Genomic DNA, 57,671 nt, shown 5'->3' with positions numbered 1-57,671 from the left:
ACCATTAGAAAATATCGAACTTTATCACCCACCAGTTGTGCTATTCAAAATGGTGACCGGAGATTTCCTATTGAGTTACCTCGGCATAAGTGAGCAACGTCAGTTAGACTCAGTTACCTCCGCATGAGAGAGCAACGCCAGTTAGACTCAGTTACCTCCGCATGAGAGAGCAACGCCAGTTAGACTCAGTTACCTCCGCATGAGAGAGCAACGCCAGTTAGACTCAGTTACCTCGGCTGAGGGAGCAGCGCCGATCGAGCGTAGTTACCTCTACATGAGGGAGCAACGCCAGTTAGACTCAGTTACCTCGGCATGAGAGAGCAACGCCAGTTAGACTCAGTTACCTCCGCATGAGAGAGCAACGCCAGTTAGACTCAGTTACCTCGGCTGAGGGAACAGCGCCGATCGAGCGTAGTTACCTCGGTATGAGAGAGCAACGCTAGTTAGACTCAGTTACCTCGGCATGAGAGAGCAACGCCAGTCAAGCGGAATTATCTCTGCACAAAAGAGGAGGCTCGTGGCACTCAAGCGCAACGAGCCTCCTCCATAGTTACATTCTGTTGAACTCTCCTGCATCCTCCCTGCGTCTCGCCCAATTCCAGCACCTGCATCCTCCCTGCGTCTCGCCAAATTCCTGCAGCTGCATCCTGCTTGCATCTCACATATCCCTGCGCCCGTCTCCTACCAGCTTCTTGCCCGATCCCTACGCCTGCATCCTGCCAATCCCCTGACTCCCGTCTATTCCACCGACTTCAGCGATTCGATCATGTTGATGGCGCGGAGTTTGTAGTATGTAATCAGCTGCATGATGGTTGAAAAAATCACGGTCAGCACAGCCGCAAGAACAAAACTGAGCCATTTGATCTTCTTGAACAGGATCATAGCGGATTGGTCGCTGATGACGTCAACGATGTAGCTGTGGATGAAAATGCCCAAAACCAGTCCCGCTCCGATGCTGATTAACGTAAGAATCGTCGCTTCGCGATAAATGTAACCGTTAGTTTCCCGGTCGTATAAGCCAAGTACCTTTAATGTAGCGATTTCGCGCGTCCGTTCGCTAATGGTAATGGAGGTCAGGTTGTAAATGATAATAAACGCCAGCAGCGAAGCCACAAAAATAATGAGCACAATGACGCCGTTTAAGCTTTTGTTATTATCCAGCGCTTTACCCAAAATATCGTCGGTAAAGCTTACGTTCAGTACCAAACCTCTTTCGAGCAGCCTTACCGCCAAAGCCGTTTGATCCCCGGCAAATCGGGAGACAAATGCATTGAATTCGACTTCCTTTTGGAAAATCTCTTCATGCTGCTCCTTGCTCATAAACAGATAATGTCCGGCATAATTTTCAGCAATGTCTGCGATTTGAAGAGCGAAAACATTGTTTTCTCGATCTTTGATCTCGATGGTATCTCCGATGCCGGCGTTCCAGATAGCTGCTATTTTGCTTGTAACGATAACTCCTTCATCCTTGATGCCAGATGTTGTTCCCTTGCCGCCAAGCGTTATTTCATTGCCATCGACAGCACTCTTCAATGAATAATAATCCGGGAACAGGTTTTCATCCTCCGGCACGATGGAGTAAACCTCAAGTGAACGCTCCGGCGTTTGCGACTTGTACGCCGTTTGCTTGATCAATAAAGGGTCGATAATTCCTTCCCATTCCAGCGCTTGCTCCAGTTGGGCGTCGATGGTCTTTGTTTCCTGCTTTAAGATCCCCATATCGCTGTATCTAAAAATCTCGCCGTATTGTTTCTCTACTACCCCGTTCATGCTGTCGCGCAGCCCAAAGCCAACCAGCAGAAGCGCTGTGCAGCCCGCAACGCCAACAATGGTCATCAGCCCTCTTTTTTTATAGCGGAACAGATTGCGGACGGTGATTTTCCAATTAAAAGAGAACCGGGACCATAAATAACCGATCCGTTCCAGCAAAATGCGTTGCCCTTTTTCCTGAACGACGGGACGCATCAGTGCCGCCGGCCTCAGCTTCAGCGCTTTGGAGCAGGCAGTCAATGTGACAGCCGTCATCACGACCAGAGCTAGGGCCAAAATAACGAAAAACATCACCCAGTTATACCGGGTCTCAAGCGAAGGCAGCACAAACGTAAAATTATCATAAACAAGCGGCGGTATAAAGCGGCAGCCCGCCAAAAAACCAACCGTTGCGCCGATGCCCGAAGCCGACAACACATAAAATAGATACGTCGCCGCCACGCTGCCGCTGCTAAAGCCAAGCGAAACAAGCGTGCCAAGCTCCCCCCGCTCCTCCGTGATCATCCGGGCCATTGAATTGGATGTCATCAGCATTGCGATCAGAACAAAGAAAAACGGAAAAACAGCCGCCACCGAATCGATAACTTCAATGCTGGAGCCTAAATCGTTATAACCAACCACGGCTTCCCGGTCCATAACAGTCCAGCTCGGATATGGCATTTCGACCAAAAACTCGTCCGCCATTTCCTGGGGAATATCTCCCGGAAGAGCTGCCTTCATTTCCTCATACCGAGCCTCTTCCCGCTCCCCCTTGATGGAGATAATCCCGTCAAAAATCGAAGCAATAAGCCCTTCATACGTGGAGGAATATGCCGTAGCATCGCTGTCCTTGGAGGCAACAAGGTAAACCTCAGTATAGGCATCCAGCAAAAAATTGTCCCCATCTACAAAAAGATAGGAGGCCAGTTTGCCATCTCCGATCAAACTGCTGCCGTAATCCTCCGATACATAAAGCGCTGAATCACTTGTGCCAACCACGGTAAACGAAGTCTGCTTCAGCTTTCCTTCAACATCGCTGATGATGGAGACTTCATCGCCGACGCGGTACACCCGGCTATCGCCAACAGCCTCGTTATCGCCTTCCGGCAGCCGGCCCTGGATCAACGATATGTTATTGACCTCCGTCTCGATAGCATGAATTCGAATGGCCTTGTCGCGGTCAAGCACGTCGAGGGAATAACTTGGCACAACGGCTTGTACATTTTCCAAGCCAGCTAAAGCCTCAACATCATTGTCACTTAATCCTGCCGTACTGTATATTTTCAAATCCATGATTTGTTGGGAATTGAAATATTGATCCGCAACGTCGCGTATGCTCGGCGCGCTGGACTGAATGCCGGCAAAAAAACCAACGCCCACCATCACGATCATCAAAATGGAGAAATACCGGCCAAACGATTTTTTAATTTTGATCACCGTATTTTTAAATAACAAACCGGTCACCACGCAATCTCGTCGGCTTGTTTCGGATTTTCATTAATCGTCATTTTGCTGACTTTGCCGTTTTTCATCACAATGACTCTGTCCGCCACCTCTGCAATAACGGCGTTGTGCGTAATCAGCACCGTCGTCATCCCCATCTCGCGGCAGTTTTTTTGGAGCAACGCAATAATCTTTTGGCCCGTTACGCTATCCAGCGCTCCGGTCGGTTCATCGCATAACAAAAGCTTGGGATTTTTGGCAATAGCTCTGGCGATCGCAACGCGTTGCTGCTCGCCACCCGATAGCTGGGAAGGAAAATTGTTTAAACGGTCTTCCAGTCCCACCTGCGTCAACACCGTTTTGGGATCCAGCGAATCGGGGCAGATCTGGCAGGCAAGCTCCACGTTTTCAAGCGCCGTCAGGTTTCCGACCAGATTGTAGAATTGGAATACAAAACCGATGTCCCACCTCCGGTATCGGACAAGCTCTCTTTTGCCATATTGGTCAATGTTGTCTCCGCCTACCGTAATGCTGCCGCTGCTAGGGCTGTCCATGCCGCCAAGCAAATTAAGAACGGTTGTTTTGCCTGCGCCTGACGGTCCAAGAATGACGGTCAGTTCGCCTTTGGCCAGTTGGAACGAACAATCTTCTACCGCTACAATGGAAACATCGCCTTGCTTAAATTCCTTGCGTACTTTTTGAAACGTGATAAAAGACATGCTCAAACCTCCATACTTATTCCCATTATGTAATTAAACATCATGTTGATTATCTAACTCTTGTCTATCATAATAGGCACATAGGTTGAAAACAATCAGCAGATCAACGTGATTTGACACTTGCCCAACAGATTTCGGCAATGTGTTGGAAAAGATCTATTTTTAACCCTTGGAATGGAGTTGTTGCAGGTGAAAAAGCAGGACAGACGCATCAAATATACCAAAATGATGATTCGGGAAAGCTTTATCCGATTTCTAAAGGAAAAACCCATCTCCAAAATTACGGTCAAGGAAATTTGTTTAGCCGCGGACATTAATCGCGCTACTTTCTATTCCCACTATACCGATCAATACGACTTGCTCCATCAAATTGAGGAGGAGGTAATCACTGATATTACCCATTATTTGCAGGAATTTCATTTTGAAGACATTGAACAGATCGTATCCGCAGGCGTTGAACGCATTTTGGACTACATCGGGAAAAACGCCGAATTGTTTGATCTTTTGCTCAACATCCATGGCAATTTAAAATTTCAGCAGGATGTCGTCAAGCTGATTGGCGTACAGCACTTTATCCCCGTCCCGGACGGCAATTCCAATGATCCCTATCATGCGGAATATCTGTTTCATTTTCTCGCAAGCGGCGCAATCGGCCTCATTCAGCTATGGCTTAAAGACGGCATGAAAAAGCCCGCCAAGGAATTGGCGGACCTCATTTTGAAAGCGGCCCTCAACGGGCGAAACGCTTTTATGATATAACATCCCATCTGTTTATTTTCGCCAAAAAGTTGCGCAATCCGCCTTGTCTTCGATATTAAACTGGATCAGCTTCTGGAGCAGGTCAAAATCCATCGGGCGATTCCATTTAAAGCGAATCAACAAAGCCGTATGATCATGGCCGGCATCCTTGATTTCACCTAAAAACCGATCCATGCCGGCTTTTTCAGGGGCAACGGCCATATGTTTCGCGGCAACGCTAAATCCGATTATGTAGGTGTCATGATGGGTAAACATAGGTTGATTCCATCCTATTTTAGGCGCTAACTCCGGAAAACGCTCACCCACCCAGGCCAATACTTCCTCCATTTGGGCCCGATGCACCGGGTTATCAATTTTTTCCAAATACTCTTCAAACGTCTCCATCTTTGCCCTCCTGAACAACAGAATGCTTTTCTACAGCCTTGTACTTCTGAAAGTATACTATCGGCAGAGCTTTTCCACAACAAAATAATTAAATTATTCCATTTAAGGTAATTTGATGTTATTATATCATTTGAAAGATTTTGGAATTTCAAAAAAAGAGGAGGTGCAGCCTCTCCGTTTTTGGTCCATAAGTTTGTGCATGAATATACTGAAAGGAGTCGTCTGTTCATGAAAAAGAAGCTCTATATCCTTATTCTCTGCACTTTTTTGTTGCCGCTTACACCTGTTTACGCCGTACCAAATTTAGGAACTCTCAGCTATTGGCACGCCCACCAGGATGGTTCTGAATACGGGGCTATAGCCAGATGGCTAAATGCGCCTAACACCAAACATTATTATTTAAGCGGTTTTTCCAGCAATACAGCATTTTTAAGTCACGTTAACTTTGCCCGTAATGCTTGGCGGGGTGCCGGAATTTCCATAAACAGCACATCTTCTGATACGACAGCCAATTTTAAAATTTATGGAGGAAATCTGGCGGATATCTCTAACTACCAGGCAGGCTTGACGCCAAGCCATCATGGTTATTGCAATTTTAATGATTCAACTTTGGAAGGCATTTGGACATATGGCACCAAACAGAAATATGGCTTGCTCCAGAATAGCACAAATGTATACATTATTTATAAGGGAAATCTGGGCGACCAGCATTACAACAACATTACCCTTCACGAAATGGCCCATGGGTTAGGCTGGAGAGCCCATTCCACTAACTCCTCTGACGTCATGTACGGCTTTACCAATCTAAGTCCTACAACGTTAACAACAAGGGACAAGGAGCATATCAAGCAAATTTATCCTTAAATCGAGGGAGTGATTGGATTGAAACGTACTATTTTGGACTTAAAGCAGCTGGCGACCCCAATCATTATGGCGGTTTTGTTAGTGTTTTCATTAGCCGCCTGCAGCAGCAATACTGATGATATCTTACCAGTGGACGAGGATCACGCATCAAGTATGGACAGCGATATTGTAACAATGACAGATTGGACCTCAGCTGCCGACCATATTATTGTCGCTACGCAAGCAGGAGGGGAAGAATATGAAAATGGATCTCCCAAATATGCCCTCGAAGTCGAGCAAGAGCTCAAGGGTACGCTGCCCAGCAATCAAATAAATGTGTATTCACTACAGGGACTGCCTCAGGATTATAAAAGATTTGTTTTGTTTCTGTACAGCAATGATTCCGAATACTACGATACAGTAACCTATAATGTTATTCATTCTGTCAATGCCTTGGAGGGCGATGAGCTAAAAACAGGACCTTATAAGGGACAGTCATTAAAAAAGCTGTTGAAGGACATCGACAGTTCGCCTGGCTTGCAAAAAAACAGCATGAACAAACATGAAGTTACGGAGCAATATGACAGCATAGAAGAGCTTATTGAAGCTTCGGACTATATCCTTCATATTGTGCCAAAGGAGCTTCGCTTCCAGAACAACACCATCGCCGAATACACCGTGGATCTTGTTACTCTCTATAAAGGCGATGAACGAATTAAGGCAAAAGAAAGCCTGGTCTTGCCAAAGGAAGCGGAGGCCGATAAGGAGTATCTGATCTTTTATCGACTCCGGGATCAAATGGATCAAAGCGACAACCCGTCTATCACACTGACGGCTCGCCAAGGCAGCTTTATACCAAAGAGCGATGAAAAGGCCTGGCAAGGGGCTATTGATTTACTTCAGCAACCTTAAACAAAGTATCTATCAAACAGGGTTTGTTTTGTTGAACACCAACAAAGCATACCCTGTTTTTTTGTGGAAGAACCCTCCGTCCTGCAGCGATTCATCTCGGTTAAGGCCACGCACTGATTTCTGGTTTGAGCATTAAAAATAAAAAATTGACATCAAATCGCACTGGTGATATATTGTGCATATACAACATACACAATTTTGGACGGAGGAATCATATGCTGGCTTTAGAGATAAAAAATTTAAATAAAACCTATCCTCATTTCCAACTAAAAGACGTTTCGTTTCAACTGGAAAAGGGTTATATAATGGGATTTATCGGATCTAACGGCGCGGGAAAAACAACAACCATCAAATCCATTTTGAATTTGGTCCGTGTAGATAGCGGTGAAATTCATGTACTCGGCAAGGAGCTAATCACCAACGAAATCGAATTGAAGCAGGAGATTGGTTCTGCATTTGGGGACATGGATTTTTATACGCGGAGCAAAATCAAGACATTAACAAATGTCATCAAGCCATTTTATCGCAACTGGGATGATGAGGCCTACTACAGCTATTTGAAACGGTTTAACCTGAATGAAAACAAAAAAATAGCCGAGCTGTCCACCGGCATGAAGGTAAAATATAGATTGGCTCTTGCTCTCTCGCACGGCGCCAAGCTGCTCATCCTGGATGAGCCAACCAGCGGACTTGACCCCGTTGCCAGAGATCAAATGCTGGATATTTTCCAGGAGCTTGTACAGGATGGAGAAATCAGCATCCTCTTCTCTACCCACATCACTTCCGACCTGGAAAAATGCGCGGATTATATTACGTACATTAATAACGGCCGAATCGTGCACAGCTCCGAGAAAGAACAGTTTATTGACCACTACCGTCTGGTTAACGGAAGCGCACATCAATTGGACGCCGTCAAGGATCGGTTAATATCGTTCAAAACCAATTCCTTTGGTTTTACCGGCTTGATTCATACCGGCGATTTCGATCCTTCTCTTGGCTTAAAATCCGGCATACCTACTCTCGAGGACATTATGGTTTATGTCTCAAAAAAGGAGAACAAACATGAATAACCTGCTTCTAAAAGAATTAAAACTTGGCGTTAATCCTTTCTTTTATATGCTGCCCTTGTTGACGGGCGCCTTAACACTTATTCCCAGCTGGCTTTATTTCTTTGTCACGCTTTATTTTTGCTTCATAACCGTTCCCAATATGTATGCCGGTTATAAAAGCCAAAACGATCTGATCTTTACAAGCATATTGCCTGTCACAAAAAACAATATCGTCAAAGCAAAGATTGCCGTAGTTGTTATTTTGGAGCTGCTGCATGTGGGAATAGCCATGATTTACGGCTTAATCAGTTCTTATTTATACCCCAATATCACCTATTACTTTTTCAAACCAACTTTAGGTTTCTGGGGACTCACCTTTGTTATGCTTGCCATTTTTAATATCCTTTTCTTCACGATCTATTACAAAACGGCGTATAAATATGGCGTAGCTGCGATAGTTTCCATTACAGCTGCTATTTTGTTTGCCGGCGGCGCGGAATGGCTTGGAATCCAGAATTCAACCGTTTTTGATCTCTTTAAAGGAAGCGGAGCCGAAAATGTGGCCATTCAGTTATCGATTCTGATTGGAGGCATCCTCCTGTTTGCGCTGGCTACTATTATCGCTTATTATATTTCCATCAAAAGGTTTGAGAAAGTGGAATTATAAATGAACATTGCGATTTCGAACTCATCCGATAAACCGATTTACCAGCAGCTTTTTGAACAGATCAGCGCTCAAATTCTAAAGGGAGAATTGGCAAGCGGATATAACTTGCCGCCGATTCGCCAGGCGGCAACCGAGCTTCGCGTCAGCATCATCACAGTTAAAAAAGCGTGGGAAGAGCTGGAACGGCTAGGGCTGATCGATACGGTGACCGGCAAAGGCTGCTTTGTTGTTGAACTCACTCCAGACGAAAAGCTTCAAATGCGCAATGATTTGCTCCGTCAGCAGATGGTCGTCGACGCCGCTTATTACAAGTCGTTTGGGCTAACTCTGGAAGAAGCTTACGAGCTTTTAAAGGAGATTTATTGATTGAGGTTTTGTTGTCTATCAAAGCAGAAGCCTCTCGCCCCCTTCCAGGGTGGATAGAGAGGCTTTTGTGCTGCAATAATGTACTATATGGCATTCAGCAAAGAGATGTAGGATATGAGAAGAGCTTGAAGGGAGCCTTCTTATGGACCATACCTCTTTTTTGATTTATTGCATGATTACGACACTCACGCCCGGACCAACCAATATCGTCATTTTGTCCACGGCACATAAATTCGGAGCCAGGCAAGCGATGTCCTACACGTTTGGAGCAACAATCGGCATCGGCTTATTGCTGGCCCTTTCCGCTGCATTAAATACGGCGCTTATTACGGTAATCCCGAAGTTGATGATTATGATGCAGATCGTAGGCAGCCTTTATATGTTCTATCTGGCGTACCAGCTCTACAAAACGGACAAATCAAGCCCCGAAACCAATCAGTCGGGCACCTTCCTGTCGGGGTTTGCCATGCAGTTCCTCAATCCGAAGGTACTGCTGTTTACGCTAACCGTTATTCCGACTTTCGTCATGCCCTATTATAATGAAGTTTCTGCCATCTCCATCAGCATTTTTGTTATCACGTTAATCGGATTTTTGGCCTTTGCCACCTGGGTTGTTTTTGGTACGATGTTTAAGACGTTTTTGCAGCGGCATTTTAAAACCGTAAATATATTGATGGCTTTATTTTTGGCTTATGCAGCCGTTATGATATGGATATAAGGAGTCAGAGCGTGTTTGCAAACACGCTCTGGCGCAGAGGGGTTAGACATGGACAAATTTATATACAAACGATCCGCGGGCATTACGGCTTTGTCCGCCAGCATGACCGATTTTAAATATAAAAAGCACGCGCACAAGGAATATGCAATCGGCGTTACGCTGCGCGGCATTCAGCATTACAACCTTGAAGGCAGCTTGCAGTTATCCTATCAAAACGGAGTTATGTTGTTTAATCCGGAGCAAACCCATGACGGAATGGCGCATGACAAATCGGGACTTGATTACGTGATGCTGTATATCGATCCCGATATGTTGGGCGAAATTACCGAAAAAAGAGAAACTGTTCGTTTTTCGACTCCCATTGTGTACGACTATGGCCTTGAGCAACGGATACTCAATCTTGCTCATTCCATCCTGCATAATAAGGATGAGGCGTTAAGCATCGAATTGCTTCTCTCTCTGACGGACCGTCTTGTCCAAAACAATCTATCGACCGATAACAAAAAGGATAACGCCCTGATTAAAAGAGCAAAAGAAATCGTACACGCCAATCTAAGGGGCGTGCTGAAGCTGGACGATATTTGCGAGGAAATCCAGCTGTCAAAATTTCAGTTTATCCGGTTGTTCAAGGCGCATATGGGCATCTCGCCTTACCAATATTATTTAAACTGCAAAATCGAACATGCCAAAAAGCTCATCGAGCATCAGCGGGATGTCTATTCCGCCGTCGCCGATTGCGGCTTTGTTGATTTAACCCACCTCAACAAACATTTCAAAAGCATTTATGGAGCAACAGCTCATGAATACTTGTCTCATATTACGTGATGATATATAAGTTCAACTAAAAACCGGCATTAGCAGGCCAAAGTGAGGATGGTTCTGGAGAAGCGAAGCGCTCGCTTGTGTTTCTGGATTTCTACATTATACCTATACAATCAAGAAATCTAGAAACAACTGCGATCGGAAGAACCTTCCTCACGGAGGCCTTGCCCCTTGCCAACATTATTTAGTTGAACTTATATAGATTCAGTAAAAAATAAGTCTAATAGAAAATTCCTTTCCATTTTACAGAGTCTGGAAATATAATAGAGGAGAGTTGCGACGTCTCGTGACCGGCAAATCTATTTATTGAAAGGCGGAATCCACGTTGTTATACGCTCCAGGACAAGTTGATTGTTTACCGGAAGAGGTCGGATACGATGCTTCCCGAATTGAAGTATTGCACGCCCATTTCCAGAAACTGATGGACCAGAAAAAAATTCAAGCGGCATCCTACAGTATTTCCCGGTACGGCAAAACATTCCTTCATGGCGCAGTTGGCCCCCTTTCCTTCCGTGGCGGCAACGAGCCGCTGCTGCCGACTAGCGCTCATCGCGTTGCTTCCATCACTAAAGTTATCGTTACTGTGGCAATCGCCAAGCTGGTTGAAGACGGCGTTCTCCGTCTGGACAATCCGGTTGGCCTCTTTTTGCCGCAGCTTAACGCCGACCCTTTTAACAAAATCGATATTTACAGCCTGCTTACTCATACCTCCGGCCTGCATCCCGATTGTGCAAGCAGCCTTATTCCCCACCATCAATCTTATTGGGAGCGGATAGGCAACTATTTTGAAACCTACGATCCGGCGGACGGTGAACTCGACTGGATATCCCCCGCGTTGGGCGGCGGCCTAAGCAAAAAGGTTGGCGAGGAGTGGCAATATTGCTCTTTTGGCTTTTGTCTGCTGGGTGAAATCATTAAGAAAGTTACCGGCGTCAGCGCGGAGCAATACATCGAGGAGCAAATCCTTCAACCACTGGGCATGGTGGACAGCATGTTTCAGCTGACACCGGATTTAGCCAGCCGATTTGTTATTCGCAGCGAACGGCAGGAACAGAGGTTGAATGACCTGATTGCGGGCCGAGAGGCTGAGGTTTCGCCCGTTGAAAAGCTTTGGAGCAACATCCCTTCTACCGGCGGAGGCTTATCGTCTACCCCTGCCGACCTGATCCGGTTCGCCAATATGATGCTGGGTATGGGAATGCTGGGAGAAACGCGGATTTTGGGGCGCAAAACGGTTGAAAAGTTTACCACTCGCGCATTATACGATACGCCTGACTATTGCTGGGGCAGCAACAACCCCGACAGAAGCTACGGCATAGGATTTGATATGCGCAGAGGCTCCGCTTTCCTCTATTCGCCTACGACTTACAGCCATGAAGGCGCGGGGGCCTGCTCCATGATTATCGACCCTACCGAGCAGCTGGCTGCGGTCTGGTTTGTGCCGTTTATGGATGATAACTGGCATGATGAAGCCATCTTTAATGTAACCAATATTATTTGGTCAGGCTTGAAATAGCCGGACTGGCGTTTTTACCGTCTGGCAGGGGTTTCCCCAGACTAGCGTTTTCATCATATAACAGGAGCTCCCCCGAACTGGCGGTTATACCGTCTGTCCGGGGGAGCTCCTGTTTTAAATCCCGATCTCGCGCATTTTTGCGGTAACGGCCTCCATTCGTTCCTCCAGCCGTTCGCCTTTGAATTTGTGCAGCATCATTTCGCTAGCGATTTTTCCATCCAGCATAAACAGGATACGTTCCGTTTTTGCCGCCACGACAGCATCGTGTGTCACCAGCAATATTGCCGTGCCGTCTCTATTAATGTCCGCCAGGATATCCATAATTTCCGCTGCGGTTTTAGAGTTAAGCGCTCCTGTCGGCTCGTCGCCAAAAATAATGTTGGGATCGCCCATTAATGCCCTGCATATGCCTGCCCGCTGAAGCTGTCCTCCCGAAACCTGCGTAAGATCGCGGTCCTCCAGCCCTTCAATGCCCACTTTTTTCATCAAACCTTTTGCCTTTTCCGTTAACTTAGCCGTATTTTTGGCATTATCCCGGACAGACGGTAAAATGATGTTATCCAAAATATTCAAATTTGAAAGCAATGCGGCTTTCTGAAAAACAAATCCCATTCCCGTCCGCCGCAAATCAGCCAGCTCATTGTCCTTCAGCAGGGATAAATCCTTTCCGCCAAACGCCACTTTGCCGCCGTCGGCGCCGTCCATGCCGCTTAACACAAACAGCAGCGTTGATTTGCCCGAACCGGACGGCCCCATGACCGAAACAAACTCCCCTTCGCCAATCTCTACGGATACATCGTCAAGAACATTTCGTTTTTCATTGCCTTCGCCAAAGGCTTTTACAAGATGACGGCCCTCTATGATTTTCATATTCTACTCCTTTATGTGGTCGGCGATCGCTATTTTTCCCGTTCCCGATGTGCCGATCAAAGTTGCAAGCAGGACTGCGCCAACCATCATTAACGGCAATAGCAGATAAGCCGACAGCGGATTGACCTCAAACGAAAAGGATGATGCTCCAAGTGATGAGATCACTCCACCGGCAAGCGCCTCCCCGAGCGTGCCCGACAGAAGCAAGCCAATCAGAATACCGATAACAAGGACAAATATCGACCGGGAAGCATATTGCTTAACCATATCCCTGTTCGTAAAACCAACCGCTTTAAGCACGGCAATCGATGCTTTGTCCTTCGCAACAAGCATCTTCATAAAGAGAAGCGTGACCAGCACCATAACTGCAAGCGCTACGACAATCGCCGCTTTTGAAGCCGTTCCTACCGAACTGATCGTTGAACCAAACGTTTGGGAGACGAATTCATCGATATCGGATACCTTCGCAAAAAGGAATTTGTTTCCGTATTCCTCAACCTTTTCGCCAACCCGGGACTTATCCGCTAGCTCAGCGCTAACGACACTCCACATCGTTTCAGCTGTACCGTCGACGAAAACTGCCTTAGCGGTTTTGCCACCGTTGGTCACGTCTGAATATATCCCGGTTACCGTTAACGCTTCCTCCTTGCCTGCAATAACTAACGTAACGGCGTCGCCTACCCCTTTGTCCAGCTCTTTAGCATTCAGCGACGAAAGTGCGATTTCGCTCTCACTAAGAGGTTCTCTGCCACTGGCATAATTCAAGGGAAATATCGAATGATTGCCCAGCTCGATTTTTATCCGTTCCTCCGAACCGTCGGCCTTTTTGGCATAAAAGGTTTTGGTTGTCAATAAAGCATAACGGGATATCGAGGAATCCTCCTCCATTGCCTTCGCGATTCCAGCAGCTTTATCTTCTATGCCGCTGGTTTGCTGAATGTCGATACGCATGTCGCTTTGCCCGATGCCCATATAGGCAACGAACCCTTTGGAGGAAATGGTATTATGCAGATTTTGTGGAACGATCATAATAAAAGTGGCTATAACAAGCACTGCCAGCATGGTGGCATAGATGCCTTTTCTGGAGAGAACATCCTTGATCCCGAGAAAAATATTGCTGTCCACCCATCGGTTCCTGCTTAGGCGGACCCGCTTGGAACCAAACTTCCCTTCTTGGGTTGCTCCAAACCGCAAGGCCTCCGAAGCAGAAAGACGGCGGAAACGCCGCAACACTCCCAATACAAAAACAATGATGACCAGAAAAACGACTGCTACTCCAATAAATCCGAATAAAATGGCATAGTTGGAATTTTCGCTTTCTCCCATATACAGACGAATATTTTCAAGGAGCATCCCTCTGAATAAAAAAGAAAGGGCAAAGCCAAGTATGCTGCCCGCCGCGGCAATAGCCGCATATTTGGCCAGATATATTTTTTTAATATCGGACAGCCTTAGTCCAATCGCTTTCATTACGCCGATTTCACGGTAATCATCCTCGATTTTTGCAAGCAGCGTGAAGCGGATACACATCATGGCTATCGCAACAACAAGCGCGCTGACCATACAAATAACGGCGATCATAATCCCGTCGGATATTGCGTTAAGCATTTTGAACAACGGATAGGTTAGCGCCGGCCCGTTGGCTTCAAGCTTCGCGGCAGTATAGGCTGTTTCAAACTCGCCGAGCTGGGATAGATCCTGCAGACGGAATTCAATCAAATACTCCGTATTCCCGTAACTCTCCAAATCGAAGTAATCCTGTTTGCTCACAAGAAATCTTTTGGACGAGGCCAGCAGCGAATTCATTTGTGAATCCCGTAAAAAGCCGGCAACAACCAGTTCCTTCCCATACACCTCGAGAATGTCCCCGACCTTTGCGATGCCATTCTTCATATACGCGATTGGCACATATACTTCTCCATTGGAGGGTTTAATTACGTTGCCATCCAAATCTAGAAGATAATCGAACGTTTCGCTTTGGGTGGCAAATCCGTTATCCTGAACACTGCCGCCCAGAGAGTTGCCGTCGATGACAATTCGCGCGCTGTCCACATTCGAAAATTTGGCAACCTGGAATGCCTCTACCTGGAAACCATCCCGCCCCGCATTTCCTTGCGCAAAAGCCTCAAGCCGTTTAACATCAATGTCGCCGGAATGCATCTGCAAAAAATGCGGTGTTTTCGACTGCGTCATAAGGGTATCGATAGCTCCCGCAAGATTCACGGCCAGTATGGCTGCCAGAGAAACCAACATGGCTGCTGCCGCAACAAAAATCGTTGTGGTTATCGTGATGAGCTTGCTTTTGGCCATATCATTACGAATGATTCTGAAAAACATGGTTCACCTCGAGTCTCCATAATCTGTCTTTTGCTTCAATTGTCTACTGTGTCGTTACCCCGTTGGAATATCGGCATAATATGGGACAGAAGGCTCCCGCTTTCGGTGCCAAGCAGCCGCTCCACGTTGAAAATAAACGCCTGGATGCGCGAAGCCCGTTCCTCTCCCGTCATTTCAATCATATCGTCATCAAAAATGACATTGGCGTACACAACAACCATCTCCATGCACTCATGCGGGTATGGTGTATGATAAACGCCTTGTTCAATGCCTTCGCGGATGATTTCCGCCAAAACGGGAGTTACGCCGTTAATGATGGCTTTTTGAATTTTTTGATGCATCAGGGCGTTCTGGGGCTTGTGAATATGCTCCATAATTTCCTTATCGCTATCGCCGCTCAGGTTCATAGCCATAACGACTCGGGTAATGCGTTCATTGACCGGGATGTTGCTATTGACGGCAATTTCATGGGCAGCTTCCAGAAGGCGAACATTATAGCGCTGTATCAAAGCGTCCATAATATCCTCTTTCGACTTGAAGTGATAATACAGTGTCCCCCGGGCAATGCCAACCATTTGCAAAATATCGTTGGTAGTCGTGCCGTCAAACCCCTTTAGCCCAAACAATTTATCCGCTGCATCCAATATTTCGTTTCTTCGTTCTTCCGGTTCTTTTGTTACTCTCATCTCACCGCTCCTTCATTGTCGACCGACTGTCTGTCTATAATGTAATTGAGGGCGTTAGAAATGTCAAGAGGGGTTGTCCGAAAAGTCAAGTGGAAGTAATAAATATTCAGCAGAGGACCGGGAGAAACCGGTTTTGCTAAATATTTATTCACCGTTTAGACTTTTCGGACAACCCCTTATTTATTAATGACGGGTCATTCGAACAATAATGGCAGCGGCCTGTGCTCTCGTTGCTGTCTGTGATCCAGAAAAAGTTCCATCGGGCATGCCAGAGATGATTCCAGCTCCAATAGCGGCACCGACCCAGCCTTTGTTCGAGATTCCATTTGTATCGGTGAATACATCTGCAGCCGATGCATTTTCCGATAGATTCAGAGCTTTTGCAGCCATTACTGCGATTTCTTGTCGTGTAATGGCTTGGCTTGGATTAAAGGTGCTGCCGTATTCTTTCGTGCTAATGATACCAGCCTGCGTAGCCGCATCGATGTAAGGCGCAGACCATCGATTTTGTGCGACATCGCTAAATCCGGAGGTTTTAACAGGGGTGCCTGTCCCTAACGTCTTTACAAGCATCGTGACGAATTGTTCACGAGTGACGACGCCCTCTGGCTTAAACGTACCGTCATCATTGCCCGTTACAATTTCACTTTGAATTAATGTCATGATGTCTTCCCTCGCCCAATGCTGCTGAATATCCGGGAATTTCAATTTGTACTTGGCTATTCCAAGCATTGAATCATAAGGACCTGATTTAAATAAAAAAAGCGTCCCGTCCGGTGCCATCCTCGTTTGGGTATAGGTGTTTAAATAATTCTCCGCTAAAAAATATCGCAATAGCTTGCCGTTTAGATCCAATTCAACACCATCAAAATAAATACTGTTAAAATCACTTACCGTAATATGTGAATCGTCTACGGTCGATTGATTATAACGATAATACTCGCGTTGGAACGACCACTTCTTATTTCCCTTTTTATCGTAAGCTAGTAAAAGGGGGTACCCTTTATCGTTATTGAGAACACGCGTCTTGACATATAGTGTTCCATTGCTTCCCCACTTTACATCGTAAAGCGAACCGATTTTTTCGGACCAGAGAAGCTCCCCTTTTGAATCTAAGACAGTCAGTGTCTTTGCGAAATCGCTGCCATTACTGACATCAACTGTAATTAAGCTGATGGTACCGTCATTTGAAAACATTTGGCCCCATTGCATTTCGGTGGCAAAATCCGATGACTTGCCGATTGAATATTCGTATTTCGTTTTGCCGTTTTTATCGAGCACAAGCATTTTCCCGTTCCATTTAGCAGAAGCACCCGTAAACAAAAGTGCCGACTCTCCGTTTGTCCCCCCAATGACAGCAGATAATTCCAGTTCTGCTTGGGTATACGTGTATTCCCACAGCAGCTTTCCCGTGTGTGAATACTTATAAACACGATTGATTGGCTTTGAACCATGGTCATAATGATAAGGGTAACCATCCTGCCCGAGTGTAGGGATCCTATCCAAAGATGGATTGGCCGGTATCTTAGCTTCCCATAGGGACTTACCGTTGCTGCCGATCGAGAAAAAGCTATAGATGCCATTGGAATACGACCTTCCAATGTATTCATGAGTGGCTCCAGCATACTGGCCAAACGAATTATCATAAAAAGACGTAACAAACATTTTCTTTCCCGTTTCAGGGTTCAACCCGTAGACAGAGATTACTGGTTCTCTACCACCTGGCCCCCCGCCTGTTCGCGCTGAAAAATAATCAACACCATTATATTTACGGTAAGAAGCTTCGAGATTTACGAAGTTACCATTTGCCGGCATCGCAATATCATACACTTTTTTCAAAGCATCATCGATCACTGCTTCAGCTGAAATCGGCTTTACCCCCAAGTTAAAGACCAGAGTAAAACAAAGCATCCCTACGACTGCGAATCGTTTCATTTTCATAAATGATTTAACATCTGCCTTCCGATATCTAATCTACAGCTATCGGAATTAATAATAACTCTGCTCCATGATATTATCTGTCGACTTTAAGTCACATCGACTACTTGATAAGTTCATTTCCCCGTATACCAAGAAGAGTGTATGCTCTGTCAACCATCTCTTTATTTTTTGAAAAAATATGAGTCGCTTTATCATGAATACCGCTGTCTTTAGTCACATGATTTAATTGTTGCACCATAAATTCGGAATTACACAGCGCAACAACCCTGTTGCTGTACGAGGTTAATTTTTGTTGGAAAATTACCGCCGCCTCAGCTACTTCAGGGGAATATACGACAGCTTCGCCATCAACCGTTTTCATATCTCGATGATCAACTAAAATATTCAACTCATTTTTGCCGTATGCCGAACAAATCCCCAGAATGACGGATGACAAATAATCAACATCTTTTTTGCCGGAAAACAAGCCATTGACCTGAAAGGCCAACACTCGATTGTCATGATCAAGCTTATAGTTAAATCGTTCTGTAAAAGGTGTCGTAAAGTCATTGGACTGATAAGCAATATTGGTTGAGAACCTCTCGTCAGAAAACAAATACGTCATTGTAACATGGAGTGCTCCAGCAATCTTTTCAATATTCACTAAACTGACATTCCGTTCTCCTCGTTCTACTCCGCTTATGTAAGTTCGATCCAGCCCGGCTCGAAATGCCAGCAACTCTTGCGACATCCCGCTTCGGGCACGCAATTCTCTCACTCTTTGTCCGAATTCCAAGCGAATATCCACGAGTTATTCCTCCATATCCTCCATGATTCAAATTCGAGAGTATTACCAATGAGCTGTTAAGCCTAATGAGATACCAAATGGAGAGGTTCATAATGAACATGGACGTCATAAACCTCGTCTGAGGAATCCTTTAATGCTTTTTCCACATGGGTGGTAATTTCGTGCGCCTCATAAAAAGCTATTTCCGAATTAATGTATAACGTGACATCAACGACGGCATTGTTTCCATAGTTCCTGGCTTTTAACGTCTTGATTGATTCAACTCCTGGAACCGCCATAATAATTTTGCGGAACGATTTTATTGTTTCTTCATCAAAACCGTCCGATAAATGATGGGAGGCGTCTCTGAATATATCCCACGCTGTCTTACAAATAACAACACCAACAAGAATAGCAGTTAATGGATCCAGCCACGGCAAGCCAAATTGGGAACCTAGAATACCGATAACAGTGCCAATGCTCACCAGCATATCGGACAAATTGTCTTTAGCCGCCGCCATTACAGCTTGGCTTTTTATCTGTTGAGCCAGACGTTTATTGTAGCTATAGACAAAGTACATAACAACCGCACAGAAAACTCCAGTCCAAGCCGAAATCAGGTCAGGCGACTCATGTCCTCGCTGCGTTATTGAAGTAACAGCTTGAAACAAAACCTGCAAGCCAACAGCCATCATAATAAAGGAAGCCACCATGGAAGCAATTGTTTCCGACTTCCAATGTCCGTATGGATGATCCTTGTCAGCAGGTTTTTGTGCCAAACGCAGACCTATCAGCACAGCCACAGAAGCTACGATATCTGTTGCGTTATTTAAACCGTCTGCTTTTAATGCCTCCGATCCTGACATAAATCCAATTGTTAGCTTGAGGGCTGACAACACGATATAAGCGATAATACTTACAATCGCCCCTCTTTCACCCAATTTCAGCTCCGCGAATTTTGCTTGATCCACTAGTTGTACTTCCTTTCATCCACCATAATTTGTACTTCACTTATAGTAGCAAGCGATTATGGAGTGGGTCTAGAGAAACGTTTTTTCAACGAGATAACTTTTTGGACTGACGCAAACATTTTTTCGCCTGACAACAATTATTGCCTCCGCTTAAAAATTCGGCTTACGGGCTAGACGTGGCGAACAAGATCAGGTCTATGCCAAGCAATTCGCAACAGCTCCCACTCGGACTAAAGGTTGAAGCACATACGATGTTGTGCTACACTGTTAGCAACTTTAACGACAGGAGCTGAGGCGGATAATGTAATATTTCTTGCTTACGATTAAAAGATAAAACAGAGCTGTTTTATTTTTTGCGAGCAAGAAAGTTACTTATTCTCTTCACTCAACGTGCATACATTGCTGTTCCATCATCTGTAATGGAACGGTTGTATCTATTTGGGCTACAAGAAGGGTAACTTTCTTGTAGCCCATTTTGTATTGGAGGAGATTATCCATGTCATTAATTAATGTCGCCAACTTAACTTTTGCTTATGAGGACAGCTACGACAACATCTTTGAAAATGTCAGTTTTCAAATCAATACCGATTGGAAATTAGGCTTTACGGGAAGAAACGGCAGGGGCAAAACAACCTTTCTGAACCTATTGCTTGGCAAGCACGAATACAGCGGCAGCATATCCGCCAACGACGGTTTTGAATATTTCCCTTTTCAAGTCAGGAACAGGGACGCCAATACCTTGGATGTGATCGAGGAAATCTACCCCGACTATGAATATTGGCAGCTTTCAAGAGAACTATCGTTATTGAAGGTGTCGGAGGACGTCTTGTATCGCCCTTTCGATTCGATGTCCAACGGGGAGCAAACAAAAGTACTGTTGGCAGCCCTGTTCCTGAAGGAAAACAGCTTTTTGCTCATTGATGAACCAACCAATCACCTCGACATTCACGCCAGAAAGCTGGTCAGCGATTACCTCAATTCCAAAAGCGGATTTATATTGGTATCGCATGATCGCGCATTTCTGGACAATTGCGTAGACCATATTCTTTCCATCAACAAAACGCAAATTGAAATTCAGAGGGGCAATTATTCGGATTGGTGGGAAAACAAGCAGAGACAGGACCGCTATGAGCTGGCTGAAAATGAAAAGCTGAAAAAGGATATTAACCGGCTTACCAATGCCGCCAAACGAACAAATCAGTGGTCGCATGAAGTCGAAAAAACAAAAAATGGAACCCGCAATTCCGGCTCCAAAATAGACAAAGGTTATGTGGGACACAAGTCGGCCAAAATGATGAAGCGCTCCAAATCAATTGAGCAACGACAACAGTCCGCTATCGAGGAAAGCTCCAGGCTTCTTAAAAATATCGAAAGCTCGGAAAGCTTGAAATTAGCTCAACTCCACTATCACAAGACGCAAATGATTGCATTGGAAAACGTGGCGATCAACTACGGAGAGCAAACGGTATGCAGCGGCGTATCCTTCTCCATTGAGCAGGGAGATCGCATAGCTTTGGCGGGGCCAAACGGCTCGGGAAAAACAAGCATTCTCAAGCTCATTCTGGGCGAAGAGACTAACTATAGCGGAATATTACGAAAAGGAAGCCAGCTAAAAATCTCCTATGTTTCACAAGACACGTCGCAGCTTAAGGGGAACTTAATCCATTACGCCGATGTCAATCGAATTGATGTGAGCTTGTTTAAAGCGATTTTAAGAAAACTCGATTTTTCGCGTCTGCAGTTCGAAAAGGACATTTCTTCATTCAGCGGCGGACAAAAAAAGAAGGTGTTGATCGCAAAAAGCCTTTGCGAAAGCGCCCACCTCCATGTGTGGGATGAACCGCTAAATTTTATTGACGTCTTTTCCCGTATGCAAATTGAGGAATTGCTGCTGGAGTATTCGCCGACTATCCTTTTTGTCGAGCATGATCGCGAATTCCGAAACAAAATCGCCACCAAAATCGTCGAGCTTTAATCGCCAGCCATATCCATTAACACTAAGGAGGATGATCCCCATGTTTGATATCGTAGATGTTTAGGTGGACCGCTGTTGTTCGTTGACGCGGTTCACTCTGCACTAACGTTTCCCAAAACAGCCGAAAATGTAGCGCAGCCTCGATCCCATCGCTTCATGTCGACAAATAACCCTTTAATAACAAAACTGCTTTAGCCCGGTCATTGGTGCCGATTTTGGCGTAAATGTCGCTGAAATAATTTTTGACCGTACCTTGCGTCAGATGCAGCTTTTCTGCTATCTCCCTGGAGTTGCAGCCTTCCACGAGCAACCGGGCAAGCTCACGCTCTCTTGGAGTGAGCTCAAGCGCTTCGCCGGCCTTTTGTAACTGAACATTCTGGTTGCGGATGTTCAAAGCAAGCTTGCGGGCCACCTTGCCAGTCAGAAGCAGGTTGCCGGACAAAGCCTCGTGAATGGATTGCGCCAGCTTAGCGCCGTCGATGTCCTTGAGCAAATAACCCGCCGCTCCATTGCTTAAAGCTTCTATGATGTACGCATCGTCGTCAAACGTCGTCAAGATCAGGATCACAATGCCAGGATACCGCTCCATAATGACTTCGGTCGCCTTTACCCCTCCCATGCCCGGCATGCGGATATCCATCAGAATAAGATCTGGAACACTGTTTTGAAGAACCTCAAAACCTCGAAGCACCTCAAGCGCTTCCTCCCCGCTTTCGGCTGTACCGACAACCTCCATATCCGGCCGCAGCGAAAGCAGCGTTTCCAATCCTTCCAGCATCAACCTCTGATCGTCCACAAGCATTACGCCGATTTTCCGATTGCCGCTCATTGCTCCCGCCCCAAAATGGTGATTTTTATTTGATCTCCCCGACCATGTTTTAACGCATTGGTGATTGATTCCTTGATGGCGTTGACCAAGACGTATTCCTGAAGGGGTATTAGCGGAGTGCCGATCCCACTATGAAATTCAAATTGAACGCCTGTATGCTCTGACGTATCCCGCATCATTTTCTCAATGTTCTCCCGTAATCCACGTTTCTCGTTGCCGCCTTCTGCTTTTAAGGCTCGCGCGACTTGGCGAATATTGCCTAGTCCCTCCTTCAACTGCTCACGCGCAACGCGGATTTTCCGGAGGGCTTCCTCCGGCTTTACGTCAAAGAGCAGGCTCGCTCCTTCCAAGGCCACAATCGACGTCGTTAACGTATGACCGACCGTATCATGAACCTCTTCAGCAATACGGGCCCTCTCCTTAAAAACCGCCAGCTCTTCCCTCATTTTGGCCTCCTGAACCAACGCCCTGTTTAATCGAAGGTTCATATCCCTCCCATTAAGCAGCAGCTTGGTGCTCCAGATCGGAAGAACCAGACAGGTATAGCTCAACAGGTAAAAAATATGCTGCCATACATCCCTTTCATCTTCCGGCCACAAAAAAAGATAAACAATAAATCCGATGTAGGCAAAAGGAAGAGCGTACCACGACTTGTAGTTTAGAAGAATATCCGCAGCAATAATAACAAATACAATGCTTTCGATTTTGGTGCTGCTTCGCAAAAAGACAAGAAACAGCAGTACGATTTCAGCAATTGGCGAGCATGCTGCAATGGGCTGAAGCTTGGGGTGGTTTAGTACATAACTCGAATGCCTTAAAAAATACAGCCCGATCAGAATACCAACAACAATGAAGTGCCGATAGTGAGACAAAATAAGGTAAAGCAGCAGCAAACTCACATAGGCAGCGGTCAATCCGTAAAAGAAAATACGAGATACCTTCGTATTGCTGAGACTTTGAAGGACTGAAATACACATGAAACCACTCATCTCTTTTGAATTGTCTCCTGCACTCTCCTTACAGGAAACCTAAAACGACGGCAGAAACGCCAAGCAGCAGCGGAATGGCTTCAACGCCATGGATAATGATTGCCGGCCAGAAGCTGCGGTATTTGGCATTCAAAAATCCGTAAAACAACGAGCCGATCAGAAACAAAGGAACTTCCGATATTTTATGAAGATGGTACGTTGCAAACAATACGCCGTTCATGGCCCAGTCCCACTTGCCGAAAGCTCCCTTCATTTGGGGAAGCAATACGCCATTTTGTAAACCTTGAATGTTTTCGGATGGGTGGGATGATTAAGCCATAGCCTTTTTTTCAGCTTACCCCAGCTCAGAGCCCCCAGTTCCTTCTTCAACACAATAACGGACAACGCAAACTGCCACATCATGCCAACTGTCATCAGCAGCCAATAAAGAATACCGGGGTGAAAGCTGACGACAGGAACAAGCAGCTGCAATAAAATAAACCGGAAAAAGACCATTGGCAATGTCACCAAAGCCCAAAGCCCCGCGATTTTGCCGATGCTGTATTGTTCAACGCCTGTTTCTCCAATCAACCCCCCCCCCCCGCTTGGTCAGTCAGCTTTCCCGCTTCGTTATCCAACTTTTCCGCTTCCCTGATCAACCTCTCCACTCCTTTAATGACAACGTTGCTTACGCATATAAAGGTACAAAAAAAGGGGCTGTCCAAAAAGCCGATCCGCGTATCTGATTCAAATAAAAACGCTAATGGACATCCGTGTCCGTTAGCGCTTATTTTTTAACTTTTTGCGTTTGTAACGGACATTGATGTCCGTTACAGTGAAAATTATCCAATAATTACCCATTTTGGGGCTCTAACGGACAAGGATGTCCGTTAGAATTTCAAAATCTGCGTTTTACGCGTCTAACGGACTTCCGTGTCCGTTAGAGCGTTTGACTTTTTGGACAGCCCCGTCAGTATTGTGAGGGAAGCAGCTTGATATTCTGAATATGGCAGCCTATAGCAGCTAAAGAGTGCTAGAAGATAACTTCCTGACTCATCATCATCTCCCCCTTACATTATTCAATTTAGGGTAATAATCGAATCTGCCGCTGTTCTGGTTAAGCTTCTAATCATACAACAAGGAACGCATGCTGGACAGGTGATACCCATCATAGAGTCCATGAGCCTATATCTATACAATTAAATATGTCATTATTTAACTGGGATTTTTGCAATCTATTTATAAATAGATTAGCTCATATTGCCGTTCGCGCGTTAGGAAGCAATGAGAAAATCGAGGACGATATGTACGATGCCATCAGATTTGGTCTGATCAGTGGTACAGGCGACGGCAAGCTGGAACCCGCAGTAAAAAAAGCAACAACGGAGGCTTGTTGACTGGCAATAATATTTCGTTCACTGCCTTCTTGCTTGAAGATGCTGTTATTCGGGAGAAAAAATAGCGATAATTACTCGTTCAGAAGAACGGAAAAGAAACCTCTCCTTCGGCGGTTGGCAAGACATTCACCCAACAAGCCAAGGAAAGGTTTCTTTTATCGTCAAAAGAAAGGAGTTAACCTACGATTACAGCTCCGCATATTCGAACCAATCAAAATGGGCGGGGGTGGTTGATGGTTTCCCGTTGCCGGTAGCGTACATTGCGATTAATACGCCCGTAAACCCTCCAGCTACCTCCGTTGCCAACATGGCGCATTCCCCAAAACCCAGCCAAAGCGCCTCCGAATCATCACGGGATATCCCAAAGGCGTATCTCTCTTTATCGGCTTGGATCGTTAAGCAAACGGAATCCTCGAACCATGGCAATTCGTTTTCGACCTTCCATAATGAGCCGAGACGCCTGCGAAAGATTACTTTCCGTTCACCCGATACATTAACAAGCGCAAGGTCATAATGAAACTTTTCATTCATATAGAGTGTTAATCCTGCTTCTTCGCCGCTGGCAAGCGGCGTAAATATCAGCCGGGACGATACTCTGCATGCAAAATGCTGTTGTTTCCTTCCCAAAAAAGCAGGAGCTCCCCCATCATCCAGCGATGCAGAAGCGCCATACAACGTCAAGCAGCTTGCCTTTTCGCATAACGACCAGCGCTCCGGGCTAGCGGAACGCATAAAATTCCATTCCGGAGCCAATACCGGCTGGTCAAAATCATCCCAAACCGATACCGGAGGCAAAGGCTTCGAGTGCTGAAGACTTAAATTCCCCGCAGACATTTCTTCGTAGACGCGCCCATTGTCGCCAATAACCGGCCATCCATTCTCCAGCCAAGTCACGGGCGCCAAAAACGTTTCTCTCCCGAGATGGTGGCGATTCGGATAGCCGACGGGGCGTATCCCTAGAAACACAGCCCACCAGTCGCCATCTGGCGTTTGCACAAAATCGGCATGCCCCGTTGCCTGAATCGGCGACAGCAAGCTTCGATGGGTCATAATCGGATTGCTCGGACAGCTCTCGTATGGTCCCTCTGGATGTTTGCTTCTCGCAACCGTCTCCATGTGGCCATACTCGGTGCCGCCTTCCGCGATAAAGAGATAATACCATTGTCCGATTGCAAAAATATGCGGCGATTCCGGATATTGCCCGCCCGTGCCTCTCCAGATGAGCTTAGGCTCTGTTAGTCTTTTGCCCGTCGTCAAATCCACTTTGCTCTGATAAATGGCTTGGTCGTAGGAGGTCGTGTAATAAACCGTTCCATCACGATCAAAAAACAAATCGGGATCAATGCCGGGATGGTCAATAAACAGGGGGTTGCTCCATTTCCCAAAGGGATCAGCGGTCCATACGAAGAAATTGCCTCCGCCCGATACATTGGTCGTCGTCATATAGAATCGTCCGTCATGATGACGAATGGTAGGTGCGTAGATGCCGCCCGAGCTGTGGGCCTCAGCAACATTCAATTGCTCGTCGCTTGTCAGGCAATGTCCGATTTGTTTCCAATGCACCAGATCTTTGCTGTGAAAAAGCGGCACGCCGGGAACATATTGAAAAGAGCTGTTTACCAAAAAATAATCGTCACCCGCCCTGCAAACACTTGGATCGGGATGAAATCCGCTAATAACGGGATTGCGATACGTCGCCATGTCCTCACTCCGTCTCTTCTTGTTGTGGCTTGGAGCACTATTTGACTGCGCCTATCGTAATCCCCTTAACAAAATACTTCTGGAAAAACGGATAGGCGATCAGAATGGGCAATACGCCAATTGCCGCAATGGCCATTCGTACGGATGTGCTTGGAAGCTGGGCAATTGCTTGACCGGCTGCCGATCCGGCCGCGTTGCTGTTGCTGGCCAGAAATTGAATGTCCATTATCATCTTTGTCAGAATCGTCTGGATGCCAAACAGCTTAGAATCCGTCAGATAGATCAGGCCATTAAACCAGTCATTCCAATACGCAATCGCCTGGAACAAACCAATCGTAGCCATGATCGGAAGCGACAGCGGCAGAATAATGCGGTAAAAGATTTTAATTTCGCCAGCGCCGTCAATGCTTGCCGCCTCGATTAAGGCCGGAGGAATGGAGGTCAGGAAAAACGTGCGAACCAGCAGGACGTTAAAACCGCTCATTAAAAGTCCGGGGATGAGCAGGCCAAACAGCGTATTTTTAATATCAAAAATTTGGGTGTACACAAGATAAGTAGGAACCAGTCCGCCGTTAAACAGCAGCGTAAAAAAAACAAGAAACGTCCAAAACCGGGACAAAGGCATGTCCCTGCGCGACAATGGATAGGCCAGCATCGACGTAATCGCAAGGCTGACAGCCGTCCCTATTACGGTAATAAGCACAGTAATGCCATAAGCTCTGCCAATTTCCAGATTATGAATCCAGAGATATTCGTACGCTTTTAAACTGAATTCCTGGGGGAAAAATGTGTAGCCATTCTGAATGATGCTTGCTTCGCTGCTTAACGAGGAAATAATAAGCAGACAGAACGGAACGATGCATGCAGCCGCAAAAAGCGTTAACACCACATTGGCCACGATGCTGATCCCTTTGTTTTCCAAGGCCATTGCCGTCCACCTCAATCCATTAGTTTCAATTAGAAAAGCGCATTTTCGCGATTAACCTTGCGAACCACATAATTTGCGGTAAGTACCAAAATAAAGCCAACAATAGACTGATAAACGCCTGCCGCGGACGCCATGCCGATATCGCCCATAACCATAAGTCCTCTATACACATAGGTATCGATAACGCTTGTTGCATCCGATAACATGCCTGTATTCATAGGCACCTGGTAGAACAATCCAAAGTCGGAGTAAAAAATACGGCCGATGCCAAGCAGAATAAGCATCACAATAACCGGTGTAATCAACGGGATGGTTATTGCACGAATTTGCATCCATTTGGATGCGCCGTCCAGCGTCGCAGCTTCATAATATTCATTGTCGATGCTGATGATGGAGGCCAGATAGATGATGCAAGAGAAACCTACCGATTTCCATAGATGGACAATCGTCAATATATAAGGCCAGTATTTCGGTTCGGTATACCAGGAGATCGCATCTATACCGAACAACGGCAGTATCGACTTGTTCATAAATCCGGATTCCATACTGAATGCCGCATAAGCAAGGTAACCAACCACAACAAAAGAAATCAGATGCGGCAGCACAATGACGCTTTGATAGAAACGGGACAGAATTTTTTTCCTGACTTCATTTAATAAAATGGCGATTCCAATTGCCAGTATCGTTCCCAAAACAATAAAAACGGCATTATACAAAATGGTATTGCGAGTAATAATGTAGGCATCGCTTGTTTTAAAAAGGTATTCGAAATTTTTGAATCCAACCCAGTCGCTTCCCCATATGCCTTGCGTAAAATTGATGTTTTTAAAAGCGATAAACATCCCCAGCATCGGCAAATAATTATTGATGAGCAAATAAATCAGCCCAGGAAGCATAAGCAGCATAAGCGGCCCATATTTCAGCTTCGACTTCCACCCGCTTCTTATCGAATTGCCCATGCAAAATCCGTCCTCTCCATGTCTCTTGAAAGAGACAATCCAACCGACAAGAGCCGATTGGATTGTCCGATTCCTTTAGTTCACTCCGTTAGCTGCTGCCCAAGCGTCGAGCTGCTTTTGTTTCTCTTCGATAATTTTATTGATGCCGGCGTTCTCCAGCTTTTTCAGGAAATCAGGCAATGTTTTGTCAACATCAACGACGCCGCTTTCCAGCACTCTGCGGAATTGCTCCAGCACCGCGTTACATGCCGCGATTTCATTTTTCAGAGCATCGCCGTTAAAGGAGAAGCCTAGTGCCTTGGAAGTGGCGGCCGTTTTATTGAATGCTTCCATGTTTGTGTATACATCGGGATTATCGCCTTCAAACACATAGGACAAGAACTGATTTCCATGCATCCAGCTGTAGTTTTTGTACGGTACATTATCACTAGTTACACCTTCGGGATATTGAATCATATTGTCGTTGCCTTCAACTTTTACATAATGTTTGCCTTCAATGCCCCAGTCGATCAAATTGATGATTTCTTTATCCGTATACATTAGGTTAATAAATTGAAGCGTTTTGGCCGGATCTTCGGATTTGGCAGCAACGCCGATTGCAACGTTAGTAACGGTATCGGTTTTGGCAACGGCTTGTCCGGTACGTGCGGCTACCATATCGACGCCTACGTTGCGGCTTTCTTGCTCTTCAAAACCGGGTTTCATCGCCGAGAGCCAACCCGCCGCTTTGCCGGATTTTACAATAACGTTTGTAAATTCTGGAGTTGTTGCCGCATCCTGCAGCAGGTAACCTGCAAGGTACCATTCGCGCAGCTTGCGCAAAATATGCTCGTATTCCTCCGAAGCAAACAGGTTGACGACTTTCAGATTATCCAGGCCGTTGTTCATCAATACACCCAAATTGTTGCCAAGCGGATCATGGATAGCATAGGTGCTCAGAATGGAACCGTTGGACAGGTTAGCCGCGCCAACCATGCCGGATTCATTTTCTTTGATCGCCTTAAAAATAATTTCGATATCATCAAACGTTTTGACTTGATTCAAGTCAATGTTGTGTTTTTCAACCAAATCTTTTCTAACGATAAAGCCGTAATCCTGCGCCAAATCGCGAATGCTTGGAATGCCGTAGCTCACGCCGTCGACTTTGGTGGCATTGTAGTAGTTTTCGCCCAGCACATCAATTGTGGATTGTGCATTTTCCTCCATCATGTTTCCGATCGGATAAAGCGCGCCACGGGAAACCTGGGTGCTGTAGTCGCCCAACATCGCGAACATATCCAGCTTTTCGCCGCCGGAGAGCATCAGGTTGATTTGATTGGTAAAAGCGCTGTTGCTGATGGGCAATAGTTTGACCGTTGCATTGATTTTTTCTACTGTTATTTTGTTGATTGCGTCCTGAACCTGTTGAAGGTCTGTCGGGACACTTTCAAATGTAGGGTATGCATAAACAATCTCGTAAGGCTTGTCGCCTCCGCCATTGTTGCCCGTACCCGCTTCTTCGCCTTTATTGCCGCCGTTAGAGCCATTCCCGCTGCAAGCGGACAACATTAACGCCATTGTCAGCAGCAGCGTTAACCAGCCATGCTTTTTTTTCATCTCTTTTCCCCCTCATGTCGTGTTTGGACCCGATAGCGTTTTCGAATCTTGGCTTCATTATACCTACGGCCTCTTTGAGTCACTACTCGGATTTCGACATGTCAGTTGTACAGATTCGACTTACCTGTTTTTTGACGATTGATAGGTTATCCGGTATTCATGAGGGCTTGCCCCGGCAAATTTCTTGAATCTTCGAGAGAAATGCCCAAGGTTGGAGTATCCGGATTGAACGGCAATCGTGCTGACGGGCAATGTCGTTCCTTCCAGCAGCCGCTGCGCCAATAACATCCGCTTTTGAATAATAAGATCCGTAGCCGAACATCCCGCTTCTTTTTTCAATAGACGGTCCAAATAATCTGCGTTCAGGAATAGATGGTTTGCAACATCTTCCCGGGTAAGCTTTTCAGCATCGATATTTTGCTCGATAAATTGCTCCGCTCTCTGAATCATGGATGGCGAATGCTGTATGGCGCCCATAGACTCCATTGCCTTGCGAACGGTATCCTTGACCCATTCGATCATGGAGCTTACCGAATAAGCCGCTTGTTGAAACCGCTCCGTGGAATCCGATTGGTGAAACAAAAGCTGAGCTTCGATCCCTTTGAGCTTCAGCACATAAAAAAGGGTCTGGAGCAGGTTCTGGTGGAAGCGATACAAACTGTCGGCATCCACATTTTCCGTGCCGATGAGGCCAGCAAGAAAAGCCTCCGCTTCAGCAATGACCTGCTCTCCCCGCCCCTCCTTAAGCAGCACGGACCAGACATTCATATCGGGAAGAACAATTTCGCTTCCTGACGGCTTCCGCTTTTCCCACATAAAAACATTTTTGTGCAATGCCACGTTGTGCTTGTCCCATTCCAGCAGCTGGCCCACCATTTTACTCAACTCATGACTGTAAATGTCCATCCCGATGTAAATGGATAAGTCGCAATAGAAGAAACGGGAAGCAAAATCAATAAAGGCCTTGCAGCGTTGCTGCATCTGATCCCGCAGTGAGGAGTTGTCCTTCTCCATGGGAATTAACGCCAGCAGCTTGCGATTGGCCAGTTTAAATAACAGGCCCACGCCCTGCAGCCCCATCATTTCTTCGCCGCTATTCGTCAAGGCATACTCCATAATTTTTTCATCTCGAGCGGAAAGAGGCTTATGGTAACGATCCACCGACAGCAAAACCGGAAGAAATCTCATATGCTCGCTAAACGGCATATTTCGTTCCTCAGCTTCTTTTTTGATCGCTGCCGGGTTCGAGGGGATGGTCTGATCGATGATGTCCAACCATAGTCGTTCCGCCACCAGAGGTTGATGGCGCGCCCAAAAATGGCCGATTTGGCTGTATTCCATTCGCTCATGGTCCTGGCGAATTTTTTCCAGCGCGCGGCCAACAACCTCATAAAGCTCATCATTAAGAACCGGCTTGAGCAAATAATCAAAGCTGCCTAGCTGCATGGCGCGTTTTGCATAATTGAACTCGGCATGGCATGTCATAAACACCGCTTCTGTCCGAGGATAATGCTCTTTTACCCATGCCAGAAGATCAAGTCCGCTGCCTTGGGGCATCTCGATATCGCATAACATGAGATCTATTTGTTCGCTCTCGAATATCGCCTTGGCTTGACGTGAATTATAGGCCGTATAGACATTGCCAATCCCGAGATTTTCCCACTCGATATCTGCTTTTAATGACAGGGTCAAAAGCTGCTCATCATCCACTATCAGCATTGAAATCATGACTCAGCGCCTCCCGAATTCTTGTTGTTTGACGAGTCCGCCTTAAACGGCAGTGCAATAGTTACGACCGCTCCATGCGGATCTGCGTTGCTTAGAGTAATCATGGCTCGTTGCCCGTACATCAGATTTAGACGCTGCTTCACATTCCAGATTCCGATATGCTCTCCTTCTTCGTCCACAATCCGCTTGTTTTGGTTGATGCTGTCGATGATCCCCTCCCTAAAACCCGTCCCCGAATCCTGAACCTTGAAATGCAGGCAAAGCTCCGGGGATTCGATTAGTTCAATATCGATTTTAATAACGATCGGCTCATCAAGGGTTAAGGCATGCTTGATTACATTTTCCACAAATGTATGGATAATTAATGGCGGAACCGGCGTGCGCAGCAAAAAATCCTGAACCTGAATGTCGTACAAAATCTGGCCGGGAAATCTCAACTCCTGAATGCGCAAGTAATTGCGTACATGACGCAATTCATCTTTTAAAGCCACAAAGCTTAAGTTGCTCTGAAACATATAGCGGAAATATTGGATGAGACAAAGTGAAATTTCTTCCATTTTGTTTGTATCCTTCATGCGGGCCAGCGTATACAGCATATTTAATGTATTGATGAAAAAATGAGGTTTGATCTGAAGCTGCAGATGTTGAAGCTCGGCCTTCTGTTTCTTCAACTGCTCCTCGTATACGCTTATCCGCAAATCTTTTATTTCCCCCATCATCGTATTGAATGTATCGTTGAGCATTTGAAATTCAGTCGACGTTTGAAATTGCTTAATCTGCACATCCAGATTGCCTTGACGTATCAGATTCATCGTGCGCAGCAGTCGGTTGATCGGCTTAAGCAGCGTTGTCCGGAGCAGGATAAAGCCAATTAGTAGCAGAAGCAACGAAACAAACGGGAGCAAAAAGGATATCCATTTTAATGTAGGAAGATGCTGAAGTATCCGATCATCGGGAATAAAGGCGTACAAGGCGAATTCCCCTCTGTTGGATTGTTCTCCTATCGCAAGGAACGTTTGATTCCCCCCGGTCAAATAAAACGATGGGGCATTGAGTTCAATTTCCAGTCCATGCTCATGCACAAAATGTTGATTTACGATTGGATTGCCCTCAATATCGCTCAGAACCGCAGCGCCCCGATCATCCAACCCCAATAAATCCAACGTGGTTTGCAACGAGTTTACGTTCAGCCATGCCGTAATGACTGTCCGGTCGGTAAGCATAAACGTTCTGACAAGGAAAACTTGCTCATGATTTCTTGCAATGTACCATTTGCGCTGCAATTGTTTATCTGGAATCGGGTTATGAACAACCTCATGCATGATATGGGATTTAATATACATCCGGTCATCCAGCGCAGACCGTTCCCGGAAAGCGTACAAATATTGCCCGTCGCTTGGAAAATAAACGGAGATGCCGTCGATAACCGGGTATCGAACAATTGAGTTTGTTATTTCCTTTGTTAAGCGGGAAGCGATGAAAATTCGTTCATCTCCATTAGTCACAAACGGCATGTCCGACAATTCCGCATCAGACATCAAACCAATCAGGTAGTTATCCACCTCGTTCAGTCTTCCATCCAGCTGATCGCGGTATAAGGACAACAAATCTTCGCTGGAATTTGCGACTTGCTGACGAACAACTTCAATGGCATAAACATTGGAGTATATGATAAAGCCAATCAGCGGCACAACGATCATGAATAAACCAGCCATCATTTTTACACGAATGGAACGCCATGTTAATTTACGCAATGGATTATTTTGCTTCCAGAACAATTCCAAACCCCTCCTTATCCAAAAGGCCGTGCTGCAGCCTGCAGCAGCGTTTACCTATCATTGTTTATCAAAAGCTGAATCATCAAACCATCTACAGGTTCAGAAATAAAGCTAATCTATGATAGCGTCGCAAATGCCTACATAACAAGACCCAATATCGACTACTCGGTTGTTCCATTTCGACTTTTCTGAAATGGAGCACGAAAAAAAGCTGAATGGAAGCATTACGCTTTTCCATCCAGCTTTTTCACGAAACTTGCGGGACATCGTCATCAATCTTCCGCCAAAAATCTCCTTAACCTTTCGGCAATTTCTTTGGCATGGGAACGATACAAATAATGATCCGCTTCCAGCAACACCATCTCTGCATTGACGGAATCTTTTATTTGCTTCTCGTGTTCGGGAACCCATTGATCCGTTGCCGGGTGATTGGCCTGAACAAAAAGCATAACAGGCAAATGGAGAGGAAGAGCTTGCTGCTGCGCTCCTTGAAAATTGTCATACATGCTTTCTATTTCATTAAGCTGAGTCGTATTGAACCTGTTTTTGTGTATCAAAATGGTCAATTGTTCTTTGGTTTGCTCATCATAAGGCAGTCCTTCATAAGGATCGGCGCCCAGCTTCACCTGAATACGGGCGAAGCCTAAGTCGCGAAACCATTTAACCGGAGTTGTCATTGACGAATCAACCTTCTGCTCGCTTATCGACGGAACGCTGCTGTCCAACCCGACAAACGCACTCACTTCGTTTGGATATCGGTTCACATAATCCAGGCTGTAAAACCCCGAAATGGAATGAGCCACATCCACTCCTGTTCGTATCTGTATCATGCCCTGGCAAGCTTTCCATTCAAGTGTAACGAACCATCATGTCCTCTCCATGACGGCAATATGAAAGGGGTATGAACAATGGGGTTGATCATTACGCATGAAATGGTTGAGTATGAGTATTCATGTAACTTCCCCTGTGTTTCAAAAAAAACAGGCCATCGAGATGAGCTCGACAGCCTGTGATGGACAAAAAGGTATATTATTGTGCGGCTTGGGCCAAGCCCGGAACCGGTAGCCTTCTTAGCATACATGCTGTTATTTCACAACATGCTCATTGCTATTTTGCGTCATATACATATACATAGCTATTTTGCTGCCTTCTCCATTGCGTCCAGCAGGCGCAGCAGCATCGCTGCCGCTTCCGCGCGGGTTGCGGATTTGTCCCCGTCAAACCGGTTGCCTTGTTTGCCTTGAATTACGCCAAGCTGCGCGGCTGCGGCAATGGACGGCTTCGCCCAGCTCTCAAGAAGGTCAGCATCGGCAAAAGCCGGTTTTGCGTCCTTATCAAGCTTTCCGCCATGCAGCCTCATAATCATGACGGCCATTTCAGCTCGGCTGATGGGCCGATCCGGACGGAAGCTTCCGTCATTATAACCCGTTACGATGCCGGCTTGCCCCGCTTCCGAGGCATATGGCTTCGCCCATGCAGGAATCTCGTCTACATCGCTGAACTGGAGCGATATGCCGCCCTCCGCCTTTAATTCAAACGCCCTTGCGGCCATTGCAACAAACTCCGCGCGCGTGATTTGGATATCCGGGCGAAACGTTCCATTCCCATATCCGTTTACAAAACCCATGCCGACCGCACGCTCTACTGTTTCTTTTGCCCAGTGGCCGTCCAGATCGGAAAAGGTTTCGGCAATTCTTGCCTCTCCCCGCATGACTTCGACCTTCGTTCCCGGCTTTAGCTCTGTGGAGGCAAGATTGCTTTTGACCAGCTTCACCTGCGTCAACTCAACTGCTGTTTTCCAATCTCCATCAACCCCGCTGTCTCCAATCGGCTCAAATGTAATCGCCGCCAGCTCAACCTTCCCGGAGACACCGGAGGTTTTGCCAACCTTCGTATGCGCAAACACGACATAACCATCCACAGGGTCCAATGGAACGGAGAAACCTGGCAGCAAGCTTGTGCTTTTCCTGTAGAGCAGCTTTTTTTCATCATACTTCAGCGTAAGCTCGTAGCCGTATACATCCGCAAGCTTAGTTCCCGTTACCGTTACGACAACCTGCTCGCCCTTTACCGTTGGCTTGTTAGTAACGGACAAGATGAAGGCGCTGTTTTGCGCCGTCGCACTTCCTGTTGCTGCATTTTCCGGCGTTGCGCTTTGTGCCGTTGCGCTTCCCGCCATTGCGAACATGGCCAGCCAAACCGTCAGAAGCAGTATTCCAATCCGCTGTTTCAAGCCTCATCCCATCCTTTCATCCTATAAGTGGTTAAGTGAAAATCATTGGTTTAAATTGTTTTAATTGGTTTAAGTGGTCTAATTAGTTTTTAATAAAAATAAAAGCTCAAAAAGTCCGGTTTCCAGTATCGAGAAGATGGGATGAAGCTAGAAAATGAGTAACGGAGCTTAGTGGGAGCTAAGTGAGTAACGGAATTTTCGGGTGAATGCCATATTCGACGCCGACCATGCCGCCAGGCATGCTGCATAATGGGAAGCGGACTTTTTGAGCTACCTCTAATAGATTCGATTGCCGACTTCTCGTTCCGCTGTCACCTCCGTATAAATGCGCTCCGGCGTAATGATCCGCTTCGGAAGCGTCCGTCCCTCCATCAGCTCCAGCACCGCCTGCATCACATTTGGCCCCAGCATCGGATTGCATTCGACAACCGCGTTAATTTTGCCCTGCACCATCATCTCAAAAGCCTGCCGCGTGCCATCCACGGAAATGATGATGATATCCTTGCCCGGCCTCAGCCCAAATTCCTCAACCGCTTCGATTGCGCCAAGCGCCATATCGTCATTATGCGAGTACAAAACATCAATGTCGTTTCCATGGGTTTCAAGGAACGACTTCATTACCTCTTTGCCGCGAGCTTGTGTAAAGTCCGCCGATTCGCTGGCAAGAATCGTCATCTCCGGCCGTTCGCCGATGGCTTCCCGAAAGCCTGCCCCGCGATCGATGGAAGGAGACGCCCCCTCCGTACCCCGCAGTTCAACAATGGTAACTTCTCCTGGCTGGTCCCGCTTTTTATCAAGCAAATACCTGCCCGCCATTACCCCTTCCTCGTAAAAATCGGAGCCGATAAAGGTGACATACAACGATTGATCCGACAGCTCCATCTTCCGGTCGAGAATAAGCACCGGAATGCCCGCTTCCTGTACCTCGCGCAACATGTCATCCCAGCCCGTCTCGATCACCGGAGCAATGGCGATGACATCGACGCCTTGTTCTATGAAATTACGCACGGCTTCAAATTGCTTTTCCTGAGATTGCTCTGCGTTGTCAAACAACAGCTGGATGCCCGCTTCCTTGGCCGCTTCCCAAATTGAATTTGTATTGGCCAGCCGCCAATCGCTTTCCGAGCCCAGTTGGGAAAAGCCTAGCCTGATATGACGCTTTATCGGCTGCGCTTCTCCCTCCCCGGTCGGGTCTGCAGCCAAAGGAAGCGCTTGCCCTTTGTCAAACTGAGATGGCTTGTTGGTTGCTTCCTCCGCCTTGCAGCCGATGACACCCATTATTAAGCACAACGCCAGAATGGCATAAGCTGCTATCTTGCTCCCTCTTGCATCAAACTTTTTCCTCATGACGCCCCCCTCCAATCAATAATAGATGGATAAAAGAGGAAGTTCGACGTCTACGGGGTTATTCCTTCTTCCCGTCCAGCGCAATGTTTCTCTGGAGAGGTTGTCTGCTGCTGAACAGCTTCTGCAGTAAAATAAAGAAGAACAGGAGTAAGCCGATTACAATACGCGTCCACCACGAGCTGAGCGTTCCCTCAAAGCTGATGATGGTTTGGATGACTCCCTGAATCAGAACCCCGAATAACGTCCCGGCCAAATATCCAAAGCCGCCGGTCAGCAGCGTTCCGCCGATGACAACCGCCGCTATCGCGTCCAGCTCCATGCCGATGGCGTGAAGCCCATAGCCGGACAACATGTAGAAGGTAAACACAACGCCCGCCAACGCAGAGCATAAACCGCTGAACATATATACGCCGATTTTGGTCCGCGCAACCGGCAGACCCATCAAGACGGAGGATTGTTCGTTTCCGCCCAGCGCATAGGTATTACGGCCAAAACGGGTATAATGCGCCATGTAGAAAGCCCCGGCGAACAAAAGCAGCGCGATCAACACGCTGATTGAAACGAAGTTGCCGCCCGGCAAGGTGACCTTCGTCTGAGCAACCGACGTATAAAAGGCATTATTGATTGTGATCGTATTTTTGCTGATAACATAGCACAGCCCTCTAGCAAGAAACATCCCCGCCAGCGTGACGATGAAGGGCTGGATTTTGAAATAATGAATGATTGCCCCCATTGCCCCGCCAAACAAAAGGCCAAGCAGCAGCACCAGCGGAATAACTACCGCAGGCGACCAGCCGTCTTGCAGCAGCGTAGCCGATATCATCGTCGTCAGCGCAATAACCGATCCAACGGATAGATCAATCCCTCCCGAAACGATAACAAACGTCATTCCGATTGCAACGATCAGGAGAAAGGCGTTATCAATGAGCAAATTGAGCAGCACCTGGGCAGAGAAAAAGCCGGTATACCGGAAGGAGCCGGCAATAAACATAAGGGCAAACAAAGCTACCGTTACAAAAATCGGCATATGCTGGCGTTTAAACATGGCGGGTCGCCTCCTTTTCGGCCGGGTAGCGACGCGTTTTCCATCTGCTCACAAGCGCCTTGCGGAAATGTTCGGACTGGATCAGGCATACGACCAGCACAACAAACGCTTTGACAACAAGCGTAATTTCCGGCGGTACATTAATGACATAGATCGTTGTCGTTAATGTCTGGATAATAAGCGCGCCAACAACCGTGCCTGTCAGGTAAAAGCGTCCGCCGTTCAGAGAAGTTCCGCCGATAACAACCGCAAGAATCGCGTCAAGCTCATACCAAAGGCCTGCGTTGTTGCCGTCGGCGCTGGAAACATTGGAGCTTAGAATAAGACCGGCAATACCGGCGCACAGGCCGCAGAAGAGATACGCCGCGATCATGACCGATTTTGCGCGGATGCCCGCAAGACGGCTTGCCACCGGCTTATTGCCTACCGATTCGATAAACATGCCGATTGAGGTCCTCCTAGTTAACAGAACCGCAGCCGCAAACACAACAGCCACGATGAAAATGGAGAAGGGCAGCCGGAACAGGCCGCCTGCCCCGATAAACTTGTAGTTTTCGCTGGTTACTGTAATGATCTGACCGCTTGTAATAAGCTGGGCAATGCCGCGGCCTGCAACCATTAGAATAAGCGTGGCGATAATGGGCTGAATGCCCATGCCCGCAACGAGAAAACCATTCCAAAGCCCAAGCAGCAGCGACAAGGCAAGCGCCATAAAAACAGCAAGCGCCACAAGACCAAGAGCATTCTGATCCGAACCCTTGCTAATGGTCATGCAGGCCATTGCCCCTGTAATCGCGACTATGGAGCCAACGGACAGATCAATGCCTTTGGTCGCAATAACAAGCGTCATCCCGATTGAAACCAGCATAAGCGGAGCTCCAAAGTTCAGAATGTCAATCAGAGTGCCATACAACCGGCCATCCCTGATTTTGATCAAAAAAAACGACGGATCATACAGCAGATTAAACAGCAGCAGCAATGCCAGCAGCGTTACCGGCCAAAACAAATGATGCTTCATCCTTCTCCCCCTCCGGCAATTGCCTTCATAACCATCTGCTCGCTCATCTCGCCGCCCGCCATCTCCTTCACCTTTCTACGGTCGCGCAACACAACAATACGGTCGCTGACCCTCAGCACTTCCTCAAGCTCGGACGAAATAAACAAAAGCGACATGCCCTTCTGCGACAACGACTTAACGAGCTTCTGGATTTCCGCCTTCGCGCCGATATCAATGCCCCTGGTCGGCTCATCCAGAATAAGCAGCTTTGGATCAGTCAGAAGCCATCTGGCAAGCAATACCTTCTGCTGGTTGCCGCCGCTCAAATTTTTGATCAACTGGTCCGGGTTAGGCGGATTGATATTTAACGCTTCAATAAACTGCTTTGCGATTTCGGACTGCCGCTTCCTTGAAATGCTGCGGAACCAGCCCTGGGACGCTTGCAAAGCAAGCACAATGTTCTCGCGGATAGTCAAATCATCAATGATGCCTTCGCCTTTACGGTCCTCGGAGCAAAAGGCGATGCCGTTATCAATAGCTTGTCTCGGCGTATGCACAATGCCGCTGTTTCCGATCCTCAAGGAGCCTTGATCGGGTGAATCGGCTCCAAACAACAGCCGTGCCGCTTCCGTTCTGCCCGAGCCGAGCAGTCCCGCAAGCCCGACGATTTCCCCTTCGCGAATAGAAAGGTCAAACGGTTCGATCGCGCCTCTTTTGCCAAGGGATTTGGCTTCGAGCAGCGTTTTCCCTTCCTTTCCCTCGAGGGCGGCCGCCTGCTTGGGCAGCTCCTCCAGCAGCTTCAGCTCCTTGCCGATCATTTTGGAGACGAGCTCTATACGGGGCAATGCGGAAGCCGCATATTCCCCCACAAATTCTCCGCCACGGAGAATGGTTATTCGATCGGATATTTCATAAACCTGATTCAGGAAATGCGTCACAAACAGAATCGCAAGCCCTTCGCTCTTAAGCTTGTTCATGACGCCAAACAGCTGGCGCACCTCGCCACGGTCAAGGCTTGAGGTAGGCTCGTCAAGGATAAGCACCTTTGCCGATATATTTAGCGCTCTCGCAATCGCAACCAATTGCTGAATCGCGATGGGGTATACATGAAGAGGCTTCGTCACATCAATCTTCAAGTTCATGCGTTCCTCCAGCAGCTTCGCGGCTGCGGCGTTCAGCTCCTTCCACAGAATGCGGCCAAAGCGCATCGGCTCTCTGCCGATAAAAATATTTTCCGCTACGGACAAATTCGGGCACAGGTTCACTTCCTGATAAACGGTACTGATTCCCGCGGCTTGCGCATCCTGCGGGCTTCCAATCACAATACGCTTTTGCTCCAGCTCCACATAACCCCGGTCAATCGAATACACGCCCGTCAATACTTTAATCAGCGTCGATTTTCCGGCGCCGTTTTCTCCCATCAATGCGTGCACCTCGCCGGGAAATAAACGAAATTGTACGTTCGACAACGCTTTAACGCCCGGAAATTGCTTGTGAATATCCCCCATCTGCAGAATCGGAAGGCGTTCTTCCATCGGAATGCTCCTCTCTATTTTCCACAAAGCCGTCCCGGCATATCGCCGGGACCGGCTTCCTCTGACTTCCAGCAGTCCGGCTTCTTAATATTTACGGTTAGGAAGCTCGCGCTTCGCGTCCTCCGACGTAAACACGCCTTCCTCCGTCACGATGCGCTTCTCAACCGGTTTTCCGTCTACTACATCTTGAACAGCCTGCATCAATTGAGGCCCGAGAAGCGGATTGCATTCCACGATAAAGTTGATTTTCCCTTCGCTTGCAGCAATAAAGCCGTCTTTGACGCCGTCAACCGAAATGATGATAATGTCCTCGCCCGGCTTGAGGCCAGCCGCTTCAATCGCCTGGATTGCGCCAAGCGCCATATCGTCATTATGGGCATACAACACATCGATATCCGCATTCGCCTTCAGGAACGCTTGCATAACCTCTTTGCCCTTGGCGCGCGTGAATTCACCTGTTTGTGAAGCGATTACCTTTAAATGGGGGTTGGAAGAAATGATTTCGTCAAAACCCGATTTGCGGTCATTTGCCGGTGCGGAGCCTGTTGTGCCTTGCAGTTCTACGATGTTGATGTCTTCTGTCGCATCCTTGTACTGCTCGACCAGCCAGGTTCCGGCGCGGCGGCCCTCCTCGACAAAGTCGGAGCCGATAAACGTTTCGTACAGCGACGTATCTGCGGAATCAACGGCGCGGTCCGTCAGAATAACCGGAATGCCCGCATCCTTCGCTTCCTTCAGTACCGTATCCCACCCTGACTCAACTACCGGGGAAAAGGCGATAACGTCAACCTTTTGCTGAATAAATGTACGGATGGCTTTAATCTGGTTTTCCTGCTTCTGCTGCGCGTCGGAAAACTTCAGATCGAAGCCGGCTTCCTTCGCCGAGTCCTGAATCGATTGCGTATTGGCCGTGCGCCAGCCGCTTTCCGCGCCGACCTGAGAGAAGCCAAGCGTAATCTTTTTGCCTTCAGGCGCCTTTGTCGCTTCTGCTGTTGGAGAGCTTGAGGCTCCTCCCCCATTGTTAGCCGGAGGTGTTGCTCCCCCGTTCCCCGAGCAAGCGGCGGAAAACAGCATAATCGCCAATGTGACGATAGCAAGTCCTTTCTTTTTGACAGCATTCATGTACTTCATACCTCCCCTTGTGGTAACCAAATCAATTGGTTTGAGATGATTATAAAACGCTTACATCGGGGTCTTATACGGAGTTTGATACGTAATCCTTGTAAATTTTTATGCGTTTTGAGGCAGCGGCCCGCCATTTGTTTTCTTTTTTGCTCATTTGGTGTATTTTCTTTTGAATGTTTGCGCTTCCATATCCTTCAACCCGCGATTTTGGTATAGTAAGCATATGAAGCTAATTGATTGGATTGCCTCCAGCCTGCGGGCGAAGCTGCTCACGATGTTTATCTTGCTTACCTGTGTGCCGCTTATTATTGTTGGCCTCGTTTCCTACCAAAAATCGTATAATACGGTGTTTGGCAACAGCAAAGCGTCTTCCATGATTGCGGGAGAACAGCTTGCGCGCGACATCGACCTGCTGTTTGAGGATACCGGCAAACTGCTAGAGCTTGGCAACGATCCCCGCGTCCTTCACTTCCTGCTCTCGCAAAGCGATAGCTATTCCGATGCAAAAGACATTCTGAAAACGATGGACTCCTATCTCGACACCTACAGCGATGAAAGCGTCCTCAATATATCCATCATCAATTTGTACGGAAGAGGCATCAGTGACCGGCGCGGTGTCTTTCAACTGGACAAAAACCCGCTGCGCAACCACCATTTCGCCTACTTGACCAACCATCCCGATGACATCCTGAACATTCCGCCGTCCCAATCTTCGCCGCTCGACCGCATCGACGGATTTCAATACGAGGAATCCAACGTTATTTCCATCATGGCCACAGTCAAGCAGCGGATTACGCACGAGGTCATCGGATTCATCGTCATTGATATCGACGATTTCGTCGTAGGCCGCTCAATCGACGGCACAACGCTTGGCAAAACGGGTTTCTTCTATGTTACCGATGCCGAAGGAACGCCAGTCTTCACTCCGTCGAGCCGGCAAGAGGAGAAGCTTCCGAACGGACGGGACGTCATTCTTCGTTCGGAGCGCCATTACATTGATTCTTCGCACGGAAAACCGAAATTTGTATTTGCGGCAAAGTCGCCGAGGACAGGCTGGAACATCATCGGTTACGTACCTCTGCAAGAAATTGTGGAGGAGGCCAACTCCATCAGGCAAATGATTATCGTCAGCGTCATTCTGAGCATCATGTTCACCATTACACTCCATTTCTACATTTCCTCCAGACTGACGAGACCTGTTCAATTGCTCAAAAACAAAATGCAGCTAGCCGCCTCCGGTTATCTGGAAGCCAAGGTCGCCACAACCGGCAAGGACGAAATAGCCAACCTAAGCGCCAATTTCAACATTATGCTGGGGAAAATCAAAGGGCTGCTGGACACCAGCATCAAAGAGCATGAAGCGATGAAAAAAGCGGAGCTAAGAGCGCTCCAGGCTCAAATAAACCCGCATTTTCTGTACAACACGCTGGACTCCATCGTATGGATGGCGGAGGCTGGCCGCAACAGGCAAGTCATTTTGCTTGTCGAGGCGCTCTCCAAGCTGTTCCGAATTTCTCTCAGCAGAGGACGCGACTGGATCAGCGTGGAGAAGGAGCTGGAGCATGTGCACAGCTACCTGGTTATTCAGCAAATGCGCTACCGCGATATTCTGGATTACGAAATCGACGTGGACCCTTGCCTCAAGCATTATTCCATTCTGAAAATGACGCTTCAGCCCATTGTTGAAAACGCTATCTATCATGGCATCAAAAATAAAAGGGGCAAAGGACTTGTCCGTATCGTCGGGTACGAAACACCGGACAAGGAAATGCTGCTTATGGTCGAAGACAACGGCGCCGGCATGACGCCCGAAAAACTGGATGCGCTGAAGCGCGGCCTGCTGACGCGACAGCTGCCGGAGGAAACCGGCAAGGAGGTATCCGGCGGATTTGGCCTGCATAACGTGGAGCAAAGGCTGCGGTTGTATTACGGCGATTCGTATGGCGTCATCGTCGAAAGCGTCGAAGGTGCGGGTACAAAGGTTATCATCACATTACCGATGAGAGAGGAGCAAATCCCGTGAAAAAGGTCATGCTGGTGGATGATGAAATTCTCGTTCGCGAAACGGTACAGGAATGCATTCAGTGGGAGAAGGAAGGCTTTTCTTTCGTGGGGGACGCGCCGGACGGCGAAATTGCGCTCCAACTAATCGAGCAGCTTCAGCCCGATATTCTGATTACCGACATTATGATGCCTTTTATGGACGGCCTTGAGCTTAGCGGCATCGTTCGCAAGCAAATGCCGCATGTCAAAATCGTTATCCTCAGCGGCCATGGCGAATTTGAATATGCCAGAACGGCGCTGCACCTGGGCGTAGAGGAGTATTGCCTGAAACCGGTCAGCGCGGCCAGCATGCTTGAGCTGCTCCACCGCGTCAGCGGCAAAATCGACGCGGAGCGGCTCCAGCAGGAGCAAGCGCGAAAGCTGCTGCAAAGCGAAACGGAGAAAAAAACGGTGACGAAGGAAAAGCTGCTTAGCGAATTATGCTGCGGCTTTTTGACCGCCTCGGAGGCAATTCGCTGGGGCTCGTCGCTTTCTATCGATTTAATAGCGCCCTATTACGCTGTCGTTATTTCGGATGCCCGCGAAACAACCGAGGAGGAAATTGCCGAACAGGCAGAGCCGGGGGCCGCTTGCCGACTGGACAAAACGCCGCCTTCCCTGCCGCTTTGCCATGAAGAGGGGCAACTCTCCTATAAGCGCAGCCGCTCCGAGACGGTCTGGATCGTCACTGGAGAATCGCGCGCGCAGCTTGATGAAAACCTCCTGGTGTTCCGCATTCAACGCGAGGAAGCCGACAGCTCCAGCAACACAACTTCCGCTATCGGGATTGGAAACGTGTATGACCGGCTGCAAAGCATCCATCTCTCCTATCTGGACGCCGAGGAGGATATGCATGGACAACGTCTCTCCAGGCAAAATCGCAGAGATATGAGCGCATCGGCGCAAGCCTTGCTGGATCCCGCCGTTTTTCTGGAGCGGTCCAAATTTCTGGACTTTCTGAGACTGGGCAAGCCGACAGAGGTAGAGAGCTTTATCGCAACCTATATGGCCGAAATAAACCGGCAAAATTGGGACAGCTCGCCGCTCGGCTATTACCTGCTGAACGATTTGACCATTGAGGTGCTTCATGCCTCCAAGCAATCGTTCCGCATCTCGTATCAGGATGCATTGACATCCTTCCAATCCGAAATCAGCAGTATCCGCACAACAGACGACGCATCGGCCTATCTCATCCGTCTTGCGGGGCAGTATTGGAAATGGAGAAGCGAAGGCGCCGACAAATACAGCGAGCTGATCGACAAAGTTAAGGCCTACATCGAGGAGCATTACGACAAGGAGTATATTTCGCTTCAAAGCGCCTCCGACTATGTCCAGCTCAGTCCGAGCCATCTGAGCAAGGTATTTAGCCAGGGAACCGGACAAACGTTCATCGAGCATTTGACCCAAACCCGGATGCGGAAAGCGATGGAGCTGCTGCTGACGACCCCGGCCAAATCCTATGAGGTTGCTTTTCAGGTCGGCTATAACGATGCGCATTATTTCTCTAATCTTTTCAAACGGGTGACGGGCATGACGACCAAGCAATTCCGGAAAAATGGAGGGCTTGCGCTTGAGACGAAGGGAGACGGCTATGGTGCTGCCTTCAGGCATGGCTAAATGGGTTTCCGTATTGGCCGTTTCTATGGTTTTGTTCACTGCCGGCTGCCTTGCCGGTCCCCCGGCGGAACGCAAATCCGCAGCGGATACAGCAGCGTCTCCTCCCCGGAACGAGGCGCAGCTTACGTTTGGCATCCTCTATCCGATGGCGCATCCATTCTACGAAATGATAACCCAAATGACGGAAGAGGCTGCGGCCCCCCTGGATATCGAGCTGATCGTCAAAGCGCCGGATGAATTCAATATCGAGCAGCAAATCCGCATGATGGAGCAAATGATCAAACAGGGGGTAGACGGCATTGCCGTTAGTCCGGTAGACGGCGATGCGCTTGCGCCCGTCATTGACCGGGCGGTCCATGCAGGAATTCCCGTTATTTGCTTCGAGACGGATTCGCCGGACAGCAGCCGGCTGACGTATATCGGAAGTAATCATTACGAAGCCGGAAAGCTTCTAGGGGAAGTGCTGGACCGGCTGCTCAAAAGCCGCGGGATGGTGCTGGTGGAAAGCGGCTTTCCCAAATTGCCGGCGCAGCAGGAGCGGCTGGAGGGCATGCTGCAGCACATTAATGCCTATACGGACATTCAGGTGCTGGATGTGCGCTTCAACAACGGGAGCGAGGATCAAGCTTTGACGGACATGGAAATTATGATCGACGGCCATCCGCATTTTGACGCCTTTGTTTCGCTGGACCTCTGGTCGCCCGCCTCCTCCATCCTTGTTTGGAAAGCCAAGGGGCTGACCCGGGATGTCGTGGCTTTCGGCATGCAAAGCGACATTAAGGAAGCGATCCATAACGGACAGATTACAGCCGTTGTTTCGCAAAATGAACAAAACTGGGCAGTGGAGATTATAACAAACCTTATACTCGCCGCACAGAAAAAGCCGTTGCCGGAGCATGTCGATACCGGCACAGCCGTGCTGACCCGCGACACGGTGGATTCCTTTCCCGATGTAACCAGGCTTCAGAAACGCCAGAGCCAGGGCCGTTAGTTTCCGGGAAATTATTTTTTTATTTCGGAAAAAAACAGGCAGCTAGAACAGGCAACTTTGAGCTGTAGTGTAATGTAGTGCTTTGCCGTGCAGTGCAGCGCAACGCTTTGCTGTGCAGCGCTTTGCTGTGCAATGCAGCGCAGCGCTTTGCTGTGCTATGCAGCGCAGCGCTTTGCTGTGCAGTGCTTTGCTGTGCTATGCAGTGCTATGCAGTGCTATGCAGTGCTTTGCTGTGCTATGCAGTGCAGTGCAGCGCAACGCTTTGCTGTGCAGCGCTTTGCTGTGCTATGCAGTGCAGCGCAACGCTTTGCTGTGCAGCGCTTTGCTGTGCAATGCAGTGCAGTGCTTTGCTGTGCTGTGCTGTACTGTACTGTACTGTGCCGTGCAGTGCTATGCAGTGCCGCGCCGTGCAGTGCTATGCAGTGCCGTGCAGTGCTATGCAATGCCGTGCAGTGCTATGCAGTGCCGTGCAGTGCAGTGCAGTGCTTTGCAGTGCCGTGCAGTGCTTTGCTATGCAGTGCCGTGCAGTGCTATGCAATGCCGTGCAGTGCTTTGCTGTGCTGTGCTGTGCTGTGCTGTGCCGTGCAGTGCTTTGCTGTGCCGTGCAGTGCTTTGCTTTGCTGTGCCGTGCAGTGCTTTGCTGTGCTGTGCCGTGCAGTGCTTTGCAGTGCCGTGCAGTGCTTTGCTATGCAGTGCCGTGCAGTGCTATGCAATGCCGTGAAGTGCTATGCAGTGCCGTGCAGTGCTATGGTGTACCGTTCTGTGCTAGGCTTTGCTGTACTGTGAAAGTGTAGCGGTCATCCATGACCGTTAGAGTACGAAATGGCTGGATTGGTTGTGTGTAACGGTCACGCGTGTCCTTTAGCGCTCAAAAGTGGGTGAAAACGGGGTGAATATGGATTTTAACGGCCGCCGATGTCCATTAGAAACTGATATTCATTAAAAAGAGGCTCCTAACGGTCATGGATGACCGTTACATATTTTGATGACATAGTAATTTGAGTAAAAAATCGTACAAAGCTTCTCCACACATCCAAAAAAGGAAGGGGAGACGAGAAGGCGGAACTTCTCCTTCTCCTCCCCCTCCCCCCTGCTTCCCCCTGCAACAGTATCGTAGCGGTTGCCATAGTCCAACAGTATGATCGTGGCTGTTGCCATAGTCCAACAGCTTATACTGAAAATCATTAGCTGTTTTTCGAAAACTTTTTTTCGAAAACTTTTTTTCGAAACTTTTTTGAGAGTTACTTTTTCTTTGGGCACTTATAAAAGATTATCAGGGCCAATTGAATGGTCCCTTATTTGCGTTGCATGATGAAACTTGGACCAGCTTGCGGCCAGTATCGGCAGCCACCCACCTATTCCGCCATTGCGGATGCGATGTGGGACAGATCGGCAATGTCGATTTTGTCGTCGCGATTCATATCCGCCACTCGTGCGGTCTGCCAATCGGGGCTTGCAGAATCCTTTCCATAATGATAGGCAGCCATTGCAAGGTCGCCTACATTGACAACTCCGTCGCCATTAAGGTCGGCGGAGGCCTCCTGAATAACCGACGCCTTAAAGTCGTCAACTGCGCTGTTCAGAGCAACCACCGCTCCGTCCACTTGCAACTGTGTCGCGCTTGCAAGGTCCAGTACAGCTGTCGCCGCATCGATTGCCGCGCCCAACTCATCCGTGGCCGCCTTCGGATATTGCCCAGGAAGCGTGCCGACAACCGCCCCGTCATACAGATCCTGCGCAGCTGTTATAGCGGCTTGCAGAGCGCCCTTATCCACGCCTGGGTCGGTACTGCCAACGGCAATGGTTTTACTGGCAAGCGCCGCTTGAATGACCGTACCTTGGGGTGCCGTGCCAAGCTTGGCGTGGGTGGTTGCAATGATGCCGCTTGTGCTTTGAACCCCGCCATTTACCTTAAAGACAACATTCAGCACCGGCGTGCTTTCACCGGATACGCCGCCGATGTTGGCGGCGATCAGTCTAATTTTTCCAGACTGGGATTTGTCCTCTGTCACCAGTTGAATACGATCGTCTGCGCCCGCAGCGCTCACATACTGGAACAGACCCGCGTCATAGCTCAAAGCAATATCCTGCGCATAAACGCTTTGCGTCATATTCTCCAGACTAATTCCCAACGTAAAGGTGCTTCCGGGTTGAACAAGACTTGCTCCCGAAAGCGCGGCTGTTGGCAGACCCGACTTTGCCTCTTTGATGATTCGGAAGGTCGCATCCTGCTTATCCGATCCGCTGCTGCCCGCCGAATAGGCGTCCAGCCTTAATTTGGAGCCGTTCCCGTCGGACTGCCGGATATACAGCTCGGGATTGGAGATGGACTGAAACGATACCCATTCGGAATCTGCCAATCCCGGCACCTTCCTGAACGTTGCCCGATTTTTAAAACCGGTTGTATGATCATGCTTCGCCAATACGATGGAGCTGCCGTTTGCGCTCAAGTAATATCCCGGCTTGTTGACCACCTGAAGGGATACCGTATCCAGAGTCGCTTCATCCGCAAGCCCTGGCAGCACCTCCCACTTCAGCGGCAACTCGTCTCCTTGCTTCCGGCCAAGTGCCGTATCATAACCGGAAAACGTAATGAACTGATCAGGATAACGATTGGACTGAATCAGCGATGCCGTGCCAAAAGGACCGGTTGATGTAATTTGCGCGGGTTGAATACCTCCGTCTTCATTGTAATAGATCGCTTCCACGCTAACTGAGCGTCTGGTCTGGCCACCGGTTGGCAAGGCTGCATTATGGTAGAACAGGTAAGATTGGCCTTTAAATTCAACAACGGCGGGATGCGAAGTATCGGAGCTGATTGTGCCCGACCCTCCATTAGGCTCCAGATTGGGTCCCAAAATCACCCCTTGATATTGCCACGGCCCAACCGGGCTGTCGGACGTCGCATAAGCGACCTTTTGCGGCAATGCCTGGGCAAAAACAAGATAATATTTGCCGTTTTTCTTGTAAAGCCACGGCGCTTCGCTAAAAATGCCGCCGGTCAGACCGTTAATGGGAACGTTCGTGAAAATATCCGCGCCCTCTGTAATGCGGCCGTCGCCGTTCAGGTCTTTGAATGAGATCATATCCTCGTTCAGAAGCGCGTAATGCAATTTGCCGTTGCCCCAATACAGGTACGCCTGCCCGTCATCGTCGATAAAGACGGTGGGATCAATATCCTCCATGCTGGACAAGGTTCCGCCCGTTGTAATCGCATTGTCCAGCAGAGGCTGGCCCAATGCGTCGACAAACGGGCCGACCGGGCTGTCGGATACCGCTACGCCGATGGTATAACCCTGATTATTTTGTCTGCCGGAGGTTGAATACAGGTAATATTTGCCGCCGCGTTCAATAACCTGGGAAGCCCATGCCGTTCCGCTGGTCGCCCAGCTGAAATCCGTGCTTTTCATAACGGGCCCTTCATATGTCCAATTCACCATATCCTTGGTGGAGAAGCATACCCATTCATTAATGCTGAACCATCCGCCAAGGGAGGCCTGATCGCGGCCGGCATACACGTACAGCGTATCGCCGTCCACCAGAGCGGCCGGGTCCGCCGTAAAGATTTGATTGCCCTTGTCATCGCTTTTGAATATCGGGTTGTAGCTCGTAAATTGAATGTCATAACCCTCCGGCAAAATGGTAATCGTAAACGGCCGGGTGTCCGAAACCTCGCCTTTGGAAAGGGTCGCCGTCAAGGCAGCAACAACGGGTTGCTCTCCTGCCGCAGGCCTTGTCACCTTGCCGTCATGGCTGAGATAGGCAGGTTTGCCGGACTGCCAGGCAATTTCGGTTCCATTAAACTGCCCCGGCAGCTGGATATCGTCCGTTACGATGGTTTTGCCTATGCTTAGATTGGCTTTCGCCTCGGCGACAACTTGCGAAGCATCCAGTGATGCATTGTACAAAACGTTAATGTCCTCCTCGCTCAATGCCGCAGAATAAATTCGGAAGTCATCCACTTGCCCGGAGAAATAAGGGTCGGCATAAAAGGATTTGCCAATGTAGCCCGAGTAGCCTTTGGCGGCGTCATACAAGTCGGAGGGTTTAATCGTTGTGTTTGTATTGCGCGACAAAGCAACCCCGTCCAGGTAGAGGACGCTTGTTCTGGCTGCCGGATCAATGGTGACGGCGACATGCTTCCACACTCCGGTGTCCATCGCTTCTGCCCCGTCGGCGACCTGCTCGCCTCCTCCATTTTTGATTGCGGAATGCAGCTTCCCGCTCCAAAGCCGCGGCGACAGGAACTGGTTCCTGTTGGAATCCGCCCCTAACGCATATAACCATTGGTTTGCGCTGCCCCCGCTCCATTTGACCCATGCCGCAACCGTCATCTGATCCAGCCCGTTTAATACGCCGTTTGGAATAGCAATATACGGCGCGGTTGCCGAATTGGATGCCCCTCCGGTCATGGCATAACTTGTGCCGTCTACGCCTTTTTCACGAACCACTGCATTGACATAGGTACCGTCAAAGCCGTTGCCCGATGAATCCACCGCCTTGCTTCCTTCCGTCTCGTCAAACTTATACCACAGCTTGAGGGGCGGCTCGGAGGCCGCCTGAACTTCAGGCGAACCTCCTGCTCCAGCCAGCAGGCTTAATGACAGAGCGGCAGCCAGCGTTATCGAAGCTATCTTTTTCATCGATTAAGCTCCTTCTGCTGCTTTTCTATTATTTTGCTTGCGACAAACGACAGATCGACGATATCGATTTTGCCGTCGTTGTTCATATCCGCGATCTTGGCTGTCGACCAGTCCGCGCTTGCGGAATCTTTGCCGTAATGATACGCCGCCATTGCCAAATCGCCTACATTGACAACTCCGTCGTTGTTCAAATCTGCCGAAGCTTCCTTGATAACGGCTTCAGTAAAGTGGTCAATGGCATCCGTCAATGCCGCCGTGGCGCTGTCAACCTGCGCCTGTGTTGCGCTTGCGTTTGCGTTGACTGCTTTTGCCGCGCTGATCGCCTCGCCCAGTCCATCCTTGGCCGCTTGCGGATATTGTCCCGGCAACGAACCAACAACAGCCCCGTCGTACAGCTCCTGCGCTTTTGCGATCGCAGCGGTCAAAGCTCCCTTGTCAATCACTACATCGCTGCTGCCTACCGCAATCGTCTTGCTCCCAAGCGCTGCCGCAATAACGGTCCCCTCTGGAGCAACGCCAAGCTTGGCTTGGGTTACCGCCACCGTTCCGGTTGTATTCTGAACGCCGTCCTTAACCTTGAAGGTCAAATTCAAGACCGCTGTTTCAGCCCCCGATATTCCGCCGATATTGGCGGCTACCAGCCTGATTTTGCCTGCGGTTTCCTTGTCTTCTTTTACAATCTGAACATGATCGGTTGCGCCTGAGGCGCTGACGTATTGGAATACGTCGTCATCATAGTTCAGCGTTATGTCTTCGGCATATACGCTTTCCTCCAGATTATTCAGGCTAACCGCCACCGCAAAGCTGCTGCCCGGCTTCACGCTGGCATCCGCCGATAGCTCGGCGATTGGCTCCGGAGCCTCTGCCGGAGGCCAAACTGGCTCTGCACCCGAGGTGCTGGTAGTCAAATAAATCCGGTCAAGGACAAACCCGTCTTCCCTGCCCCAGAAGTTCAGCTCATGAACGCCGGCCGTAATGGAAAGCGGCGCGCCGCCCGGTACGGCGGTACCGCCGTTGCTCAGATTTACCCATCTGAATTGCCCCGCGCTTACGTTCTGAATGCCGTTGGACGTAAATTTATATTCATTGTCCAAACCGACATGGACGGAATCCGAATTGAAATCTACGCTTTTTGCAAGCACCCATAGCTGGTACGTGCCTGATGTCTTGAAGTTGATTTTGTAGGATAGACGAGAGCCGGTGGCCAGTGTCGCCGCATCCGTGCCTGGCATGTTGAAGCCCGTATCCGGGCCAAAAAGCATAGCCTTTGTCGTCTGGCCATCCACGGCTGTCCATGTATGGCCGTTTATAACGCCGGTTACATAGGCATCCTCCGTATTGTCCGCCGCCGTCTCCGCTTCGATTGCCACAATGGAGGGCACATTGACCGTTACGCTGATCGCAGCAGTTGCGGCTTCTCCCAGCGCTCCTTTGTAGCTTACCGTTACAGTGGTTGTTCCGCTTCCTTTGGCTGTAATGATTCCGTTTGCCACATCCGCGACGCCGGGAGCAGGGTTGCTGTAGGTTGACAGCCTTGTGACATCCTCCGTGTGGCCATCCATATATTCCGCCGTTACTTTGAAATTGGCGGTTTGACCGGAATCCAGCGCAACCGAGCTGTTATCGACCGTAATTTGCTTTACCGTCAGCTCGCTGTTCAGGTCCTTGACCAACACATGCACCGTATCCGATTTTCCGCCATAGCTGATGTCAATGCTTGTTGTGCCGTAACCCGTGCCGGTTACAACTCCGCCAGCCACGCTAACGATGCCGCTTTGCGCTGGCGTCGCGGATGCTTGCTCCGTCACATCCTGACTTGTTCCGTCGGTGTATACGGCCGTTACCTTTAAGGAAGCCGTATTCATTCCCGTGGCGGTATCAAGCTTATACTTGTTAATTGTTGCATGAATTGCGGCAAGCTCGCGCGTGGCGCTTTTTTGTCCAAACTGCCAGTAGTCGACGCTAAGCAGCTTGCCGGCTCCTTCGCCGCGGTATACAAGATAAAGATCATGCACGCCCGTGGCGCCGGAGATGTTTATTGTTTTTGTCTGCCAGCTTTGCTCGCCGCCGGTGTTCGATACAGGCAGCGTGCCAACTAACGGGCCATTGGCGTTGTCCAGCCGCAGCTCGATTTTGCCGCCATTGGAACCGCTTGCAACGTTTGCTGTAAAAGTTGCCGCGCCGTCCGCCCCAAAGTCGACTCCTGATACCGCTGTCCAGTCTCCGTCCTGGATGTTGCCTACTGCCAGATTGATGCCGCTTACCAGGGCTCCCGGCTCTGTCGTCTTTTCTGTAGCGATTCCGCCGCTCCAGCCCAGCGTTTCTGCTTCAACTCTCGTATAGGGATTAAAGGCTTTCAACTGCGGAATGCCTTTATAATCGCCCGTAATATTTCCAATAACACCGTTTTCGTCAAAGCTCAATTTGTTGATATGCGCATTGCGGTATCCGCGCGACTGCCCGCCCATTTCCGGCATTGTGCCGCTTTCCGCCATTGCTTTCGCCAGCGTTTGCGCATGGTAGACGATATACCATTCATCCTTGAAGTCAAAAATAGCATGATGATTGTTCCCCCCTACTCCAAAAAACGTAACGGGGTTTGGCAATATCGTTTTGACATACGTAAACGGTCCCAGGGGATTATCGCTTACCATGTAAGCAATGGTTCCCGTTGGATGGTCGGGCCGGTTGCCTGCCGAGAAATTAGTGCAGTAGGAATAATAATATTTGCCGTTGTATTTGTTGATGCCCGAATCCTCGAACAGCCATGGCGGATTAATCGGCTTCACCGAGCCTCCGCTGGCAGCCAAGTCCAAGCTGATCATATCCGCTCCAAGCTTTGCGACACGCGCCGTCCCGGGATCGGACTCCTTGCCCGCAGGAACGCCGCCGCCAAAATAAATATAGCCGCTTCCATCATCGTCAACCAGAACCGCAGGGTCGAACAGCCAGGTGACATCGCTCGCTCCCGGCGTATTCCGGTTAATCAGGGCTCTGCCAAGCGGATCCGTAAACGGACCAATCGGACTGTCCGCCGTAAGTACGCCAATCCCGTTGGCGCTATCCGCAAAATAGAGGAAAAACTTCTCTTTTCCGTCTATCGATTTATGGGCGGCGGCAGGAGCCCACGAGTTATTGGCCCATTTCGCCGCTCCTTGCGCTCCGGCTACAGGGATTTCGCCATGGTCGGTCCAGTTCACCATATCGTCGCTGGAAACGACCGTAATTTTGTTAATGAGGCTGTAGGTGTTGTCTCTGACGGAGCCATCGGCATTGTATTGCAAAATATCATTGGTCATGTAGATGTAGATTCTTCCGTCATATTCCATTGCATAAGGATCTGCGCCAAACTTGTGCGAAAATAGCGGATTGCCATTGCCTGGCGTCTTGCCAATCGCCGGCGCAAGCGGATTCTCCGCGGCCAGCACATTGGATGCAGCCAATACGTCTGATGCAGCCTGTAAGCTTGGGCCCTCCGGGAATATTAACAAAGCGAGCACAAGCGCCATAATAAAGGAAAGCGATTTTTTCCATTTTTTCATAAGATAAACCTCCACCTTTCATCATTCAATCCGGGGGGGCTGTATAAGTTCAACAGAATATAGTGGGCTTAATAGTGGGCCGCCGTGTGAAAAGTTCTTTCGATCGCTGTTGTTTCCAGATTCCTTCTATTTAATGGGGTCATATGTTGGAATCCGGAGAACAAAAGCGAACGCTTAAAATCTTCTGGAGGAACGTTACTTCGTAAGCATATGCTTTTCTACAGAGCCATTCACACTCTGGCCTACTTTAGCCAATTCTTCGGTCGAACTTATACAGCTTGTAAGCAGCCAAACAAAATATTTTTAAACCACCTCCTTTCCCGGTTCCCTTGCCACCGGGCAAGCTGAGCGGATTGTTTACAGGAGCTTATAGCAACATCTTGGATGCTACATAGGACAAATCCAGGATGTCGATTTTGCCGTCTTTGTTCATATCCGCGATTTGGGCGTCTTGCCAATCCGTGCTTGCGGAATCTTTGCCATAATGGTACGCCGCCATTGCAAGGTCGCCTACATTGACGATTCCGTCATTGTTCAAATCTGCAGAAGCTTCCTTGATGACCGCTTCGTTGAATGTATCAATCGCGCCGGTCAATGCAACTGTGGCACTGTCAACCTGTGCCTGCGTTGCGTTTGCGTTGTCCTTGACTGCCTTCGCTGCGGCAATGGCCTTGCCGAGGTCATCCTTAGCCGCCTGCGGATATTGTCCCGGCAACGAACCAGCGACAGCCGCGTCATGCAACTCCTGCGCCTTCTCAATTGCAGCGGTCAGCGCTCCTTTGTCGATGACGACATCCGGACTGCCTACCGCTATTGTTTTGCTGCCAAGGGCTGCCTGAACGACCGTCCCTTCAGGCCCAACGCCAAGGCTGGCTTTTGCCACCCCGATTGTGCCCGTTGTATTCTGGACGCCATCCTTCACCTTGAAGGTCAAATTCAATACCGGCGTGCCAGCCCCCGATATTCCTCCGATATGGGCGGCCAAAAGTCTAACTTTGCCGGCGGTTTCCTTGTCTTCTTTTACAATCTGGGTGTGCTCGCCCGCGCCTGCCGCGCTTACGTATTGGAATACATCGGCATCATAAATGAGCTCGATATCCCCGGCATAGACCCGGTCTGTCACATTGTTCAAGCTGACCGCGACCGTAAAGCTGCTTCCCGGCTTCACGCTGCCATCTCCCGAAAGTGCTGCCGCCGGTCCTTGCGGCTCAACCGGAGGCCAGACGGGGTCCGTCGTTGAGTTGCTTGTTGTTAAATAAATCCGGTCAATGGCAAGCCCGGACTCCCTGCCCCAGAAATTGAGTTCATGCTCTCCGGCCGTCAAGGATAGCGGCGAACCGCCCGTTACCGCTGTACCCCCATTGCTAAGGTTTACCCATCTGAATTGTCCGGCGCTTACGTTTTGAATCCCGTTAGAGGTAAATTGGTAGGCATTGTTCAGGCCAACATGGACCGAATCGGTCTGGAAATTTCGGCTTTTGGCCAAAATCCACAGCTGATAGCTTCCCGATCTCGGAACATTAATCTTGTAGCCAAGCTTGGAGCCGGCTGCCAGACTGGCCGCGTCCGTCCCCACCGTAACTGTAATACCGTCATCAGGCAGGAATTGCATCGCCTTTGTGGATTGTCCGTCAACCAGTGTCCATGTATGCCCGTTAGCAACGCCCTGCACATAAGCATTTTCCGTATTATCCGCGGCCGCTTCCGCCTCAAGGGCCATAACGGCGGGAACATGGACCGTGACGTTAATGACGGCAGACGCCGTTTCACCGCGTTCGCCCTTAAAGCTGACCGTCACCCGAGTCGAACCGCTGGCTTTTGCCGTTACAGTACCGCCGGATACATCAGCAACCTCGGGGCTGTTATTGGTGTAGGTTGCCCTTCCCGTTACATCCTCTACATGTCCGTCCGCATATTCGGCGGTAACCTTAAAGGTCCCCGACCGTCCGGCATCCAGCACAAAAGAGGCATTGTCAATCGTAATGCTTTTGACCGTCAGCTCGCTGTCCAGGTCCTTGACCAGAATGAAGACGGCATCCGATTTCCCTCCATAGCTCACGTTGATGGTTGCGGCTCCATATCCCGTACCGGTTACAATCCCGTCCGCTACGCTTACGATTCCGTTTTGCACAGGGACTGCAACCGCCTGAGCCGTCACATCTTGACTTGTTCCATCGGTATAAACCGCCATCACCTTCAAAGCCGCCGTATTTGCTCCGCTTGCGCTATCGATTTTTGGTTTGTCTAGGGATGCATGAATGGCGGCAAGCTCGCGTTTATCGCTTTTGGACCCGAACTGCCAATAATCAAACTTAAACAATTCCCCCGTCGGCGGACCTCTGAATACAAAAAACAGATCATGAATGCCTGCCGCTCCTGAAACAGAGGTTGTTTTGGGCAGCCAACCGGTTTCTCCGCCTGTACCTGCCACGGGCAGCGATCCAACCAGCGGTCCGTCCGCGCTGTCAAGCCGCAGCTCGATCGCTCCGCCGCCGGAAGCGCTGGCAACTTGGGCTGTAAAGGTGGCTGCCCCGATTGAGCCAAAATCTACATCTTTAACCTTGATATAGTCCCCGTTGTGAATATCCGTCACATTTCTTCCGCCTTGGCTTAACGGTTCAGTCTTGACGCCAGAAGCCCAAGCTATCGTTTCCGCTTCTGTCCTTGTGTAGGGATCAAGCGGATCAATGCTTTTGTCAATACCCGCTGTCGTCATGCCAAATGTCGGAATAGTCCCGTCAGCGTTATACGAAAACCGCTCAACGGCTACCGAACGCTTGTAGCTTCCGCCGCCAGGCAAGCTGTCGTTGTGATAGAAGAAATAAGATTCGCCCTTATACTCAATAATGCCAGGATGATTGGTGGAGCTGCCGCCTTGTCTTGGCATAATGACGCCTCGATACGACCAGGGGCCGGTCGGGCTGTCGCTTGTGGAATAATGAATGGATTCCGGGAAACCGGACGCATAAATCAGATAATATAAGCCGTCCCTCTTGTACACCCATGGCGCTTCCTCAAAATCCGGCCCAAACGCCTCCGTTGTGAGAGGAACCGCTGTAATGGGTCCGTCGAGCGAGATCATGTCTTCGTTCAGCTTGGCGTAATACAACGCATTGTTGCCCCAATACAGATAAGCCTGGCCGTCATCATCGATAAAAACGGCGGGATCAAGATCA

General features: G+C 48.7%; 42 protein-coding genes and 1 pseudogene (1 of these 43 cut by a window edge). 13 read left to right on the top strand and 30 right to left on the bottom strand.

Annotated features, from left to right (window positions below; genetic code table 11):
• Positions 1–738 precede the first annotated feature (738 nt).
• Together ACX93W_RS12155 and ACX93W_RS12150 are read right to left on the bottom strand one after the other, a co-directional pair.
• Complete coding sequence (locus ACX93W_RS12155) at positions 739–3,213, bottom strand: ABC transporter permease (RefSeq protein ID WP_459392635.1); 2,475 nt, start codon at positions 3,211–3,213, stop codon at positions 739–741.
• Entirely contained in the window at positions 3,210–3,911 is a 702-nt protein-coding gene (locus tag ACX93W_RS12150) for an ABC transporter ATP-binding protein (RefSeq protein ID WP_459392634.1), read from the bottom strand. The genes ACX93W_RS12155 and ACX93W_RS12150 overlap by 4 nt, the downstream gene beginning before the upstream one ends.
• Before the next feature lie 189 nt (positions 3,912–4,100).
• Between ACX93W_RS12150 and ACX93W_RS12145 the strand changes: the two genes are divergently transcribed.
• Complete coding sequence (locus ACX93W_RS12145; RefSeq protein ID WP_459392633.1) at positions 4,101–4,670, top strand: TetR/AcrR family transcriptional regulator; 570 nt, start codon at positions 4,101–4,103, stop codon at positions 4,668–4,670.
• 12 nt (positions 4,671–4,682) lie between these two features.
• On the opposite strand, the gene ACX93W_RS12140 is transcribed toward ACX93W_RS12145, so the two are convergent.
• A complete protein-coding gene (locus ACX93W_RS12140; RefSeq protein ID WP_459392632.1) occupies positions 4,683–5,054 on the bottom strand; it encodes an iron chaperone in 372 nt (123 codons plus the stop codon).
• A gap of 228 nt (positions 5,055–5,282) precedes the next feature.
• Between ACX93W_RS12140 and ACX93W_RS12135 the strand changes: the two genes are divergently transcribed.
• The 8 genes from ACX93W_RS12135 (at position 5,283) to ACX93W_RS12100 (ending at position 11,947) form a co-directional block, all read left to right on the top strand.
• Positions 5,283–5,918 carry a matrixin family metalloprotease gene (locus ACX93W_RS12135; protein ID WP_459392631.1) on the top strand — a complete coding sequence of 212 codons (636 nt, stop codon included), beginning with the start codon at positions 5,283–5,285 and terminating at the stop codon, positions 5,916–5,918.
• Between the two features lie 9 nt (positions 5,919–5,927).
• Positions 5,928–6,809 (top strand): hypothetical protein, encoded by an 882-nt coding sequence (locus ACX93W_RS12130; protein ID WP_459392630.1) that lies wholly within the window; start codon positions 5,928–5,930, stop codon positions 6,807–6,809.
• Between the two features lie 215 nt (positions 6,810–7,024).
• Positions 7,025–7,879, top strand: a complete 855-nt coding sequence (locus ACX93W_RS12125; protein ID WP_459392629.1) for an ABC transporter ATP-binding protein — start codon at positions 7,025–7,027, stop codon at positions 7,877–7,879.
• A complete protein-coding gene (locus tag ACX93W_RS12120) occupies positions 7,872–8,525 on the top strand; it encodes an ABC-2 transporter permease (protein WP_459392628.1) in 654 nt (217 codons plus the stop codon). The genes ACX93W_RS12125 and ACX93W_RS12120 overlap by 8 nt, the downstream gene beginning before the upstream one ends.
• A complete protein-coding gene (locus ACX93W_RS12115; RefSeq protein ID WP_459392627.1) occupies positions 8,526–8,891 on the top strand; it encodes a GntR family transcriptional regulator in 366 nt (121 codons plus the stop codon).
• Between the two features lie 142 nt (positions 8,892–9,033).
• Positions 9,034–9,609 (top strand): LysE family translocator, encoded by a 576-nt coding sequence (locus ACX93W_RS12110; protein ID WP_459392626.1) that lies wholly within the window; start codon positions 9,034–9,036, stop codon positions 9,607–9,609.
• A gap of 48 nt (positions 9,610–9,657) precedes the next feature.
• A complete protein-coding gene (locus ACX93W_RS12105; protein ID WP_459392625.1) occupies positions 9,658–10,434 on the top strand; it encodes an AraC family ligand binding domain-containing protein in 777 nt (258 codons plus the stop codon).
• A 322-nt stretch (positions 10,435–10,756) separates the two neighbouring features.
• Complete coding sequence (locus ACX93W_RS12100) at positions 10,757–11,947, top strand: serine hydrolase domain-containing protein (RefSeq protein WP_459392624.1); 1,191 nt, start codon at positions 10,757–10,759, stop codon at positions 11,945–11,947.
• A 114-nt stretch (positions 11,948–12,061) separates the two neighbouring features.
• Here ACX93W_RS12100 and ACX93W_RS12095 read toward each other — a convergent pair whose 3' ends face one another.
• From ACX93W_RS12095 to ACX93W_RS12070, 6 genes are all read right to left on the bottom strand, one after another.
• Entirely contained in the window at positions 12,062–12,817 is a 756-nt protein-coding gene (locus ACX93W_RS12095) for an ABC transporter ATP-binding protein (RefSeq protein ID WP_459392623.1), read from the bottom strand.
• Between the two features lie 3 nt (positions 12,818–12,820).
• Positions 12,821–15,154, bottom strand: coding sequence for an ABC transporter permease (locus tag ACX93W_RS12090; protein ID WP_459392622.1), 2,334 nt, complete (start codon positions 15,152–15,154; stop codon positions 12,821–12,823).
• A 35-nt stretch (positions 15,155–15,189) separates the two neighbouring features.
• On the bottom strand, positions 15,190–15,840 hold the full coding sequence (locus tag ACX93W_RS12085) for a TetR/AcrR family transcriptional regulator (RefSeq protein ID WP_459392621.1): 651 nt from the start codon (positions 15,838–15,840) through the stop codon (positions 15,190–15,192).
• A gap of 183 nt (positions 15,841–16,023) precedes the next feature.
• Entirely contained in the window at positions 16,024–17,781 is a 1,758-nt protein-coding gene (locus ACX93W_RS12080) for an S-layer homology domain-containing protein (protein WP_459392620.1), read from the bottom strand.
• Positions 17,782–17,881: 100 nt separating this feature from the next.
• On the bottom strand, positions 17,882–18,568 hold the full coding sequence (locus tag ACX93W_RS12075) for a helix-turn-helix domain-containing protein (RefSeq protein ID WP_459392619.1): 687 nt from the start codon (positions 18,566–18,568) through the stop codon (positions 17,882–17,884).
• A gap of 62 nt (positions 18,569–18,630) precedes the next feature.
• A complete protein-coding gene (locus tag ACX93W_RS12070) occupies positions 18,631–19,518 on the bottom strand; it encodes a cation diffusion facilitator family transporter (protein WP_459392618.1) in 888 nt (295 codons plus the stop codon).
• A gap of 496 nt (positions 19,519–20,014) precedes the next feature.
• Between ACX93W_RS12070 and ACX93W_RS12065 the strand changes: the two genes are divergently transcribed.
• Positions 20,015–21,493: an Lsa family ABC-F type ribosomal protection protein gene (locus tag ACX93W_RS12065; RefSeq protein WP_459392617.1), complete on the top strand. Its 1,479-nt coding sequence runs from the start codon at positions 20,015–20,017 to the stop codon at positions 21,491–21,493.
• 154 nt (positions 21,494–21,647) lie between these two features.
• Here the strand turns inward: ACX93W_RS12065 and ACX93W_RS12060 are convergent, their stop codons facing one another.
• From ACX93W_RS12060 to ACX93W_RS11980, 17 genes are all read right to left on the bottom strand, one after another.
• Complete coding sequence (locus ACX93W_RS12060) at positions 21,648–22,322, bottom strand: response regulator transcription factor (RefSeq protein ID WP_459392616.1); 675 nt, start codon at positions 22,320–22,322, stop codon at positions 21,648–21,650.
• A complete protein-coding gene (locus tag ACX93W_RS12055; protein ID WP_459392615.1) occupies positions 22,319–23,299 on the bottom strand; it encodes a sensor histidine kinase in 981 nt (326 codons plus the stop codon). The genes ACX93W_RS12060 and ACX93W_RS12055 overlap by 4 nt, the downstream gene beginning before the upstream one ends.
• Before the next feature lie 40 nt (positions 23,300–23,339).
• Positions 23,340–23,564 carry a CPBP family glutamic-type intramembrane protease gene (locus tag ACX93W_RS12050; protein WP_459392614.1) on the bottom strand — a complete coding sequence of 75 codons (225 nt, stop codon included), beginning with the start codon at positions 23,562–23,564 and terminating at the stop codon, positions 23,340–23,342.
• Positions 23,561–23,881: a hypothetical protein gene (locus ACX93W_RS12045; protein WP_459392613.1), complete on the bottom strand. Its 321-nt coding sequence runs from the start codon at positions 23,879–23,881 to the stop codon at positions 23,561–23,563. The genes ACX93W_RS12050 and ACX93W_RS12045 overlap by 4 nt, the downstream gene beginning before the upstream one ends.
• Before the next feature lie 992 nt (positions 23,882–24,873).
• Positions 24,874–26,388 (bottom strand): glycoside hydrolase family 43 protein, encoded by a 1,515-nt coding sequence (locus ACX93W_RS12040; protein ID WP_459392612.1) that lies wholly within the window; start codon positions 26,386–26,388, stop codon positions 24,874–24,876.
• A 37-nt stretch (positions 26,389–26,425) separates the two neighbouring features.
• Positions 26,426–27,316, bottom strand: a complete 891-nt coding sequence (locus tag ACX93W_RS12035) for a carbohydrate ABC transporter permease (RefSeq protein ID WP_459392611.1) — start codon at positions 27,314–27,316, stop codon at positions 26,426–26,428.
• 29 nt (positions 27,317–27,345) lie between these two features.
• Positions 27,346–28,275, bottom strand: a complete 930-nt coding sequence (locus ACX93W_RS12030; RefSeq protein ID WP_459392610.1) for an ABC transporter permease — start codon at positions 28,273–28,275, stop codon at positions 27,346–27,348.
• Positions 28,276–28,350: 75 nt separating this feature from the next.
• The gene (locus ACX93W_RS12025) at positions 28,351–29,871 is read right to left on the bottom strand and encodes an ABC transporter substrate-binding protein (protein ID WP_459392609.1); all 1,521 of its coding nucleotides are present in this window, start codon (positions 29,869–29,871) and stop codon (positions 28,351–28,353) included.
• A gap of 120 nt (positions 29,872–29,991) precedes the next feature.
• Positions 29,992–31,599 carry a response regulator transcription factor gene (locus ACX93W_RS12020; protein ID WP_459392608.1) on the bottom strand — a complete coding sequence of 536 codons (1,608 nt, stop codon included), beginning with the start codon at positions 31,597–31,599 and terminating at the stop codon, positions 29,992–29,994.
• A complete protein-coding gene (locus ACX93W_RS12015) occupies positions 31,596–33,377 on the bottom strand; it encodes a sensor histidine kinase (protein ID WP_459392607.1) in 1,782 nt (593 codons plus the stop codon). Before ACX93W_RS12015 ends, ACX93W_RS12020 begins: the two co-directional genes overlap by 4 nt.
• Before the next feature lie 272 nt (positions 33,378–33,649).
• Positions 33,650–34,207, bottom strand: coding sequence for a hypothetical protein (locus tag ACX93W_RS12010; protein WP_459392606.1), 558 nt, complete (start codon positions 34,205–34,207; stop codon positions 33,650–33,652).
• Positions 34,208–34,512: 305 nt separating this feature from the next.
• A complete protein-coding gene (locus ACX93W_RS12005) occupies positions 34,513–35,610 on the bottom strand; it encodes an S-layer homology domain-containing protein (protein WP_459392605.1) in 1,098 nt (365 codons plus the stop codon).
• 276 nt (positions 35,611–35,886) lie between these two features.
• On the bottom strand, positions 35,887–36,957 hold the full coding sequence (locus ACX93W_RS12000) for an ABC transporter substrate-binding protein (RefSeq protein ID WP_459392604.1): 1,071 nt from the start codon (positions 36,955–36,957) through the stop codon (positions 35,887–35,889).
• Between the two features lie 58 nt (positions 36,958–37,015).
• Complete coding sequence (gene yjfF, locus ACX93W_RS11995) at positions 37,016–38,002, bottom strand: galactofuranose ABC transporter, permease protein YjfF (RefSeq protein ID WP_459392603.1); 987 nt, start codon at positions 38,000–38,002, stop codon at positions 37,016–37,018.
• Positions 37,995–39,020 (bottom strand): ABC transporter permease, encoded by a 1,026-nt coding sequence (locus tag ACX93W_RS11990; protein ID WP_459392602.1) that lies wholly within the window; start codon positions 39,018–39,020, stop codon positions 37,995–37,997. Before ACX93W_RS11990 ends, yjfF begins: the two co-directional genes overlap by 8 nt.
• Positions 39,017–40,534 (bottom strand): sugar ABC transporter ATP-binding protein, encoded by a 1,518-nt coding sequence (locus ACX93W_RS11985; protein ID WP_459392601.1) that lies wholly within the window; start codon positions 40,532–40,534, stop codon positions 39,017–39,019. Before ACX93W_RS11985 ends, ACX93W_RS11990 begins: the two co-directional genes overlap by 4 nt.
• 84 nt (positions 40,535–40,618) lie before the next feature.
• Positions 40,619–41,656 (bottom strand): ABC transporter substrate-binding protein, encoded by a 1,038-nt coding sequence (locus ACX93W_RS11980; protein WP_459392600.1) that lies wholly within the window; start codon positions 41,654–41,656, stop codon positions 40,619–40,621.
• A 226-nt stretch (positions 41,657–41,882) separates the two neighbouring features.
• On the opposite strand from ACX93W_RS11980, the gene ACX93W_RS11975 reads away from it, so the two are divergent.
• The 3 genes from ACX93W_RS11975 to ACX93W_RS11965 are packed head-to-tail and all read left to right on the top strand — an operon-like array spanning position 41,883 to position 46,310.
• Complete coding sequence (locus ACX93W_RS11975; protein WP_459392599.1) at positions 41,883–43,682, top strand: sensor histidine kinase; 1,800 nt, start codon at positions 41,883–41,885, stop codon at positions 43,680–43,682.
• Positions 43,679–45,319, top strand: a complete 1,641-nt coding sequence (locus tag ACX93W_RS11970; RefSeq protein WP_459392598.1) for a response regulator — start codon at positions 43,679–43,681, stop codon at positions 45,317–45,319. The genes ACX93W_RS11975 and ACX93W_RS11970 overlap by 4 nt, the downstream gene beginning before the upstream one ends.
• Positions 45,273–46,310, top strand: coding sequence for a sugar ABC transporter substrate-binding protein (locus tag ACX93W_RS11965; protein WP_459392597.1), 1,038 nt, complete (start codon positions 45,273–45,275; stop codon positions 46,308–46,310). The genes ACX93W_RS11970 and ACX93W_RS11965 overlap by 47 nt, the downstream gene beginning before the upstream one ends.
• A 1,355-nt stretch (positions 46,311–47,665) precedes the next feature.
• Here ACX93W_RS11965 and ACX93W_RS11960 read toward each other — a convergent pair.
• The 4 genes and pseudogenes from ACX93W_RS11960 to ACX93W_RS11945 all read right to left on the bottom strand — a co-directional run.
• Complete coding sequence (locus ACX93W_RS11960; RefSeq protein WP_459392596.1) at positions 47,666–50,953, bottom strand: family 43 glycosylhydrolase; 3,288 nt, start codon at positions 50,951–50,953, stop codon at positions 47,666–47,668.
• A complete protein-coding gene (locus ACX93W_RS11955) occupies positions 50,950–52,818 on the bottom strand; it encodes a dockerin type I domain-containing protein (RefSeq protein WP_459392667.1) in 1,869 nt (622 codons plus the stop codon). The genes ACX93W_RS11960 and ACX93W_RS11955 overlap by 4 nt, the downstream gene beginning before the upstream one ends.
• A gap of 69 nt (positions 52,819–52,887) precedes the next feature.
• Positions 52,888–54,495 (bottom strand): annotated as a pseudogene (locus ACX93W_RS11950) (glycoside hydrolase family 43 protein); the annotation flags it as partial.
• A 367-nt stretch (positions 54,496–54,862) separates the two neighbouring features.
• Positions 54,863–57,671 carry the 3' portion of a family 43 glycosylhydrolase gene (locus tag ACX93W_RS11945; protein ID WP_459392595.1) on the bottom strand. It continues 485 nt past the right edge of the window, so the window shows 2,809 of its 3,294 coding nt (coding positions 486–3,294); its start codon lies beyond the right edge, outside the window — the gene reads right to left on this strand; it ends in the stop codon at positions 54,863–54,865.

Source organism: Paenibacillus sp. CAU 1782 (genome assembly GCF_054551715.1).
The sequence above is the reverse complement of the archived record's forward strand: the minus strand, read 5'-3'. Positions and strand labels throughout refer to the sequence as shown.

Bases quoted from the DNA above. Each gene is read 5' to 3' on its own strand.
- ACX93W_RS12150 (WP_459392634.1), bottom strand. From the start codon at position 3,911: ATGTCTTTTATCACGTTTCAAAAAGTACGCAAGGAATTTAAGCAAGGC.
- ACX93W_RS12140 (WP_459392632.1), bottom strand. From the start codon at position 5,054: ATGGAGACGTTTGAAGAGTATTTGGAAAAAATTGATAACCCGGTGCAT.
- ACX93W_RS12135 (WP_459392631.1), top strand. From the start codon at position 5,283: ATGAAAAAGAAGCTCTATATCCTTATTCTCTGCACTTTTTTGTTGCCG.
- ACX93W_RS12125 (WP_459392629.1), top strand. From the start codon at position 7,025: ATGCTGGCTTTAGAGATAAAAAATTTAAATAAAACCTATCCTCATTTC.
- ACX93W_RS12120 (WP_459392628.1), top strand. From the start codon at position 7,872: ATGAATAACCTGCTTCTAAAAGAATTAAAACTTGGCGTTAATCCTTTC.
- ACX93W_RS12115 (WP_459392627.1), top strand. From the start codon at position 8,526: ATGAACATTGCGATTTCGAACTCATCCGATAAACCGATTTACCAGCAG.
- ACX93W_RS12110 (WP_459392626.1), top strand. From the start codon at position 9,034: ATGGACCATACCTCTTTTTTGATTTATTGCATGATTACGACACTCACG.
- ACX93W_RS12105 (WP_459392625.1), top strand. From the start codon at position 9,658: ATGGACAAATTTATATACAAACGATCCGCGGGCATTACGGCTTTGTCC.
- ACX93W_RS12095 (WP_459392623.1), bottom strand. From the start codon at position 12,817: ATGAAAATCATAGAGGGCCGTCATCTTGTAAAAGCCTTTGGCGAAGGC.
- ACX93W_RS12090 (WP_459392622.1), bottom strand. From the start codon at position 15,154: ATGTTTTTCAGAATCATTCGTAATGATATGGCCAAAAGCAAGCTCATC.
- ACX93W_RS12085 (WP_459392621.1), bottom strand. From the start codon at position 15,840: ATGAGAGTAACAAAAGAACCGGAAGAACGAAGAAACGAAATATTGGAT.
- ACX93W_RS12080 (WP_459392620.1), bottom strand. From the start codon at position 17,781: ATGAAAATGAAACGATTCGCAGTCGTAGGGATGCTTTGTTTTACTCTG.
- ACX93W_RS12065 (WP_459392617.1), top strand. From the start codon at position 20,015: ATGTCATTAATTAATGTCGCCAACTTAACTTTTGCTTATGAGGACAGC.
- ACX93W_RS12060 (WP_459392616.1), bottom strand. From the start codon at position 22,322: ATGAGCGGCAATCGGAAAATCGGCGTAATGCTTGTGGACGATCAGAGG.
- ACX93W_RS12055 (WP_459392615.1), bottom strand. From the start codon at position 23,299: ATGTGTATTTCAGTCCTTCAAAGTCTCAGCAATACGAAGGTATCTCGT.
- ACX93W_RS12050 (WP_459392614.1), bottom strand. From the start codon at position 23,564: ATGAAGGGAGCTTTCGGCAAGTGGGACTGGGCCATGAACGGCGTATTG.
- ACX93W_RS12040 (WP_459392612.1), bottom strand. From the start codon at position 26,388: ATGGCGACGTATCGCAATCCCGTTATTAGCGGATTTCATCCCGATCCA.
- ACX93W_RS12035 (WP_459392611.1), bottom strand. From the start codon at position 27,316: ATGGCCTTGGAAAACAAAGGGATCAGCATCGTGGCCAATGTGGTGTTA.
- ACX93W_RS12030 (WP_459392610.1), bottom strand. From the start codon at position 28,275: ATGGGCAATTCGATAAGAAGCGGGTGGAAGTCGAAGCTGAAATATGGG.
- ACX93W_RS12025 (WP_459392609.1), bottom strand. From the start codon at position 29,871: ATGAAAAAAAAGCATGGCTGGTTAACGCTGCTGCTGACAATGGCGTTA.
- ACX93W_RS12020 (WP_459392608.1), bottom strand. From the start codon at position 31,599: ATGATTTCAATGCTGATAGTGGATGATGAGCAGCTTTTGACCCTGTCA.
- ACX93W_RS12010 (WP_459392606.1), bottom strand. From the start codon at position 34,207: ATGATACAGATACGAACAGGAGTGGATGTGGCTCATTCCATTTCGGGG.
- ACX93W_RS12000 (WP_459392604.1), bottom strand. From the start codon at position 36,957: ATGAGGAAAAAGTTTGATGCAAGAGGGAGCAAGATAGCAGCTTATGCC.
- yjfF (WP_459392603.1), bottom strand. From the start codon at position 38,002: ATGTTTAAACGCCAGCATATGCCGATTTTTGTAACGGTAGCTTTGTTT.
- ACX93W_RS11990 (WP_459392602.1), bottom strand. From the start codon at position 39,020: ATGAAGCATCATTTGTTTTGGCCGGTAACGCTGCTGGCATTGCTGCTG.
- ACX93W_RS11985 (WP_459392601.1), bottom strand. From the start codon at position 40,534: ATGGAAGAACGCCTTCCGATTCTGCAGATGGGGGATATTCACAAGCAA.
- ACX93W_RS11980 (WP_459392600.1), bottom strand. From the start codon at position 41,656: ATGAATGCTGTCAAAAAGAAAGGACTTGCTATCGTCACATTGGCGATT.
- ACX93W_RS11975 (WP_459392599.1), top strand. From the start codon at position 41,883: ATGAAGCTAATTGATTGGATTGCCTCCAGCCTGCGGGCGAAGCTGCTC.
- ACX93W_RS11960 (WP_459392596.1), bottom strand. From the start codon at position 50,953: ATGAAAAAGATAGCTTCGATAACGCTGGCTGCCGCTCTGTCATTAAGC.
- ACX93W_RS11955 (WP_459392667.1), bottom strand. From the start codon at position 52,818: ATGAATACGGCTTCCTTAAAGGTAACGGCCGTATACACCGACGGAACA.